This is a genomic window from Pseudomonas sp. SDO5215_S409, assembly GCF_054071325.1.
Map to the genome: position 1 here is coordinate 1 of NZ_JBSVWN010000002.1, position 53,546 is coordinate 53,546.

The window sequence follows — 53,546 nt, forward strand, 5'->3', positions numbered from 1 at the left end:
GAGTATCTAAAGTCTGTACAACAATCCAGTGTTGCGACGACCGGTTGAATCCGCCAAATCAACGCCAAAGACGCATCCGAGCTGGCAAACCTGGGCGGCAAGATGATCAACAGCGCCAAGGTCCAGGTCGAGTATTTCGCGCTTCGCAAAGAGGCGCCACATATTGCCTGGCTTGAGCAGGATGCCGAATAGGACAACCAGCGCCACGACAGCCTGTCGTTAACTGCCCGATCCTCTCTATGAGAGCGCATCGGATATAGCTCGGCCTTCTGCTTGATAGCAGGGTGGCCACCTTGTCCCGAGCCTGAGCGGATCTTGTCGCGGCGTAGACGGGCAACACTCGGAGGGATTCGAGCTATATCCGATGCGGACGAAACTGCGGCCTATAACCGCCCACCTGCATCACCGCAACAAGCAGATGAATGCCCGGGCTGACGGGCAAGTGTAAGACCTGAGGGATCGCGGGAATCGTGGCCGGTAGAGTGAGTAAGCGCCCAGATGGCCACGGCGAGTCCAAGAATAAGCGGCTGAAACCTTCGCCCCGGTGAAACTCCGGTGTCACTAAGGCCGCTAATAGTCGTGCCGGGATCAGCTCCGGTCATCTGCACCAACCGGCGAATAGCTCAACCCGCATTGCGCAGGGTCAGCGCCAACCTGGTATTGGCGAGCTACCTTGATCTGGCACAAGCGCCGTGACAGTCGGGAAAGACCGGCAACCCATTCTATAGGTGGCCACTGCCTTCCCAGTGAGCGAACAACGGAGGATTGGCAGCCATGTGAACACAATCAACCGGCGCTCACCGCCACCCCAGCGTCACGTAGGGAGGTCTATGTGTCGCACCGAAAGCCCGGGCAATGTTCGGGCTTTTTTACGCGCCTCTACCCGTCAGCACTCCTCCCCCGCGCCCATCGGCAACCAGCGGGAGGCATGAGTGTTGACGAATACAGGTGAACCCACCACTGGAGCAAGTCATGAGCAAATACACGGAGGCGATCACAGAGGCGGTAAAGGCTCTGGAGTCGGCCGAAAAATCCCATCAGATGGCGTCCGAACGACTCGCAACCGTTCGCGGTCATGCCGGGCAGCAAGGCTATTCGGTCACCGTAAACGGCGTGACTGTGGCGGTATCCACCTGCGACAGCCGCACTTACCAGGGAAAGCTGATTCGTGGTCGGGAAATGATTCACCTGGGCGCCCTCAAGGCTCTTGGTGCTGAGCTTCAAACAGCCTCCGACCGCGTGCGGGACTGCCAAGCGCATTTGGCGGCAATCGTTATCGCCTAACCCCAAACACCGGAGGTAGCCATGGCCGAAGAGCTTGTAGCTCACGTTTGCAGGATCTGCGGCAGTGCCTGGCCCAAGCGGAAAAAGGCAAAGCTGCACGTCAACCTCAAACACCGCGACCGCGTCTACGCCCAGCACGGGCCCGGGCAGCACGTCGATTACCTGTGGCTGGACCTGGAACACTGGAGGCGACCATGAGCGCAGCATTGAATATTTGCCAGGAGCGTTACGACGCTCAGTTGCCTCCAGAGGTCAGCGAGGCGAATCCGGAACGGGAGTGGCTTGAGCATTCGGCGGAACAGTTGGTGTGCGGGATGGACATCAAGTGGAAGCGCCGCCACGGCCAGCCGCAGGTTGTGACGTTTGACCGGTTCTGCACTTACCTGCAAGGACACCTGAACCAGCGCCAGATCGACGGCCTGGACCAGCGCGACTCACTTGCTCGGCTGTTCCTGTCCTCAATCCTTGGCAGCCAAGCGGATTCACGCGGCCACGCCGCAGACCTGATGGGCGAACAGCGCCCCATCGAAGCCGCCGAGCGGATCGCCATAGAGATGCTCAAGCCCTACGCCGTCGACGCGGTTGCAGCAGAGCGGGAAGAAGCAGAAGACGACGTGGATGCCGACCTATGAGCGCCCACATCCTGATCGACGAAGCGCTCGAAAGCTTGGCGCATGCCTCCAGCACCCAGGCGGAGGCATTGATCGTTCAGCGGCTGATCACCCAGTTCCTGATCGACCAAACCATCACCCTCAAGGAATTCGACCACTACTGCGCACGCCTGAACAAGGTTGCGCGCAAGGAGGCTGCATGACCACCGCACCGGTTAAATCACTGATCGACGAGCAGATCGCCGAGATCGAACGCAGCCTAACCATTCTGGGTGCAGGCCTACCGCGCGATCTTCCTGTTTCGAAGCTGCCACCGGAGATTGTTTCCGCCATCAAGGGCGGCCGAGTCGCGGTAAGGGCTCGGCCGTGACTACCCACCAGCGCACCAGGCGCCTACTCATCTGGCGCGGCTCCTTCACCGCCCTATCCGTTTGCACCCTCCTGATGTTGCTCAGCGCCCTCGCTGACCGAATCACTCAATAACCAACACCTTCAATCGCTGCGAGCATCGCGGCAGGGAGTCACCGTGTCCGCACAACAGCAAGTCATCACCATCGACGACATCAGCGCCGACAACGCGCCGGCCATCTACGTAGCTGGCGGCCTAGGCCAGTTCTTCGAGGCCGTTAAGGCAGAAGTCACCGGCGAGGTGCCTGATCTGACCACGGCGAAAGGCCGCGCTCGCATTGCATCCCTGGCCGCAACGGTAAGCAAGTCCAAAAAGGCGGTCGAGACACCCGGCCGCGACTACCTGAAACGCCTGAAGGAAATGCCGAAGGTGGTCGAGGCTGAGCTACGCGAGTTCGTCGACGCTATGGATGCTCTGCGCGACGAGACGCGCAAGCCTCTGACTGACTGGGAGGCGGTTGAGGCTGCAAAGAAGCGCGAGATCGAAGCGTGGGTTGGTGAGCTACGCCTTGACCCGCTGACTATCAGCACAGCCGACTCCGAATACCTGAAAATCAGCATCGGCGCCTTTGAAGGTATCGTGATTGACGGAGAGTGGCTTGGCGACTATGAGGCCGAGGCGCTGCGCTTGAAGGCTGAAACCCTAGAAGCGCTGCGTGCAGCCCTAGTGAAGCGCGAACAATACGAGGCTGAGCAGGCCGAACTGGTCCGGTTGCGTGCCGAGGCAGAAGCTCAGGCCCAACGCGAGCGCGATGCAGAAATTGCCCGAGTCGCCGCCGAGCAGGCCCGGCTACAGGCCGAACAGCAGGCCCAGGCCGAGCGCGAAGCCGCTGCACGGCGCGAACAGGAACTGCTGGACCAGGCCGCCGCCACTCAACGCGCCGCCGCACAGGCCGTACTGGATGCCGAGGCCGCTGCCGAGCGCCAACGCCTGCAACTGGAGCTACAAGCCGAACAGGCCCGCGTAGCAGCGGCACAGGCCGAGTCCAGCCGGATAGCCGCAGAACAGCGCGCAGAGCAGGAGCGCGTCGCAGCCATTCGCCGCCAAGAAGAGGCTGCCGAGCAAGCCCGCAAAGATGAGCGCCGACGAGCTGATGCAGCCGCCGCCGAAATTGTCCGTCAGCAAGAGATGCGCGAGCGCGACGAAGCGCATCGCCGGACCATCAATCGCACTGCCCTGGAAGCCTTCATCGCTGGCGGCATGCCAGAGGAATGCGCCAAGCAGGCAGTCAAGTTGATTGCCCAGCGCAAGATCCCAGCTATCACTATTTCCTATTGAGGTCGTCATGACTAACGCAGCCCTGGCCGAGCGCACCGAAGCTCGGCAGGTCGCCAGCCCGGCGGCCACCAACGAATCAACCGCGATGCTGACAATGATCCAGCGGGCCGCGACCGATCCGGCGTTCGATGCAGACAAAATGCAGAAGATGATGGAGATGTACGAGCGCCACACGGATCGTACGGCGGCGGCAGCCTTCAACGCCGCTATGGTCCGCGCCCAAGCTGAAATAGGCCCGGTATTTCGTGACAAATTCAACACTCAAACAAGCAGCGCCTATGCCGCGCTTGAGTCGATTGATCGCAAGATTTCACCGGTCTACACGCTTCACGGGTTTTCGCTGTCGTTTGGCACTGGAGATAGCCCACTAGTTGGACATATACGCACTATCTGCGACTGCATGCATGAGGCTGGACATACAAAGACTTATCACGTCGACCTTCCTATCGACTCTGCGGGAATCAAAGGCAGCGTGAACAAGACCGGCGTTCATGCGGCAGGGTCTACCTTCAGTTACGCCCGTCGCTACCTGACGATGATGATTTTCAACGTTGTCCTGACCAACGAGGACGACGACGGAAATGGCGCTGGTCCTGAACCGACTCCTGAGCCTGTGATCACCGCCGGGCAGGCCGCCCAACTCGACGCACTATTGCAAAAGTGCAGCCAAGTACTTCAGGACAACTTCAAGGCCAAATACGGCTGTGCCGCCAACGTATTCAAATCCGAATTCGATGCCGTCTTGGCGCGAATCAGCAAAGCCGCCAGCCGGCCACAGGAGTAAGTCATGCAAATCATCACCGAAGTACAGCAAGGCTCGCCCGAGTGGCTGGCACTGCGCCTGGGCATTGCCACCTGCTCCGAGTTGGAGTGCCTGCTGGTCAACGGCAAAGGCGAGGCCGGTTTCGGCGCCGGCGCGTTCACCTACATGAACACGCTCATTGGTGAGCGCATCACAGGTGAGGCCGCTGACCCGTTCCAGGGCAACCGTCACACCGAGCGCGGCCACGAACTGGAGGGCGTTGCCCGCAAGCTCTATGAGGAGCGCGAGGAAGTCGAAACCAGCCAGGTGGCGATCATCCTCAATCACGGCGCCGGCTATTCGCCTGACTCGCTGGTTGGGTCCGGGGGCTTGACGGAGATCAAAACCAAGCTGCCGAAGTTTCAGGTGGAGGTGATCCTGTCCGGCGAGATTCCAAAAGAACACGTCGCCCAATGCCAGGGCGGCCTGTGGGTGTCGGAGCGCGAGTGGATCGACTTCATTTGCTACTGGCCCGGTATGCCCCTGTTCATCAAGCGCGCCTACCGGGACGAAGCGATGATTCGCAAGCTGTCGGAGCGAGTCAAAACCTTCTACGAAATCTTGGACGACCGGATGAATCGGGTACTGGGGATAGCTGCATGATCAGCATCCTCCGTAACGAAGTGGAACGCCTGCGCCCGGCACAGGATGAGCTGGCGGCACAGGTCGCGCAGTACTTGGCGGCTGGCGGCAAGATCGACAGGTCTGGCCAGTCCACGCCAAGGCCTGAATCGATCGAAAGCCTCAAGCAGCCGCCTACCTTCCATCGCCCCTCGGTCAAGACCGAGACCGAGCTGCAGGTGGCGAGAATCCGAGAAATGGCACCGACCATGAGTCGACGCGACATCTGCGACAGAGAGGGGATCACCCTTGGTGTATTGAAGGGTATCGCAGGTCGGTACGGGATCACCTTTCCAATCCGGCCGAAGCAGCCCAGTCCGCCGAACAAGGTGGACGCCATCAGGGATGCGTTTCTGGTGATTCGAATCAATGAATCCATAGCCGCGGGCGTCAGTCGTCAACAGTGCTGCATCAACCTAAAGATCAGTTCCACCCTGCTCTACAGGCTGATCAAGGAATACAGCATCGAGTACCCGAAATTGGCGCCTGCATTCAGATGAAACGTCGAGTTCAGCAACGCAAACGTCAAACCTGGCTCGCACTGCCGGCCAGCGGAATAGAAGAGGTGGGTCATGGCCATGGATCAGAAAGCGCGATCTGCAAAGAGCGCGGCGAAACGCAAGGAGCTTGGCGAGGAAGAGCTTCGGCACCGGGTGCGGGCTGGCGAGAAGCAGATGCTCGCCGACCTCATGGCCTGGACTGAAGACACCGAACAGGCATCAGTGATGGCCGGATCTCTTCGCTATGTCCATTCCCTCGGCAAAGACGGTGCGCGTGAGGCGCTTCGTTCGCGCCACAAAATAGAAGTTAACGAAAACGTGGCGGCAGAACTCTACGCCATCGGCCAGCGCCAAGCATCACGGCTCGACGCCGAAGAAGCATAACCCACCCTACTCGCTGCATCCGGTAACCGGAGGGCGGCGCCTGACTGGAGATAATCCATGAGCAACTACATGTACAAGACCACCGCCCCTGCAGTGGTCAGCGCCGTCACCGCATGGGAAGCCAAGCGCAAAGAGTGGGACATCCAGCGCGCCAAGCTTGGCCAGGTTTTTGGTGGGGCGGCCTCGCCGATGCGTTCAGGCAATCGCAGCTACGTCGGCGGCGTGAAGATCAGCGATAGCCGCGAACTGGATGTGCACTGGTGCCGTCCCGACCAATACGGGTACCGCGCGCTCCGCTCCAGCGCCAAGCCTGCGAAAGGAACGCCAAAGGAAGCGCGCGCCGCCCTAGTCGTTGAGCATGAGAGCCTGTCGGCACTGTGGAATGAGCATTGCCCGGCCAGCATCGACATGGATGAGGCATGGGAGGCGATCGGCCTTAACCCTGGCGCCCTCTGGATGTGCGGCGGCGTGTTCTTCGAGCTGGATGGGGTTGTTTACCTGAACCTCGGCCTCAGGCTTGAGGATGGAAACGAGAACATCGAAGGCGCCGCCGAGATCCTTGGCAGCGAGTTTGAAGCGGCTCGCCAACTGGTGCTGGATCAGCGGAAGGCTGCCTAAAGGGAGAGTGCCATGGACAAGAACACCAAGATCCTGATCCCGGAGATCCCGGGCGAGTGGACCCAGCGCCAGCGTAACGGCAGCCTCAACGTGTGGAACGGAGCGGATCATCACCGATTTCACCGTACCACTACTGACCTGCCTGAAGTCAGCCTGCGCCCCCCGGAAAACGGCCTGTACGCCGAGCGAATCGACGACGCCTGGTACTGGGTTTCTGGTTGCGCCAAGTGCAACGGAACCGGTGAGAAGTACAGCTACGTGGTGTGCGATAAGCACAACGTTTGCCGGCTGTGCAGCACCCATCGCTCGAAGCTCACAGAAACGCCATGGGGCCATCCTGACGGCTTCACCTGCAAACCTTGCCAGGACGCAGAAGACGCCGTTGCGAAAGCCGCCGCGCTGGCCAAGGTCGCCGAGACCGACTATGACGAGTGGGATTATCGCAGCCAGGACGAATGCAAATGCCCGCATTGCGCCACGGTCATCCACATTGAGTCTGAAGATTACGGCGACAAGAACATGACCTGCGATACCTGTGGCGGTGCTTTCGAGATGGTCACCGAGTACACCATTCAGTTCACCACCACCGTGATTGGCGAACGCCTCACCGCCTGATCCGGCTCCATGCCGGTCACCCGTAATACCCCAACCCAAACCAAATTGCCACCACCGGACTCCGGAGGGCGGCGCCTGAATGGAGATAATCCATGGACGATCAGTTCTACCTGCAAGACAGCCGCAGCCACGCCTACGTCGGCGACGGGTTGTCGTTCTGGGGCTTTGACGGCTCTGGATATGTCACCGATCTGGCCAAGGCCCAGGTGTTCACCCGGGACGGCGCTTGCGATCACCGCGATACTGACATTCCGTGGCCCAAGGCCTACGTCGATGCACGGGCGCGCGTGGGTGTCGACTGCCAGTATGTGACCTTGAGCGAAGCGCTTGACCAGCACCCCGACGCAGCCGAGTTTTACATCCAGAAACCGCAGTGCTGGAACGGCAACAACCTGATTTGGCTTTGTGAGGATGGAGTATTCACCAGCGATCTGTCGAAGGCTGTCGTGGTGCCGAGGGCCCACACCGTCACCTGGATCGGAAAGCTCGGTCAATCAGGCGCGGCAGTCTGGCCCAAACCCTACATCGACGCACATAGCCGTCGGCTGGTCGAGCGCGATGATGTGAACATCAAGGAAGCTCTGCGCGGTACCGGAATCAAGCTGGCCAAGCCGAAGAAGTCAAAAATGATGATGTTCAATTGTGATGGCTGCGGTCGGTTCATCAGTGACGCGCAACGCTTTGAACACAACTGTCTGAATTGCGGCGCGGACAATCGCCCATGACCCTCCGGCGCTAAACACCAGCGCCTTCCCTGTTCAACGACAACGCCTCCCGGCAAGGGTACGCAATCGAGCAGAACCGTTTTGCTACCGAACTTGCATCCATGAAGGATTATTTTGAAGTGCTTCATTGCACTCATCCCAGAATTGAAATAACGCCGCTTTGGCATCCTCAACGGTATCGAAAAGGCCAGATGGTATAGCTACTCCCCTCACCACATCATCAACCTCGATTCCGTATTGCTCCGCACCATCAAGGCGAACCACTCGCGCACGAGTTCCACGTCCCACGTTGATGAATTCGTCAGCTTTGAATTCCGCGATGACTTCAACTATCTGGACCATCTCTAAACCCCAGTTGGTAAGTGGTGGCACTTTAGCATGCGCCAGAGAATTTCCTATTCCCAAAGAAAACCGGCTCCATGCCGGTCACCCGTAATACCCCATATCAACGAATCACGCCAGCCGGCGAGGCAGGCGCGATCGCTAGGGCGCCGAGCTTAGGCTCTCGATTTCAAGGATTAATGCGTAAAACTTGGAATACTCTACAAGCGCCTCTTTAATTTCTTCCCGATAATTCTCCGGACGCGGCGAAGTACGGCCTGCGGCTTCTTCAATACCTTCAGGAGCGAATGCCACAGCGGCCAAGTCGATTGGGTCAGGAATGTTTTCAGAAGTTATAATTCGCGGATCAATATCTCTACGAGAAATATTTCGCAATTGAGCTCCGGCAAGAACTCTTGCGTTAATCAAGAGTTCTTCCTTTAACTCCTTGAGGCACTGATACTCCCTAATCAATTTAAGAAGATTCCAAAACGCGTACGCTCGAGGATCAATGAGGTCGCTACTGCCGAAACCGCCTGAATGTTTCAGAGTCAACGACAAGAATACACGAAGCATTTCGACTCTTGATTTATTCAAACTCTCAATTGCCCTTACTGCCTCAGCCTTAACTTCTTTGAGCTTGACGACGTTCCCTGCGATGGATACTTCCTGAATTTCAGGAGCAAAGCCGACAACAACTGCCAGCACTGCAAATGCCAGAACGAATGCAGTGAACTCGGTACCTGAGAACTTCGAAGTAAATAGCAGCCACAGTGCCAGAGAAAATAAACCGGCGAAGGCTACAGCTGCAACCACCGCCAGCCTTACGCGACTCTTAGAGTCAGAACTCATATTTTTATCCCCATATTTGCCACTAACTATACGCGGCGAGGGTCCCCTATGCCTACTCACAACATCGTCAGCATGAGCGGCGGTAAAGACAGCACGGCTACGCTGCTGGTCGCCCGCGAGCTGGAGGTGCCGAACCTCAGCGCTGTAGTGGCTGACACCGGGCATGAGCATCCAGAGACATACGACTACATCCACTACCTGGCTGAGGCCACTGGCATCCCCATCCGGTGGGTGAAGGCAGACTTTTCCAGGCAGATCGCCGGCAAGCGCAAGTTCATCGAGACAAGGTGGCGCGAAAAGGGTGTGGCGGAATCCGTGGTGCTGGGCGCTCTGGAAGTGCTTCATCCCACCGGCAACCCATTCCTGGACTTGTGTCTGTGGAAAGGTCGCTTCCCCAGCACGAAGGCGCGCTTCTGCACCGATGAGCTCAAGCGCAACCCAATCATCGAGCAGGTGTATCTCCCGCTCATGGACGGCGAGAACATGCTGCTGTCTTGGCAGGGAGTTCGTGCCGATGAGTCGCCGGCCCGCAAGTACTTGCCTGAGTGCGACGAGGTTGGAGGCGGCCTGTTCAATTACAGGCCCATCTTGAAGTGGACGGTTGATTCGGTCTTTGAGGCTCACCGGGCCGCCGGCATCAAACCCAATCCGCTGTACCTGCAGGGCTGCAATCGCGTTGGCTGCATGCCCTGCATCATGTGTGCGAAAGACGAGCTTCGGCAGATCGCGGCCAGGTGGCCAGAGGAAGTTGACCGGGTGCGTGAGTGGGAGCGGCTGGTGAGCATTGCCAGCAAGCGCGGCGCGGCAACGTTCTTCGCCACCGTCACCGACCCGACAGTCCGGTCAGATGAAAAGGTCAGCGCTGCCACGCACGGCATTGACCGGATGGTCGATTGGAGCAATACGATCCGCGGCGGCCGCCAGTTCGACATGGTCGACCTCATCGCGCGCACCGACAGCCAGAAAAGCTGCTCTTCAGCCTACGGGCTCTGTGAATAATCCCCCACTCCACCGCCCGGGCATGGCCCGGCAAGGAATCCTCATGACCACTGGATACAAGCTGGTTCCCCTCATCCCTACCGACGACATGATCGTTGCTTTCGCTGAGGCCTGGTACTCCAAACGCCAGACTTATGACGATCCCGACATGCTGGATGCCTATCGCGACATGCTTGCCGTGGCGCCCGATGCGGGCCAGACCGAACTCGACCGCGTAACCGCCGAGCGTGACGCACTGCAACAACTGCTGAATGCGGCGGATGAGCGGCGGGATTTGCTGGAGGGGTTGTTGCGGCTTGCTCGCCAGTTCGTCGTCAACGGCATTGACCTTGGCTACATCCAAATGCCAGAAGCGGGCTCGACAGACCCAGCGCACGACCTTGTGCCGAAGATCGAGGCCGCCCTCTCCACCGGCGCAGAGCCAAAGCCACGGGGTGAGCAGTTGCGCAATCAGTGCGATGGATGCCAAGCGGGAATCCCGGTAGTCAACGGTTCGCATCGCATGGGTAGCCCTGGCGGGTATGAAGATCTAATGGGGTGCACTGCCAAGCTCTACACCCATCCGCCCGCGCCGGTAGCGGTGGCACCCACTCCAATCGATTACGGCTCGCTCGACGCAGTGCAGCGCCTGGAGCTGTGTCGGGGTGACAGGCCCGGGCCAACAGCGGAGTCACCAGCAGTACCTGACGGCTACTACATCATGCCAAAGAGCTTGACCGCAGAGAACGGCGCCAAAGCCCTACTGCTTGGCGAGTTCAAGCTCAAAGTCACCCGCGAATGCCCTGAATGCTGCGAGCTTGAAAAGCCAACTGAGGGCTGTGAAGTCTGCGATGGCGAGGGTGAATACGGACAGAGCCACACCATCCCGTGGGACCTGATCAAATTCATCTATAGCAAGGCGGTAAAGGGCCTGGCGATACACAACAAATCGAAGTAACCCGCCTCAACACCTAAAAAGGTGCCAGCCCAGCAACCGACACTGGGTGATCTCTCGCGGTTCAGAAGTGAGCAGGCAGTTAATTCTCGGTGAACCGGCTTACCGCTGTCACCGGATTCAGTGTTGCTGATTTGTAAACCCCTCCCCCTTCAAAGTCAGCCGCTATAGCGGCAAGGAATCGCTATGCCTGAACAAAAGTATCCGCTCGAAGTGGAGAGCGTTGGAAGCGACACCTACATCGTCATGAGCAAAGGGCACCACGACTTCACCGAGTTTATGACGGAAGCCGTTACCCAATACCCAGGATGGTTCCTGGGAGGCCCTAGGCACCTTTGGATCAAGACCACATCAACCAAAGGTGGCTGGAAATACAACGCTGTGGATGAGGGTACGCGAGGTGCCTGGCCAGCCACCTACTGCTGGGAGTTCGCTGACAACTACAAGGAATGGCAGAAGCTGGAGGTGACGCCATGATCGCCACCCTCTGGTTCGCCTACGTCTTCATCTACAAGGGGCCAAGGCCATGAAACAGCATCGCGTTTTGATCGGCGACTGCATTGAGTCGATGCGGACGCTGCCAGATAACAGCATCGACAGCGTGGTCACCGATCCGCCCTACGGCATCCGCTTCATGGGCAAGAGCTGGGATGGACAAGACATTGAGGCTCGAGCCGCTTACCGGGCCAGCATGCCTTCACACGCTTCAGCTTGCGGTCCGAATGGTGGCCACAGATCAGTGGCTGCAGAGGCCGGCAAATATGACCTGACGCCCGAAGGCATGCGCGCCTTCCAGGCCTTTACGCTGGAGTGGGCAACCGAATGCCTGCGAGTGCTCAAGCCCGGCGGACACCTGCTGTCGTTCGCCGCTGCGCGCACTTACCACCACATGGCAGTCGGCATTGAAATGGCCGGGTTTGAGATCCGCGACCAGATCATGTGGGTTTTTGGCTCAGGCTTCCCGAAGTCGCACAACCTGAAGGGCGATCGCGCTGGATGGGGTACCGCGCTGAAGCCAGCGCACGAACCAATCTGCATGGCGCGCAAGCCGTTCCCTGGAACGGTCGCATCGAACGTTGCCGAGCACGGGACCGGAGCCCTAAACATCGATGCTTGCCGTGTTGATCCTACGGGCGAGCGGCTCGGCGGCGGTGATGAGAGCGGAAAAGTATCCAAGCCAGAAGGCTGGTCGAGGCCCCGGATGCATGACGCAGAACACGTAGCGGCCCATGGCAAAAAAGTAACCGCCAACGTCGACAAGGCCAGTTGCTTGGGCAGATGGCCGGCAAATCTTATACATGACGGAAGTGATGCCGTGCTGGCCATGTTTCCTGAAGCACCTGGTCAGCTCGCCGCCGCCAGCACCAGCGACACACAGCGGGCCGGACAAAACTGTTACGGAACGATGAAGCGCGGGCGCGCGATGGAGGCAAGTGCAGTCAGTGAAAATAACGGTATCGTTGGTTTTCAGATGAGGCCCGGCGATCGCCGGCTGGATACCGGCAGCGCCGCCCGCTTCTTCTACTGCGCAAAGACCAGCCGCACCGATCGGCACGAAGGTATGGTCAACCCAGGACCCCAGTTCAAGATGGGCACCACCCTGCGCAAGGTCGAAACGACTGAAACGAAGGGCAACAACCACCCAACCGTCAAACCTACCGACCTGATGGCATACCTGCTTCGACTGGTGACGCCGCCCGGCGGTGTAGCACTGGACCCGTTCATGGGGTCTGGCAGCACCGGCAAAGCAGCAATGCGCGAAGGCTTCGAGTTCATCGGCTGTGAGATTGACGAGCAGTACGCGGCGATCGCCCGGGCGCGCATCGAATTCGAAGTGCTCCGGCAGCAAGAGCAGAAGGTCGAATCCGACCAACTCGATCTGTTCGCAACAGCCTAACCCCAATCCCCCTACATGCCTGCCGGTGAGCGGCGGGCGAACTTCTGCCGCCCAGCGCGGCAAGGACATCACATGAAGATCATCAAAACAGCGCCGCCCACTACGGGCAGCGGGAGGTAGGCATGCAAGCAGAGATCCTGTCGGACGACGAGCTCGCCGACCTGACCGGCTACAAACACCGTGCTCACCAGCGCAAATGGCTGAAAGACCGAAATTGGGTATTCGTCGAGAGCCGCGGTGGCCGGCCGTTGGTTGGCCGGATGTTTGCCCGAATGAAGCTTGGCATGGTCAACGCCACAATCTCAGATCCGAGCCCGCCGTCGGCGCGCCCGGCTTGGACGCCTGACTTCTCCAGAGTGAACTGATATGCGCCCCCGTAATACTGAATACCGCCACCTCCCGCCGCGCATGTACCAACGCACCAGGAAGCGTAAGAACGGCACTACCTGGACCGCCTTCTACTACAGGGATGCCTCCGGCAAGGACATCCCCCTTGGTAAGGACCTGGACAAAGCTCGACTCAAATGGGCAGAACTGGAGGCTAAAGATAAACCTGGTGATCTGACCATCATGAAGGGCATCTTTGACCGCTATGTTCGAGATGTCATTCCGAAAAAGGGTGCTCGGACACAGACCGACAACCTGGCAGAGCTCAAACAACTCAGGCCGACGTTCGATAGCGCTCCCATTGACTCGATCACGCCAGCCAACATCGCAGGCTATCGCGATGCACGAACGGCCAAGGTTCGAGCCAATAGGGAGATCGCCCTTCTGTCACATGTGTTCAATATGGCTCGCGAGTGGGGGCTCACCGAAAGGGAGAACCCTTGCCAAGGCGTAAGGAAAAATAAAGAAGTCCCACGCGACTACTACGCCAATGCGGTGGTCTGGGATGCGGTTTACGGGATGGCAGAGCCTGAACTGAAGGAAGCCATGGATCTTGGCTACTTAACCGGCCAGCGGCCAGCTGACGTGATCATCATGCGCAGCGATGACACAGAGGGTGATTACTTTCTGGTCACGCAAGGGAAAACCGGGCAGAAGCTGAGGATCCTGATGCGCACTGAGTCGGGGGAGAACAGTCTTGGGAAATTGGTCAGGGAGATAACTGAAAGGAATGTCGGCCATCCATCCAAGTACCTGCTGATCAACAGGCATGGAAAGCGGATGACGAAAGGGATGTTGCGCTTGCGCTGGGACAAGGCAAGGGAGAAGGCTCGACTGAAGGCAATCGACAAGGGCGACCCACTGCTTGCAGCCAAGATCGCCGGGTTTCAGTTTCGGGATATTCGGCCTAAAGCGGCGTCGGAAATCCTCGATATCGGGGATGCAAGCTTGCTGCTGGGGCACAGCAAGCAGGAAATCACGAAGAGGGTTTACAGAAGGATCGGAGCGACCGCGAAGCCGTCAAAGTAGGAAAGTTATGGAACACTCCCACAATAGTAATGGAACGCCTGCGGAAACCGGTGACGAAGCCCCCGTACCTCAGAAACGCAAAAGCCCCGCTTTCGCGAGGCTTTTGTGTAAATCTTGGCGGGAAACCAGGGATTCGAACCCTGGGAACGCTATTAACGTTCGCCGGTTTTCAAGACCGGTGCATTCAACCACTCTGCCAATTTCCCTTTTGCAACACAGGATTAGCGTAGCTCATCCTGTCTCAGCGGGCGCCATAATACCCGAATGAAACACACTGTCAAACTCTCGCCATAGCTTGTTACAGAGCGTCTGTTATGATCTTTGCGACTGAACGTTTCAAAACCGAAGGAGTGTCGCCATGCGCGAACAGAATTACGCAGTGAATGGCAACGCGCAGGCTGAGCAGCTAGAGGTTAGCCGCGTCCTGCGCAATACGTATGGCCTGTTGGCCCTTACTCTCGCGTTTAGCGGTGTAATGGCTTACGTGGCCCAGCAAATGCGCGTTGGCTACCCGAATATCTTTGTGGTGCTGATCGGCTTTTACGGTCTGTTTTTCCTGACCAACAAGCTGCGCGATTCGGCCTGGGGCCTGGTGTCGGCCTTTGCCTTGACCGGTTTCATGGGGTTCCTGCTCGGCCCGATCCTTAACCGTTACCTGGGTATGCAGGGCGGCGCAGAGGTGGTGAGTTCGGCTTTTGCCATGACGGCGCTGGTGTTTGGTGGCCTGTCGGCCTATGTGCTGATCAGCCGCAAGGACATGAGCTTCCTGAGCGGTTTCATCACCGCGGGTTTCTTCGTGTTGCTGGCAGCGGTCGTGGCGAGCATGTTCTTCCAGATCAGCGGCCTGCAACTGGCGATCAGCGCGGGTTTTGTGCTGTTTTCCTCGGTCTGCATCCTGTTCCAGACCAGCGCCATCATTCACGGTGGTGAGCGTAACTACATCATGGCGACCATCAGCCTGTATGTATCGATCTACAACCTGTTTGTCAGCCTGTTGCAGATCTTCGGCATCATGGGCCGCGACGACTGATTCACGGCAATAAAAAAATGCCCCGTATCGAAAGATGCGGGGCATTTTTGTTTGGGGGCCCGCTCAGTACAGATTGGGTTCCATTTCCAACTCGACGTTAAAACGCGTGGCAATGTCTCGCTGAATGCGCAGTGCCAGGTCGGCGATGTTCTGACCGGACGCCGCGCCATAGTTGACCAGCACCAGCGCCTGCAACCGGTGCACGCCCGCGTCGCCTTCACGAAAGCCTTTCCAGCCAGCCTTGTCGATCAACCAACCGGCCGCCAGTTTCATCTGCCCGTCGGCCTGCGGGTAGGCCACCAGGTCCGGGTACTGAGCTTGCAGTTCGGCGGCTAACGCTTGTGAAACCAGCGGGTTTTTGAAGAAGCTGCCGGCGTTGCCGAGCTGTGCGGGATCTGGCAGTTTTTCGCGGCGAATGCTGCAAATCACGTCGCTGACATCACGCGGCGTAGGCTGGCTAATGCCCTGCTCGGCCAAGCGCTGCTGCACCGGGCCGTAGTCGAGTTTCAAGTGAGCGGCGCGGCTCAACGCGAAACGCACGCGCAGGATCAACCACCGCCCCACTTGGTGCTTGAACAGGCTGTCGCGGTAGGCAAAGTCGCATTCGGCCAGGCTGAAGTCGCGCAACTCGCCGGTATGGCGATCCAGCGCTGTCAGGCCAGCAAATACATCTTTGATTTCCACACCGTAGGCGCCAATGTTTTGCATGGGGGCGGCGCCGACCGTGCCCGGGATCAGGCTGAGATTTTCCAGGCCCGCGAACCCTTGCTCCAGCGTCCACAGCACAAAGGGGTGCCAGGGCTCGCCCGCCTCGGCCTCGACCACCACCTGCACACCATCATCGTGCACCACGCGGATGCCTTGGCTGGCCATCCGCAGGACCAGCGCGCAAACATCGCGGGTCAGCAGCACGTTGCTGCCCCCCCCCATCACCCACACCGGCAGTTGCTGCGATGCCGCATAGGCCAATGCTTCGCGCACATCCCCATCACCGCGAGCCTCGGCATACAGTTGGGCGCGCACGTCGATGCCAAAGCTGTTGAACGGCTTGAGCGAAACCTGTGCCTGCACTTGCAAGGTCATAGCCGCCCCTTCAATTCGATCACCAATGAATCACAGGCGCCTTCGATCAGGTCCAAAACCCGCTCGAAGCCTTGTTCGCCGTCGTAGTAAGGGTCTGGCACTTCGTCCACTGGCGCTTCGTAGCGGCGCAGGAACAAGTCCAGTTCGGCCTTGCCCTGGGCAGGCTGCAGCGCCTTGAGGTTGCGCAGGTTGCTGTGATCCATGGCCAGGATCAGGTCGTAACAGGAGAAATCGGCGCGGGAAACCTGCTGCGCACGCTGGGCCGACAGATCATAACCGCGCCGCAGCGCCGCCCGCTGGCTGCGCGCGTCCGGCGCCTTGCCCACATGCCACTCGCCCGTACCGGCAGACGCGACGTCAACCTGACCGGCCAACCCAGCCTCTCGCAATTTGTGGCGTAACACGCCTTCGGCAGTCGGCGAGCGGCAGATATTACCCAGGCAGACAAACAAAACCTCCATCAAGCCCCCAGCAGGCGACGAACGCGCTCAAGGTCTTGCGGGGTGTCGACACCGGCAGGCGGCGCTTCCAACGCGTCACCGACATGAATGCGCACGCCATGCCACAGCGCGCGCAGTTGCTCCAGCGATTCGGTGTTTTCCAGCCAGCAAGGGCCCCAACTGACGAAATCATGCAGGAAGCCTGCGCGATAAGCATAAATGCCGATATGGCGGCGATAAGGCACACCGGCTGGCAGCACGTCGCGGCTTTTGGCGAAGTCATCGCGCGCCCATGGCAGCGTCGAGCGGCTGAACGTGAGCGCAAGGCCGTTGATGTCGCTGACCACTTTGACCACGTTGGGGTTGAACAGGGTGTCGATGTCTTCGATCGGCTCGGCCAGCGTTGCCATGCGGGCTTCGCCATGAGCGGCCAGGTTGGCAGCGACCTGATCAATGACGCTCGGCGGAATCAGCGGCTCGTCGCCCTGCACGTTGACCACAATGGCGTCCGCCGCCAGCCCGAGTTGAGTCGCCACCTCGGCCAGACGGTCGGTGCCCGAGTTGTGGTCTTCGCGGGTCAGCACCGCTTCGGCGCCAAAGGCGTTGCAGGCGTCGATGATGCGCGGGTCATCGGTGGCCACCACCACCCGCTCGGCGCTGCTTTTACAGGCCTGTTCCCACACCAGCTGGATCATCGGCTTGCTGCCGATCATCTGCAGCGGTTTACCGGGCAAACGGGTGGATGCATAGCGAGACGGGATGACAACGGTGAAGGCGGTGGTCATTTATCCAGGCGCTCGTCGGTGGTCAGGGTACGGGCTTCGCTTTCGAGCATGACCGGGATGCCATCACGGATGGGGTAAGCCAGGCCAGCGCCTTTGCTGATCAGCTCGGTTTTGTCGGCGCTGAGCTTGAGCGGGCCTTTGCAGATCGGGCAAGCGAGGATATCGAGCAGTTTGGTGTCCATGAGGGTTTCCTGGAAAAAAGCGTTTAAGGCAAAAGACGAGCGGGCAACAGCCGCATCAGCTGCAAGTCGAACCAGGCGACGAACGCCGGTGACGGTACCGCGTCTACCGCCAAGTACCACCAGTCGGGCTGGGCAAAGGCGCGGCACTTCACCGCGTCCTTTTCGGTCATGACCAGCGGCAATGACGGTGTAAAGCTCAACACGTCGGCACTGTAGGCCGCGTGATCGGCAAATGCATGGGGTTGTGGCAGCCAGTGTAGCGTTTCAAGGGTAGTGAAGAAACGTTGCGGGTTGCCGATACCGGCCACCGCATGCACGCGCTGCCCGGGCGGGAAATAGTCGACGGGCTTGCGCTCGCCGGTCTTCAGGTTGACCAGCGCCGACGGCACCAGACGAAAGGCAAAACCCGCCTCTGGATCAGCGCCAGCGCCGTTGTACAGCAGCGCATCGACACTCTGCAAACGCTCGACCGGCTCGCGCAACGGCCCGGCCGGGAGGCAGCGGCGATTACCCAGGCCACGGGCGGCGTCAATCAGTACCAGTTCAAGGTCGCGGGCCAGGCGGTAATGTTGCAAGCCGTCATCGGACAGGATCAGGTCCAGCGGCTCGCCCGCCAGCAGCGCCCGAACCGCTCGGCTGCGGTCAGGGTCGATCATCAAGGGCACGCCGCTGCGCTGTACGATCAGCAGCGGCTCATCACCCGCCACATCGGCGCTGTGGCTGGCCTCGACGCGCCATGGCAATTGGGGTGGCTTGGCGCCATAGCCGCGGCTCACCACGCCCACACGCAAACCGGCGCGTTGGCAGTGCTCGATCAACCAGAGAATCAAGGGCGTCTTGCCCGTACCGCCCACGGTGATATTGCCCACCACTATCAGCGGCACCGGAGCCTGGTAGATCGAGCCCTCACCGGCCATAAAGCGCTCGCGCTTGCGCTGCACAACCTGCCGATAAAGCCACTCCAGCGGGCGCAACAGCGCAAGGCCGCGATGGCCTTCGTACCAGGCCTTGAGCAAACGATCGGACATGGCCATCAGGGCTGACCCGCCGCCTCGACGGTGGTCATGCGCAGATGGCTGAAACCGAGTTTACCGGCAGCGTCCATGGCGGTGATCACGGCCTGGTGTTGCGTCTTGCCGTCGGCACTGATGGAAAGTGGCAGGTTGGTATCACCGCCCGACTCTTTTTGCAGCGCATCCATGAGGCTTGCCAAGTCGTTTTTCTCCAGCAACTGGTTATTCAGCGAGAACACGCCATCGGCGCTGATGGCGATGTCCAGTTGCTTGCCCTGCGTGTCCTCGGCGGGCGCACCGCTGACCGCTTCCGGCAGGTCAACGCGCAGTTGGGTTTCCCGGGTAAAGGTGGTGGTGACGACAAAAAACAACAATAGGATAAACACGACGTCGATCAACGACGCCAGGTTGATATCCACTGTTTCCCGTCTCCTGCGGCGAAATTTCACGCTTTGCCCTCAACCAGGTCCACGTCACGATCACCTTGCACCACTTCCACCAGCTTGATGGCTTCCTGCTCCATGCCCACCACCAGTTCATCGATACGGCGTTGCAGGAAACGGTGGAAGAACACCGACGGAATGCCCACCATCAGGCCCGCCGCAGTGGTGATCAAGGCTTTGGAGATACCACCGGCCAGGACGGCCGCGTTGGTGGTCATGCCCGACCCCATGAAGGACGAAAAAATATCGATCATGCCCAACACCGTGCCAAGCAACCCGAGCAGTGGCGCCATCGCGGCGATGGTGCCCAGCGCATTGATGTAGCGCTCCAGCTCATGGATGACACGGGCAGCGGCCTCTTCGATGCACTCTTTCATGATCTCGCGACCATGCTTGGAGTTGGCCAGGCCCGCCGCCAGGATCTCGCCCAAAGGCGAATTGGCCCGCAACTCCTTGAGTTTGTCTTTGTCCAGTTGCTTGTTCTTGATCCAGCCCCAGACCTGCCCCAATAAATGCTCGGGCGTGACGCGACTGGCGCGCAAGGTCCACAGGCGTTCAGCGACGATGCCGAGTGCGGCGATGGAACTCAAAATAATCGGCAACATCATCCAGCCGCCGGATTTGACCAATTCCCACACAGTGAATGCCCCCTCGAAAAAGTGCGTCACTTTACCATATAGGGTCAACCGCGATACCCGCCTACTGCCGCGCACCCTGTCGCAGCGGGCGATCTTTGGTAACGCTGGGTTGCAACACCGGCTTGCGCCAGAAACGCCGCTGGCCGCGCGCGATGACCGGCGGCTGGAAACTGCCCAATTGCAGGCGCAGCGCACCGTGCTCGGCGCTGTCGTAAATATTGCTGCCCAGCGCCTGATAACGCGCCATGACGGTGGCATGCGGATGACCGAACGTGTTGTTGCGCCCTCGGGAGATCAGCACATTCGCAGGCGCCAGCTGCTGCAAAAACGCCGATGAAGACGACGTTTGACTGCCATGGTGGGGCGCCTGCAGCCACTCGGTGCGCACAGCCAACGGCGTCGCCAGCAGCGCCCGCTCGGCGGCGCGGTCGATATCGCCGGTCAGCAACAGCCGCTCGCCGTTGGCCTGTACTTGCAGGACACAGGACTTTTGATTGCCGCTCACCGCACTCGCCCATTGCCACAACTCAAAGCGCACACCATCCCATTCCCAGCGCTCGCCGCTGGTACAGGGCTGAGTGCCCAAGAATGCCGGCAGGCCTTCGGTTTCCCCGCCTACCACCCGCACTACCTGCAGCCCTCGCGCCACGGCAGCCGCCCCCCCGGCATGATCGGCATCGGCGTGGCTGAGCAGCATCAGGTCCAACGCCGACACCCCGGATTTGCGCAAGGCCGGCAACACCACCCGCGCCCCTTGGTCGAAGTCCCCCGAACGCGGCCCGGCGTCATACAGCAGCGTGTGATGACGGGTTCGCAGCACAACCGAGAGGCCCTGCCCCACATCCAGTTGCGTCACCTCGACCTGCCCATGAGGGACCAGCGTACGCGGCGCAAAGACGGCCAATAACAGCATCGGCCACCCCAGCAGCCGGATCGGCACACCCTTGGGCAACAACAGCAGCAACGCCCCCAGTACGCTTACCCACCAATAGCCCGCGGGCACCTCGGAGGGTAGCCAGGCGGGCAAATACCCGGCCAACAGGGCCAGTGCCCGGAACAACCCCTCCAGCGCCCCGCCCGCCAGCCACAGCAGGCTCTCACCTATATAAGGCAGCGCCAGCAACACCGTGCCGAGCAAGGCCAGCGGCAACACCACCAGGCTGATCCACGGCACCGCAAACAGATTGGCCACCGGCCCGCTAAGGCTGATGGGCAAACCGAGCGCCAGCAGCACGGGCAACAAGCCGAGTGCAATCAACCACTGCGCACGGGTCCAGGCCTGCCACCAGTGCCAGGGGCCCAGGCGACCGCTGAACGTCAGGATCAGCACGGCGACGGCTGCAAATGACAACCAGAACCCCGGTTGCAGGCTGGCCAGCGGTTCCAGCACCAGCACCGCATCCAACGCCAACAACAATGGCCACCACGCTCCCAGATGGCGAAAGCGCAACCGCCACAACAACACCAGACCGACCATCACACACGCCCGTTGCACCGGCACATCGAACCCGGCCAGCAGGCCGTACCCCAGCGCCGCCGCAAAGGCCAGGCCGCAGGCCCAAGGCAGCCACGGCAGCGGCCTCGGCCAACAGCCATAACGCGCAAGCCCTGCGATCAAGCCGTAGACCAGCCCCGCCAGCAAGCCGATGTGCTGGCCGGAAATCACCAGCAAGTGCACGGTGCCGGTGTCTTGCAGCACCCGCCAGTCCTCACTCGCAAGCCCAGAGCCGTCGCCCATCACCAGCGCCGCCAGCCCCGCCTCGCGCCCTTGGGCATCCACGGCCAGCAACCGTTGGCGCAATTGATCCCGCCACGCGTAGCGCGCTGGCGCCAGAAGCTGGCCATCCTTGACCGAACCTGTGGCGCCGATTCGCTGGGCGAGCAGCCAGGCTTCGTAGTCAAAACCACCGGTGTTTATCAACCCCGAAGGTTGCTTGAGTGTGATCGCCATACGCCAGCGCTCGCCGCTGTGCACGGGCGGTCCGCCGTGCCAGGACAAACGGATACGTTGGGGTAACGTCGCTTTGCGCGACTTGAGGTCCGTCAGCTCGAAACGCACACCCTGGCCGGTGGTTTGCGGTAGGCCGGTCACGCGGCCTTCTACCCAGCGGGTCTGCCCGTCCAGCGCTGGCGCCAAGCGATCATTCAGCGCGCCCTGTGCGCTGAAACAGGCCCAACTCAGCCCTAGCAGGAAAAACGCCAGCGGGTAAGTGCGAAACGGCAATAGCATCAAGGCCACGACCGGCATCAATAGCAACACGCCACCCGTCGGCAGCGCTGGCAAAAAACGCAGGGCGAGCAACCCCAGCGCAAGCGCGAACATCCCTGTTTTCATGGCGCATTCCTTGGACACGAGCCATGAAGTCTTAGTCGGACAGGGATGATGGACGTTGATCTTTTGTCACAAAGTCTGAATTTTCCGTTTATAGAATGCGGGCATACTTGCCCCTCAAACCGACCTGGACCCCTTATGCCCCGGCGCTTATTCAAACGGTACATGCCTGATCCAAACAGCATCAGGGAACACAAGTCCTTACGCTTTCTTGGCACCTTGCTGCATGACCCGAACCTGTGGCACCTCAACCGACACTCGGTGGCCCGGGCCATGGCCGTAGGTCTGTTTGCTGCGTTTATTCCTATCCCCTTGCAGATGCTGCTGGCCGCCGTGCTGGCGATCAGCGTGCGCGCCAACATGCCCATCGCGGTCAGTTTGGTCTGGCTGACCAACCCGATCACGATGCCACCGGTGTTTTTCTGCACCTACATGACCGGCGCCTGGCTGATGAACGTGCCGCCTCGCTCCCTGCCCGACGAGTTGACCTGGGAATGGATCAGCGGCCAATTGTCGACGCTCTGGCAGCCGTTCCTGTTGGGCTCGGTGGTGCTGGGCCTGGTCATGGCCGTGCTCGGCTACTGCCTCACCATGGTGTATTGGCGCTGGTGGGTGGCGCACCAATGGAAAAAACGCAAACGCCGCCAGCGCTGACACCTGCACGACCCCACGGTTTTACCCTCTGCTTGCCCTCGAGGTGCTAATTTGCAAGGTTCCACGCCACGCAAATGGCTACACTGCGCAGGTGGTGCGGGCCGGACGCCCGTATGGAACCTTGAATACATGTAGTGACAGGAGAGTGGCGTGCTGGGAAGAATGGGAATAAAAGGCCGCGTACTGTTGCTGACCTTGCTGCCGACCAGCCTGATGGCCTTGCTGCTGGGCGGGTATTTCACCTGGATGCAACTGTCGGAGCTGCAAAGCCAGCTGTTGCAACGCGGCGAGATGATTGCCGAGCAATTGGCGCCGTTGGTAGCGCCCGCCCTCAGTACCAAGAACACCGACCTGCTGGAGCGCATCGCCACCCAGTCCCTGGAGCAACAGGACGTACGCGCCGTGTCGTTCCTGGGCCCCGACCGCACGCCACTGGCCCACGCCGGCCCGACCATGCTCAACCAGGCGCCCATCGGCAACAGCTCGCACCTGCTGCAACGCACCGGCAACGACGCCACGCGCTACCTGCTGCCGGTATTTGGCCGCCATCGCAACCTCGCCGGTGAATTTATCCCCGACGAATCCGACCGCCTGCTGGGCTGGGTCGAACTGGAGCTGTCCCACAACGGCATGTTGCTGCGCGGTTACCGCAGCCTGTTCGCCAGCCTGTTGCTGATCGCCATCGGCCTGGTGTGCACCGCCGCCCTGGCCCTGCGCATCAGCCGCACGATCAACTCGCCCATCGGCCAGATCAAACAGGCCGTGGCGCAGCTCAAGGACGGCAACCTGGAAACCCGCTTGCCGCCGCTGGGCAGCCAGGAACTGGACCAGCTCGCCTCGGGCATCAACCGCATGGCAGAAACCCTGCAAAACGCCCAGGAAGAATTACAACACAGCATCGACCAAGCCACCGAAGATGTGCGCCAGAACCTGGAAACCATCGAAATCCAGAACATCGAGCTGGACCTGGCCCGCAAGGAGGCCCTGGAAGCCAGCCGTATCAAGTCGGAATTCCTGGCCAATATGAGCCATGAAATCCGCACACCGCTCAATGGCATCCTCGGTTTCACTCACCTGTTGCAAAAAAGCGAGCTGTCGCCGCGTCAATTGGACTACCTGGGCACCATCGAAAAATCAGCCGACAACCTGCTGGGCATCATCAACGAGATTCTCGATTTTTCGAAAATCGAGGCCGGCAAGCTGGTACTGGACAGCATCCCATTCAACCTGCGCGACCTGCTGCAAGACACCCTCACCATCCTGGCCCCGGCCGCCCACGCCAAAGAGCTCGAGCTGGTCAGCCTTGTCTACCGTGACACCCCGCTGGCGCTGGTCGGCGACCCACTGCGCCTCAAGCAGATTCTGACCAACCTGATCAGCAACGCCATCAAGTTCACCCGCGAGGGCACCATCGTGGCGCGCGCCATGGTGGAGGACGAGCAGGAAGACAGCGTGCAACTGCGCATCAGCGTGCAAGACACCGGCATCGGCCTGTCCAACCAGGACGTGCGCGCGCTGTTCCAGGCCTTCAGCCAGGCTGACAACTCCCTGTCTCGCCAACCCGGCGGCACCGGCCTGGGCCTGGTGATTTCCAAGCGCCTGATCGAGCAGATGGGCGGCGAGATCGGCGTGGACAGCACCCCCGGCGAAGGCTCGGAGTTCTGGATCAGCCTGAACCTGCCCAAAACCCGCGACGACATCGAAGACCTGCCCTCCCCGCCGCTGCTGGGCCGCCGCGTGGCGGTCCTGGAAAACCACGAGCTGGCGCGCCAGGCCCTGCAACACCAGTTGGAAGACTGCGGCCTGGAGGTGACCCCGTTCAACACCCTGGAAAGCCTGACCAACGGCATCACCAGCGCACATCAGACCGAACAGGCCATCGACCTCGCCGTGCTGGGCGTCACCGCCAACGACATCCCGCCGGAGCGTTTGAACCAACACCTGTGGGACCTGGAACACCTGGGCTGCAAAGTGCTGGTGCTGTGCCCGACCACCGAACAGATGCTGTTTAACCAATCAGTGCCCAACCCCAACAGCCAGTTGCAGGCCAAGCCTGCGTGCACACGTAAATTGCGCCGTGCCATGGCCGACCTGATCAGCCCGCGACCGCTGCGCAGCGAGCCGGGGGAACCAGTGGCCAGCCGTGCGCCCAAGGTGCTGTGCGTGGACGACAACCCCGCCAACCTGCTGCTGGTGCAAACCCTACTTGAAGACATGGGCGCCAAGGTGCTCGCCGTAGAGAGCGGCTACGCGGCCATTGATGCCGTCAAGCAGGAAACCTTCAACCTGGTGCTGATGGACGTGCAAATGCCCGGCATGGACGGCCGCCAGAGCACCGAAGCGATTCGCCAGTGGGAAAGCGAGCGCCACGGCACACCGTTGCCGGTGGTGGCCCTGACCGCCCACGCCATGGCCAACGAAAAACGCGCCCTGCTGCAAAGCGGCATGGACGACTACCTGACCAAGCCGATCAGCGAGCGCCAACTGGCCCAAGTGGTGCTGAAATGGACCGGCCTGGCCCTGCGTAACCAGAGCCCCGAGCGGGCCGCCGAAGGTGTCGGCCAAGGCACTCAACTGCCGGTGCTCGACCACGAGGAAGGCCTGCGCCTGGCCGCCGGTAAAGCCGACCTGGCCGCCGACATGCTTGCCATGCTGCTGGCCTCGCTTGAGTCCGACCGCGAGGCGATCAACCTCGCGCGCGAAGCCAGTGACAACAACGCCCTTATCGAGCGGGTCCATCGCTTGCACGGTGCGACCCGCTATTGCGGCGTACCGCAGCTGCGTGCCGCCTGCCAGCGCGCCGAAACCTTGCTCAAGCAGGACGACGCCAAAGCCATGTCAGCCATGGATGAACTGGACATCGCCATCACCCGGCTGGCCAACGAGGCGCGCATCAGCGCCTGAACCACTGTCAAGGAGCGACGTGATGCACATCATCCTGTTCAGTTGCCAGGGCTATGACCGCGACAGCTTTCTGGGCGAGGCATTGCCCGCGGGCCTGGTGCTGCACTTGCAGCCTGCCCGCCTGACCCTGGACACCGCCGCGCTGGCCGCCGACCACGAGGTGGTCTGCGCCTTTATCAACGACGACCTCAGCGCCCCGGTGCTGGAGCGACTGGCACGCGGCGGCACCCGTTTGATTGCGCTGCGCTCGGCTGGCTACAACCATGTCGACCTGCCCGCCGCCAAGCGCCTGGGGCTTACCGTGGTGCGTGTTCCGGCCTACTCGCCCCACGCGGTGGCCGAGCACGCGGTCGCGCTGATCCTGGCGCTCAATCGGCGCCTGCACCGCGCCTGCAATCGCACCCGTGACGGCGATTTCAGCCTGCATGGCCTGACCGGTTTCGACCTGGTGGGCAAGACCGTTGGCGTGGTCGGCACCGGGCAGATCGGTGCCACCTTTGCCAAAATCATGACTGGCTTCGGCTGCACTGTGCTGGCGTACGATCCTTACCCCAACCCGCACGTCGAAGCCCTCGGCGCACGTTACGTCAGCCTGGCGCACCTGCTGGCCCAGGCACAGATCATCAGCCTGCATTGCCCGCTGACCACCGACAGCAAACACTTGATCAACGCCCACACCCTGGCCGATCTGCAGCCGGGCGCCATGCTCATCAACACCGGGCGCGGTGGGCTGGTGGACACGCCAGCGCTGATCGAAGCGCTCAAGAGCGGGCAGTTGGGCTACCTGGGGCTGGATGTGTACGAGGAAGAGGCGCAGCTGTTTTTTGAAGACCGCTCCGACCTGCCGCTGCAAGACGACGTGCTCGCGCGCCTGCTGACGTTCCCCAACGTCATCGTCACCGCACACCAGGCCTTCCTGACACGCGAGGCCCTGGCAGCCATTGCGCGAACCACCCTGGACAATATCGCCGCGTGGGCAGCCGGCGAGGTGCAAAACCCAGTCGAAGGATGATCAGCGGTCACATACCGCAGGCATGATGGCGTGCAGCACGTGATAGGATGCCGCGCCTATTTGGAGGACCCATGGCCGAACACGATTTCCGCTTCAGCTTGCTGAGCCCGCAACACACCCTGATTGAATGCCGCGCCCTGGTGCCGGGCCGTTATCAAGTCACTGGCAACGGTGGCTCGATCAAACATGGCGACGTACTGATCGTCAGCCTGCGCGGCAGTAAAACCCTGTCGATGCGCCTGACCGTCGAAGGCGACGCCCGCTACTCCATCCGCCCGACCGGGCAATGGGTGGCGATGGCCCAGGGGCCGAAGTTCGGCGAACTGGAGATTCACACCTGGAAGGTCAACTGCGACAGCTGCGATGCCGTGCTGGACTTTGAGTTCGCGGTGGAAACCAAGCTGAGCAAAGAGCCGCTGCAACCTGCGGCCAACGCACGTGTTGCGCAATTGGGCTGGGCTACCGAGGGCGACAAACACCGCTGCCCCAAATGCCAACAGGCCGCCCAATGAAACGCCTGTGGCTCGCCGCGCTCGGGGCAACCCTGACGGGCTGCGCCAGTCAGGCGGTGCAGCTGACGCAAGACCACAGCTACGTGGTGGAATGGATCGGCGAACGCCCGTTGATGGACTACGCCCACCTCACCGTCACGCTGGGTGCCGATGGCCGGGCGTATGGCAATGGCGGGTGCAACCACTGGTTTGCGCCCTACACCCTGGAAGGCGACAAGCTGAGCTTTGGCAAAGTCGGCAGCACCCGCAAACACTGCGCCGAGGCGCTGATGGAGCAGGAGCACCGGTTCTTTGAGTCGCTGCAGACCGTAGAGCGCTGGGACATTTCGCCCATCGAGCAAACCCGCTTCTGGCCGGCCGAAGGCAAACCGCTGCGGTTGTGGCTGGAAGAAGGCTGAGTACAGGGGGGAGCCGGTGCGCCCGCTCCCCCGTGCGCCTTACCCGCGCAAGGCTTTGAGCCTGGCCAGGACACCGGCGGCGGTCTGCTCGCCGAGCAACTGCTCGCGCACCTTGCCCTTGTCATCGATGATGTACGTCACCGGCAAGGCCTCACTGCGGGGGATGTCGAAAATCCCCTCGGGGTTCTGCGCCAATACGGTGAACTTGATGCCCAGTTTCTCGCTGGCGCTCTTGAGTTCGTCACCCTGCACGTTGTCGAAGTTAACCCCGAACACCCCCACCGACTGGCCTTTGAGCTCTTCGGCCAAGGCGTTGAGTTCCGGGATTTCAGTGCGGCATGGCCCACACCATTCGGCCCAGTAATTGACCACCAGCCACTGTTTGTCCAGGCGTTCGGCGGCCACCTTCTGACCATACTGGTCTACGCCATAGTCATTGCCGCAGCCGCTGAGCAGCAGCGTTGTGATGATCGCCACTGCACCGATCAGTCGCCTTGTCATGGAGGAATCCTTTGCAAAAATGAACGTTGGCTGCGGCCGATCGCCTCTGACGGTTCAGGACTGCGCGCAGCCCGGGTAGAATACCCGCCACCTTACGCAAGATGCGACCCGCATATGACCGATCTGACGCTTTATCACAACCCGCGCTGCTCGAAATCCCGCGGTGCGCTTGAACTGCTCGAAGCCCGCGGTCTTGCGCCAACCGTGGTGCGTTACCTGGAAACCCCGCTGGACACCGCCCAGCTCAGCGCGTTGCTGGGCAAGCTGGGCCTCAGCGCCCGGCAACTGCTGCGCACCGGCGAAGACGAGTACAAGACGCTGAACCTGGCCGACGCCCAACTGAGCGAAGCCCAACTGATCGCCGCCATCGCTGCTCATCCAAAACTGATGGAGCGGCCGATTCTGGAAACCGCCGACAAGGCCATCATCGGCCGTCCGCCCGAGCGAGTCCTGGAGATTTTGCCGTGAGTGCGCCTTACGTACTGGTGCTGTATTACAGCCGCAACGGCTCGGTCAGCGAGATGGCCCGGCACATTGCCCGGGGCGTCGAGCAAGCCGGCCTGGAAGCGCGCTTGCGCACCGTACCGGCGATCTCCACCGAGTGCGAAGCCGTAGCGCCGGATATCCCCGCCGACGGCCCGCTGTATTGCAGCCTGGACGACTTGAAGCACTGCTCGGGCCTGGCCCTGGGCAGCCCGACGCGGTTTGGCAACATGGCAGCGCCGCTCAAGTACTTTCTCGACGGCACCAGCAACCTGTGGCTCACCGGCGCCCTCGTCGGCAAGCCGGCCGGGGTGTTCACCTCCACCGCCAGCCTGCACGGTGGCCAGGAAACCACGCTGATGTCGATGCTGCTGCCGCTGCTGCACCACGGCATGCTGATCACCGGCCTGCCCTACAGCGAGCAAGCGTTACTGGACACAAAAGGCGGCGGCACGCCTTACGGCGCCAGCCACCATTCCGGTGCCGACGGCAAGCGCGCGCTGGACGCCCACGAAATCGCGTTGTGCCGCGCCCTCGGCCTGCGCCTGGCCAAGACAGCCCAGAAACTGGAGGGTGGCCGTGGCCAGGAAGCCTAAGGCCCTGCCCTCCCAGGCCTGGCTGGAGCCCCGGGTCAATGCCGCCCGATTGCTGAGCCTGCTGGCCTTTTTTGGCCTGGTGGGCTTGCTGTGCGTGTACTACCTGCTGATCGCCGACCTGCACGGCGCACGGCCCTGGGTGATTTTGCTGATCGAGCTGGCGCCGCTGGTGTTGCTGGCGCCGGGAATGCTGTTGGGCAGCGCTCGCGGGCATTCGTGGATGTGCTTTGTGGTGAACCTGTATTTCATCAAAGGCGCATTGGCAGCCTACGACCCCAATCGCCAGTGGTTTGGCGTGCTGGAGATGCTGGCGAGTGTGGCGCTGTTTTGCACGGCGCTGCTGTATGTGCGCTGGCGCCATCAGCTGAACCGGCGGTTGGCCGGGGAAGGCTTGCCCAGCTGACAGCCCGCTATCGCGGGTACGCCCGCGATAAAAGTGCCACGTGCTTAATGATTGACGGTGTACGCCAGCATCATCGACAACTGGCACAGCGGCCGCCCGCTCTCGGCATGCCACTGGTTGAACGCCGCCTGCACAGTCGCCAGGTCGCGCAGGCTGGTCGGCACCTTGTCGACGATCTGTTGCGCATTCAACGCTGCCACCACGTCATCGCTGGGCACGAAGGTGTCCTTGCCCACCAGGCGCAAGAAACGCGGCGCCGACAACCCGCCCAACTGGTGGCCGTGCTTGCTCAAGTACTTCCACAAGCCAACGATGTCGGTCACCGGCCAGTCGGCGATGAAAGCCCTGAAGCTGCCGTGCTCCTTTTCCACGTCAAGCATCATCTGCGCGTTGCGCGGCACGCTCTTGAGCTTGCCCAGGTGGCGGATGATGCGCGTGTCCTGCATCAACCGCTCCAAGTGTTCAGCGCCCATGAGCACGACTTTTTCCGGGTCGAACTTAAAGAACACCTGCTCAAAAGCCGGCCACTTGGCATCCACCACGCTGTGTTTGAGGCCCGCGCGAAACACCCGCAGCGCCAAGGCCGACAGGTAGCGATCATCGCTGATCTTGCGCAATTGCGCCGGGGTACTGGGGACGGTCAGGTGGGCTTCCAGCTCGGCCGCCGAACCGAAACGGTTCAGACAATATTCGTGCAGCCACTCGTAATCGCGCATGCCCTCTCCTAACGATTGAATGGAAAACGGCGCCCATCAGCGCCGTTTGTCAGAGCGGTGAAAACACTCAGAGGTTCACCAGGCTGACGAAACGCGAGGCCGCTGTTTCGTCGATCCGAAGGCTGGTGAAGTCGAACAGGTTGCGGTCGGCCAACTGCGACGGGATCACGTTCTGCAGGCTGCGGAAAATGCTTTCGCTACGGCCCGGGGTCTTGCGCTCCCAGTCCAACAGCATGTCCTTGACCACCTGGCGCTGCAGGTTTTCCTGGGAGCCGCACAGGTTGCACGGGATGATCGGGAATGCCTTGAGGTCGGAATACGCCTGGATGTCTTTCTCATTGCAGTACGCCAGCGGGCGGATCACCACGTTGCGCCCGTCATCGGCCAGCAATTTGGGCGGCATGGCCTTGAGCGAGCCGTTGAAGAACATGTTGAGAAAGAAGGTTTCGACGATGTCATCGCGGTGATGCCCCAGCGCCATCTTGGTGGCACCGATCTCGTCGGCAAAGGTGTAGAGCGTGCCGCGACGCAGGCGCGAGCACAGCGAGCAGGTGGTCTTGCCTTCCGGGATCAGTTCCTTGACCACCGAGTAGGTGTCTTTTTCGACGATGTGGTACTCGATCCCCAGTTCCTTGAGGTAGGCCGGCAGCACGTGCTCGGGGAAGCCGGGTTGTTTCTGGTCCATGTTCACGGCCACGATCTCGAACTGGATCGGCGCAACCTTTTGCAGGTGCATCAGCACGTCCAACATGGTGTAGCTGTCTTTGCCGCCAGAGAGGCAGACCATGACCTTGTCGCCGTCCTCGATCATGTTGAAATCGGTGACTGCTTCACCGGCCAGGCGACGCAGGCGTTTTTGCAGTTTGTTCTGGTTGACTGTAAGAGTGCCCATGGCGCTTGGATCCGCGAGAGGTGTGAGACGAAAAGCGGCGTATTTTACGCAGAAAAACGCCGGTGGGCGACTGGCTTGCCGTTTGAAAACACCGCACCGAACAGACCCGCTCGCGATTAAGCCCCGTGTTTACAGCGCGATTTGCTCTAAAGCCACACACTTTTTCAGGTTATCTCTCCCTATACTGCGAAATAAGGTCGCACATTTATATCCAGACCTTTGTGGCCGCCTGGCCCGTGGGCGCTCCGCTTGGGGGGCGATGGTAATAACGACAGGAGTGACTGGCATGATCCATCACGTCGTGGGACTTTTTACTCATCCCGATCAGGAATGGCGGGAAATTCGTGGCGACGAGGAAGAAAGCATCAGCCACATGTACCTCACACACACGCTGATTCTCGCGGCGATCCCCGCCGTCTCGGCGTTCATCGGCACCACGCAGGTCGGCTGGGTCATCGGCAACCGCTCGCCGGTGATGCTGACGATGGAAAGCGCTTTATGGATGACCATCATGTCGTACCTGGCGATGCTCGCCGGGGTGGCGGTGATGGGCGCCTTTATTCATTGGATGGCGCGCACCTACGATGCCAACCCCAGCATGGCGCGCTGCGTGGCCTTTGCCACTTACACCGCCACGCCGCTGTTTATCGGCGGGCTGGCGGCGCTCTATCCCCATATGTGGCTGGGGATGATCGTCGGGACGGCGGCCATCTGCTACACCGTGTACTTGCTGTATGTAGGGCTGCCAACGTTCATGAACATCAACCCGGACGAGGGCTTTCTGTTCTCAAGCTCCGTGCTGGCCGTGGGCCTGGTGGTGCTGGTGGCGATCATGGCGTTTACCGTCATCGTGTGGGGGCTGGGCGTGGGGCCTATCTATACCAGCTAAGGTCCCGGTGCCGGAGAGAGCCACCGCAAGGTGGCTTTTTGCGTTATGGCTGACCATTCGGCGCCTGACAGATTCGGATACACCCAGGTTTGCGGCATACTGGGCGTCTCTGGAGATAGGTACAGCATGTCCGAGCCACTCAATACCCGCGTCGAAGATTGTTTCCTGCAAGCCGAATCCTTTTTTAAACGAACGTTCAAACGCCCTCAAGTGAGCCTCAAGCTGCGGGGTCAAAAAGCCGGTGTCGCGCATTTGCACGAGAACCTGCTGCGCTTCAACCCTCAGCTGTACCGTGAAAACAGCGAGCACTTCCTCAAGCAAACCGTTGCCCATGAAGTGGCCCACCTGATCGCGCACCAGTTGTTTGGCGACCGTATCCAGCCCCATGGCGAGGAGTGGCAGTTGATCATGCGCGGGGTTTACGAACTGCCGCCCGATCGTTGCCACACCTACCAGATCCAGCGTCGACGGGTGACCCGCTATATCTACCGCTGCCCGTGTGCCGACAGCGATTTTCCGTTCTCGTCACAGCGCCACGGGCTGGTGAACCAAGGGCGGCGGTATTTGTGCCGACGGTGTCGGCAGACGTTGGTGTTTACGGGCGAAACACGCATCGAATAAGGCTTGATGCCTTCCCAGCGCTGAGCGTTTTGATCACGGCGGGCTTTTTCCCGGCGGCGGCTTTATCATTGGCGCTCGTTTGCCCCACCTTCTTTGTTACGAAGAGTGTTTCATGAAGTTCGCGATTGCCCTGTTCAGCGCCCCCCATGCGCCCTCCTCGCGCCGCGCCTTGCTGTTTGCGCAAGCCGCGCTCGCCGCCGGGCATGAGATCGTGCGGTTGTTTTTTTACCAGGACGGCGTCCACAGCGCGTCCGGCAACATCGTCAGCCCGCAGGACGAGCAGGACATCGCCCGGCAATGGCGTGAGTTTGTCAGCGCTCATCAACTCGACGGCGTGGTGTGCATCGCCGCCGCCTTGCGCCGGGGCGTGCTGGATACCAGCGAAGCCACCCGCTATCAACGCAGCGCCGTCAATCTGGAGGCGCCCTGGGCGCTTTCGGGCTTGGGCCAACTGCATGATGCGGCGCAGTCTGCCGACCGTTTGATCTGCTTTGGAGGGCCGTGACATGCCCAAGTCCCTGTTGATCATCAGCCGCCAATCCCCCTGGTCCGGCCCCAGCGCCCGGGAAGCGCTGGACATCGTGCTAGCCGGGGGGGCCTTCGACTTGCCGATTGGCTTGCTGTTTCTCGATGACGGCGTGTTTCAACTGGCGCCCAACCAGAACGCCAAGGCAGTGCAACAAAAAGACCTCAGCGCCAACCTGCAAGCCCTTGAGCTGTTTGGCATCGACGAGGTGTTTGCCTGCGGCCACAGCCTGGCAGAACGCGGCCTGGCCGCCCCCGCCAGCGCGCAGCCTCTGAGCAGCGAACAGATCGCTGAAATGATTGACCGTTACGACCAGGTGATAACCCTCTGATGGCGACCTTGCATGTGGTGTCCCACTCCCCCTTTACCGACAGCCGGCTGCACAGCTGCCTGCGTATTTGCGGCGCCCGGGACGCGATCCTGCTCTGCGGCGACGGCGCCTACGGCCTGCACGACCCGGTTCTGAAAACTAAGGGTGTGACGGTGTTCGTGCTGGCCGAAGACGCACAGGCCCGCAACCTGGACGCGCCTGCCTGGGCACACAGCGTGGATTACCCAGGCTTCGTCCAGCTGTCGATCGATTACGACAAGGTCAACACCTGGCTATGAACACCCTCACCGTGGGCGAGCGCGCCCTGGCGCTGGACAAGGACGGTTACCTGGTCGATCTGAGCGACTGGTCCACCGACGTGGCCAACGCTCTGGCCGCCGCCGAAGACATGGCGTTGACGCCCGAACACTGGGAAATCCTCGAACTGCTGCGCCGCTTTTATGACGAATTCCAGCTGTCGCCCGCCACCCGCCCGCTGATCAAATACACCGCGCTGAAACTGGGCGTGGAAAAAGGCAACAGCCTGCACCTCAACCGACTGTTCAAAGGCACCCCCGCCAAACTCGCCGCCAAGCTGGCGGGCCTGCCCCGACCGACGAATTGCCTATGACCAACCTTGCCCCCCTGATGACCCAAACCCCGGCCGAACACCCGTTTGCGCAATTTGTGCGCATCCTCGGCAAAGGCAAACGCGGCGCACGCGGCCTCACCCGTGAAGAAGCACGGGAAGCCATGGGCATGCTGCTCGATGAAAAAGTCGAAGACACCCAGCTCGGCGCTTTCCTGATGCTACTGCGCCACAAGGAAGAAAGCCCCGAGGAGCTGGCAGGCTTCACCGAGGCCGTGCGCGAGCGAGTGCAGGCCCCGGCGCTGAACGTGGATATCGACTGGCCGACCTACGCCGGTAAAAAACGCCACCTGCCGTGGTACTTACTGGCCGCCAAGTGCCTGGCCCAGAACGGCGTGCGCATCCTGATGCACGGCGGCGGCGCCCACACGGCGGGCCGGCTGTACACAGAGCAGTTGCTGGACGACTTGCAGATCCCGCTGTGCCGTAACTGGCAACAGGTGGTCGCAGCGTTCAGTACCGGCAACCTGGCGTTTATTCCGCTGGGCGACTGGGCACCCCAGCTGCAACGCATGATCGACTTGCGCAACACGCTGGGCCTGCGTTCACCGATCCATTCGCTGGCACGCCTGCTCAACCCGCTGGGTGCGCGGTGCGGCCTGCAAAGTATCTTTCATCCGGGTTATCAAGGCGTGCACCGCGAAGCCAGCGGCCTGCTGGGCGATCACGTTATCGTGGTCAAGGGCGACGGCGGTGAGATCGAGATCAACCCCGACACCATCAGCCACCTGTATGGCACCACCGGCGGCGAAAGTTGGGATGAAGAATGGCCCGCGCTGTCTGCCCAGCGTCACGTCAAACCCGCGACCCTGGACCCCGAGCACCTGAAGGCGCTGTGGCGGGGCGAGGTTCAGGACAGCTATCCGCAATTGGCGCTGATTGCCACCATGGCCCTGGCCCTGCGCGGCCTGGGCCTCCCGCGTGAGGAGGCCTTTGCACGGGCCAAGCAGTACTGGGACGCGCGGGATAAATCGCTTTAACCGGTCAGACCTGGGACTGCGCGCCTTCGAACCACTTGAGCTTTTCGCGCAGGACCACCACTTCGCCCACGATCACCAGGGTGGGCGCATGCACTTCATGCTCCGCCACCAGTTGCGGCAGGTCAGCCAGCGTGCCGGTAAACACCCGCTGGTTGGCGGTGGTGCCTTGCTGAATCAGCGCCGCCGGGGTATCGGCCGCACGACCATGCTGGATCAGTTGCTCGCAGATGATCGGCAAGCCAATCAACCCCATGTAGAACACCAGGGTCTGCGACGGCCCCACCAGGTCACTCCACGGCAGGTTTGACGTGCCGTCTTTCAAGTGCCCGGTGATAAAGCGCACCGATTGCGCGTAGTCGCGGTGCGTCAGCGGAATACCGGCATACGCCGCGCACCCGCTGGCGGCGGTGATGCCAGGCACCACCTGGAACGGAATGCCCTGCTCGGCCAGTTCCTCGATCTCTTCGCCACCCCGGCCGAAGATGAACGGATCGCCGCCCTTGAGCCGCAACACGCGCTTGCCCTGCTTGGCCAGGTCCACCAGTTGCTGGTTGATCTGGTCCTGCGGCACGGCATGATCGGCGCGACGCTTGCCGACATACACACGCTCGGCATCGCGCCGGCACAACTCCAGAATCGCCGGGGCCACCAGACGGTCGTACAGCACCACATCGGCCTGCTGCATCAGGCGCAAGGCCCGAAAGGTCAGCAGGTCGGGGTCACCGGGGCCTGCGCCCACCAGGTAAACCTCACCCGGGGCATGGGGCGGTGCACCGTTGATTTTTTCGACCAACAGGCGCTCGGCCTCATCGCCCTGCCCGGCCAACTGCCGGTCGGCAATCGGGCCCTGGAACACGTCTTCCCAGAACGCACGACGCTGCTGAACGTCGGGAAACAGGCCTTTGACCTGGGCCCGAAACCGCGCCGCCAACCCGGCCAACTGGCCATACGTGGAAGGGATCCAGGTTTCCAGCTTGGCGCGAATCAGCCGTGCCAACACCGGTGCATCACCGCCGCTGGACACGGCGATGACCAACGGCGAACGGTCGACAATCGCTGGGAAGATCACACTGCACAGGGCTGGCGCGTCCACCACGTTGACCGGCACACAGCGGCGCCGGGCGTCACTGGACACCTGCGCATTCAGCGGCTCGTCATCGGTGGCGGCGATGATCAGGGTGCAGCCATCGAGGTCGGCCTCGTGATAGCCGCGCAAAATCAGTTCCCCGCCACTGCCCTGCACCAGTTCACGCAACTGGCTTTCGATCTGGGGAGCAACCACCCGCAACACCGCGCCCGCATCGGCCAGCAGCCGGGATTTGCGCAAGGCAATCTCCCCGCCACCGACGACCAATACACGACTGCCGCGCAGGTTATGAAACAGCGGCAGAAATTCCATTTAGCCGATGACCTCAATGCCCGCCATGTAAGGCTTGAGCACGTCCGGTACGCGGATCGAACCGTCGGCCTGCTGGTAGTTTTCCAGCACCGCCACCAGGGTACGACCTACTGCCAGACCCGACCCGTTGAGGGTGTGTACCAGCTCCGGCTTGCCGGTTTCCGGGTTGCGAAAGCGCGCCTGCATGCGGCGCGCCTGGAAGTCACCGCAGTTGGAGCACGACGAAATCTCGCGGTATTTGTCCTGGCTTGGCACCCACACTTCCAGGTCGTACGTCTTCACGGCGCTGAAACCCATGTCGCCGGTGCACAGCGACAATACGCGGTAAGGCAGCTCCAGCAGTTGCAGGACGCGCTCGGCGTTGGCAGTCATGCCTTCCAGCGCCTGCATGGAGGTGGACGGTTCCACCACCTGGACCATCTCGACTTTTTCGAACTGGTGCTGGCGGATCATGCCGCGTGTGTCACGGCCCGACGCACCGGCTTCGCTGCGAAAGCACGGCGAGTGCGCGACGAATTTCAACGGCAGTTGCTTGGCGTCCAGGATTTCGCCGGACACGATATTGGTCAGCGACACTTCGGAAGTCGGGATCAGGTACAGGTCGGCTTCGCCCTCACGGCCGATCTTGAACAGGTCTTCCTCGAACTTGGGCAACTGGCCAGTGCCTTGCAATGCCGGCGCCTGGACCAGGTACGGGGTGTAGGCCTCTTCGTAGCCGTGCTCGCCGGTGTGCAGGTTGATCATGAACTGCGCGAGGGCGCGGTGCAGGCGGGCAATCGGGCCGCGCAACAGGGCAAAACGCGCGCCAGACATCTTGGCCGCGGTTTCAAAGTCCAGGCCGCCGGTCACTTCGCCCAGGGCCACGTGGTCCTTGACCTCGAAATCGAAGGCTTTGGGCGTGCCCCAGCGGCGCACTTCGACGTTGCCGTCTTCGTCTTCGCCGACCGGCACGGATTCGTGCGGCAGGTTGGGGAGGCCCAGCAGGATCGAATCCAGCTCGTTCTGAATGTTTTCCAGCTCGACTTTACCGTCGGACAGCTCGCTGCCCATACGCTCGACGTCGGCCATCAGCGGTGCGATGTCTTCGCCGCGTTGCTTGGCCTGACCGATGGATTTGGAACGGGCATTACGCTCAGCCTGCAGTGCTTCGGTGCGGGTCTGGACGGTCTTGCGCTGTTCTTCCAGCGCTTCGATGCGCACGACGTCCAGGGCAAAGCCACGGGATGCCAGGCGGTCCGCTACGTCCTGAAGGTTGCTACGTAACAGTTTGGAATCGAGCATGTCGGTTTCTCGTTTATCAGAGTTTGGTCAAGGACAGGCCAGCCCACGTGGCGAGCAGCCCGCCGAACACGCTAATGGCCAGATACCCGAAGGCAACAGGGGCCTGCCCGCTTTCCAGCAAGCGCAGCGTGTCCAGTGAAAAAGATGAAAAGGTGGTCAGACCGCCGACAAACCCGACGATCAGACCGGCCCGAATTTCGATCGGCACTTCCGGGCGGATCAAAAACCAGCCGTACAACAAGCCGATGATCAGGCAGCCCACCAGGTTGACCGCCAGCGTGGCCGTATAAAAATACTTGGGCCAATGGGCGCTGACCCAGGTTCCTGTGGCGAAACGCAGTAATGTACCAGCGATACCGGCTACGGACACGGCAAGAATGGTCTGGAGCACTTATTTTCTCCGCTGTTTGGGGCTCAACCGGTCGAGCTGGGCCAGGTGATTGAGCTTCTCACCGATTTTCAGCTCCAGGCCACGCGGGACGGGCTGATACAGCGCCAGCGGCTCCAGCGCCTCGGGGAAGTAGTCTTCACCGGCCGCGTAGGCGTCGGGCTCGTCATGGGCATAGCGGTATTCGTCGCCGTACCCCAGCTGTTTCATCAGCTTGGTCGGGGCGTTGCGCAGGTGCAGGGGCACTTCCAGCGAACCGTACTCGGCGGCAGCCCGCAGTGCAGACTTGAAGCCCATGTACACCGCATTGCTCTTGGGCGCGCAGGCCAGGTAAGTGATGGCTTGCGCAACCGCCAGCTCGCCCTCCGGGCTGCCCAGACGCTCCTGCACGTCCCAGGCTGCCAGGCACAGGCTCAAGGCGCGCGGGTCGGCGTTACCGATGTCTTCGCTGGCCATGCGCACCACGCGCCGGGCCAGGTAGAGCGGGTCGCAGCCGCCGTCGATCATGCGCGCGAACCAGTACAGCGCACCGTCCGGGTTGGAACCACGCACCGACTTGTGCAACGCCGAGATCTGGTCGTAGAAGGCTTCGCCGCCCTTGTCGAAACGGCGGCGGGTGTCGCCCAACAGGCTTTGCAGCAAGTCGACGCCGATCTCGCTGCCGTCTTCGGCCAGGTCCGAGGCGTTTTCCAGCAGGTTGAGAAAACGCCGCCCATCGCCATCGGCAGCGGTCAGCAGAATCTTGAAGCCTTCTTCGCTGACGCTGAGGTTGCGCTTGCCCAGGCCCTTGTCTTCGCTCAACGCCCGCTGCAACAGCTTTTGCATGGCAGCTTCGTCGAGGCTTTTGAGCACGTACACCCGCGCCCGCGAAAGCAACGCGTTGTTCAGTTCAAACGACGGGTTCTCGGTGGTAGCGCCGATGAAGATCAGCGTGCCGTCTTCGACATACGGCAAAAACGCATCCTGCTGCGATTTGTTGAAGCGATGCACTTCGTCGACGAACAGGATGGTGCGCTTGCCGTATTGCCCGGCCTGCTGCTTGGCCACATCCACCGCCTGGCGGATCTCCTTGACCCCGGCCAACACCGCCGAAACCGTTTCGAAGTGGGCGTCGGAGACTTTGGCCAAGAGCCGCGCCAGGGTAGTCTTGCCCACCCCCGGCGGGCCCCAGAAGATCATCGAGTGCAGCGCGCCCTGCTCCAGCGCTTCGCGCAGGGGCTTGCCACGGGCGAGCAGGTGTTCCTGCCCGACGTACTCGTCCAGGTTGGTCGAGCGCAGGCGCGCGGCCAGGGGCTGAGCGATCGGGTCACTTCGAAACAAATCCATGGGCAGCGGTTGAAACCTCTGGTCAGCTTATTCCTGGATCACGTCGGCACCCTTGGGGATGTCGAACTTGAAGCGCGAGGCCGGGATCGGCTCGTTGGCCTTGACGCCGGAAAACAGGATATTGGTGCGCTGGCCAACACTGTCGACCAGTTGCATGTCGTTGATCACGCCTTTGCGAAAGGACAGGCGCAGGCTGTCGAACAGCGTGTCACGGGCCTTGGGCTTGAGCGTGAAGTCAATCACGTCGCTTTGCTGCTTGGACGTGATTTCAAAGTTGTCGCTGATTTTGGACACGTCGCCAGAGAGCAACAGCGCCGGGGTCTGGTTCAGACGCGGGTCGAGCTTTTTGATGGTCGCCTGTTCCAGGTCCGGATCCCACAGCGTCACGTTCTTGCCGTCGGAGACGATGGTCTGGTCGGCGGGCGCATCGGTCTTCCAGTAGAAGTAGCCCGGGCGTTGTACGGCCATTTCACCGGCGGTTTCCTGCAGGTGCGCGCCGCTGGCGTCCAGCGTGAGCTGGGAAAAGCGCGCATTCAGGGTCTTGGATTGCTCGAGCAAGTTGGTCAGGCTGGCCACGGAAGCCGGGTCTGCGTGAGCCGACAGAGCGGTCAGGGCCAGGGCCGGCAACAACAGCATGCGGATAAGACGCATGGGAGTCCTCATAGATTCGTTTGCAAGGCGCGCCGCGTGGTGCCACGCGGCACGTAATCAGTCGCGCATCTGCCCCGGCGCGATCACTTCGCGCGAGCCATTGGTGTTCATCGCTGTCACGACCCCGGCCATTTCCATGGCTTCGATCATGCGGGCAGCACGGTTGTAGCCAATTTTCAGTTTGCGCTGTACCGCAGAAATCGACGCACGGCGGCTTTCCAGCACGAACTGCACAGCTTCGTCGTACAGCGCATCGGTTTCGGCGTCTTCTTCACCGCCACCGCCGCCGTTTTCAAAGCCGCTGCCGGCCTCTTCCACACCGTTGAGGATGTCGTCGTTGTACTCCGGCGCGCCGCGCAGTTTCCAGGCTTCCACCACGCGGTGCACTTCATCGTCGGACACGAACGCGCCATGGACACGGATCGGCAGGCTGGTGCCCGGCGGCATGTAGAGCATGTCACCGTGGCCCAGCAATTGCTCGGCGCCGCCCTGGTCGATGATGGTTCGCGAGTCGATCTTGCTCGACACCTGGAACGCCATGCGGGTCGGGATGTTGGCCTTGATCAGGCCGGTGATCACGTCCACCGACGGGCGCTGGGTGGCAAGAATCAAGTGAATACCCGCCGCCCGGGCTTTTTGCGCGATACGGGCGATGAGTTCTTCGACCTTCTTGCCGACGATCATCATCATGTCGGCGAATTCGTCGACCACCACCACGATGGTCGGCAGCTTGGTCAGCACCGGCGCTTCATCGTGAATGTTTTCGCGCTTGTACAGCGGATCGGGAATCGTCTCGCCGCGCTCATGGGCTTCCTTGATCTTGGCGTTGAAGCCCGACAGGTTACGCACGCCCATCTTGGCCATGAGCTTGTAGCGCCGCTCCATCTCGGCCACGCTCCAGCGCAGGGCGTTGGCGGCGTCTTTCATGTCGGTGACCACCGGGCACAGCAGGTGCGGGATGCCTTCGTAGATCGACAGCTCGAGCATTTTGGGGTCAATCATGATCAGCTTGGCGTCGTCCGGGCCAGACTTGAACAGGATCGACAGGATCATCGCGTTCACCCCCACCGACTTACCGGAACCGGTCGTACCGGCCACCAGCAAGTGCGGCATTTTTGCCAGGTCCGTGATCACCGGCTTACCGCCGATGTCGTGACCCAGCGCCAGGGTGACCGGGGACTTGAAGTTGTCGTACTCCGGGGTGGAAAGCACTTCGGAAAACCGCACGATCTGCCGGTCTTCGTTGGGGATCTCGATACCTACGGTGGTTTTGCCGGGAATCACTTCCACCACCCGCACACTGGTCACGGCCAGCGAACGCGCCAGGTCTTTGGCGAGGTTGGAAATGCGACTGACTTTCACACCGGCGGCCGGCTGGATTTCGTAGCGGGTAATCACCGGGCCCGGGTGGATCGAGTCTACCGAGACTTCGACACCAAATTCCTTGAGCTTGATTTCCAGCAAATGGCCGACCGCGGCCAGGGACTCTGGAGAATAGTTGAGCTGTTTCTTTTCGGCCGGGTCCAGGATCGAAATCGGCGGCAAGGTGCCTTCCACTGCACTGTCGATGAACAGCGGCGCCTGCTTTTCCTTCTGCACACGATGGCTTGGCTCGGGCGCCTTGACCGGCGCCGGGGCGATCACCGGCGGAACCTGTTTTTCGCGTTCCGACATGTGCTTGGTCAGCGCTTGCTCGCGCTCGATCAGGCGCTCCTTGACCTTGGCCTGCTCGCGACGGTCGGGCGTCGTGGGCGCCACGACCTCGTTGACCCGGGTGTCGACCTCACGCAGCTGCGCGACCATGCGCTTGCGATCGACGCGGGCCTGCCACCAACGGTTGGCCGCGCCCTGGAACAGCTCGAACAGGTCCAGTGTGATCTTGCCGGTCACATCCATGACCTTGAACCAGGACAGGTCGGTAAACACGGTCAGGCCGAACAGGAACAGCGCGATAAACATCAGGGTGCTGCCCTGGATGTTCAGGGTTCTTCGGGCCAGGTCGCCCAGGCTTTCACCCAACGCTCCACCGGCGCCCGCAGGCAGGCCGGTGGGGGCATGGAAGTGGATATGCGCCAGGGCCGCGCCCGACAGCACCAGAAACACCAGGCCAATCAGGCGCCAGGAGAACAGCCAGCCGCTCCATTGCCACGGTTCGTGACGCTGGCGGAAGATTTGCCAGGTCTTGATGGCCAGCAGCAGCGGGAAGATGTAAGCGAAGTAACCCAGCACCATGAACAGGATATCGGCGCTGTAGGAACCGGCAGGGCCGCCGAAGTTCTGCACATCGTCGATCTTGCTGTTGTGGCTCCAGCCCGGATCATCCTTGCCGTAGGTCAGCAAGGCCATCATCAGGAACAGGCACAAGGCGCCGATGGCGATCAACGCGCCTTCCTTCAGCCGGTAATGCAGGTGCTGACGCCAGGCCGGAACTACTGTTTTAGGTGTCGCGGTGGATTTCTTCAAAACGGGTATTTTCCTGCGCCTTTAGCGCGTCCATCTATTGAATGACTGCAAAATACTGCCCCATCCGGGCAGATAAAAAATGAACCTGTGTCGATCACACTACTTTTAACACTGCGTGACTGATTCATAAAACGGCGATAACGCCACAGTGCCCGCATTGTACGGGTTTGTGGACGGGATGCCACACGCAGCCCCTCTGCTACACAGCATAGCCAAGGGCTCTCTTCATGACGTTCAATTTGAGCATGCATTGTCTTTACTGACAAAGGCTTATGCGCTGTTTTTGCCAATCAGCACTAGCTTTGCGACCAACGCACGCGATTACGACCACGCCCCTTGCAGAGAGTTGCACGCCCACCTTTTCACGCCAATACCGCTCGATCCTGTGTTCGCACTAGCCCCCTGGCGCTGTGTCGACAATAATTACCGCACTAAAGACAGGCATCGCGCCCGTTACCGCCCTCCCCTGCTGTAAGGCTGGATGCCATGCTGACCTGGTTACAACGCGACACCCTGACCTTTCCACCGCTGGCCCAGGCCATGCGTGAACCCAATGGTTTGCTGGCCGCTGGCGGCGACCTGTCGCCCGACCGGCTGGTGCAGGCTTACCGCCACGGCTGCTTTCCGTGGTTTTCACAAGGCCAGCCGATCCTCTGGTGGTCACCCGACCCACGCACCGTGCTGTTCCCCGAAGAACTCCACATTTCCCGCAGCCTGGCCAAATTATTGCGCCAGCAGCGCTACACCGTAACGTTCGACCAGGACTTCGCCAGCGTCATCCAGGCCTGTGCCGAGCCGCGCAGCTATGCAGACGGGACATGGATCACCGACTCCATTCAAAGCGCCTATATAGCGCTGCATCAGAGGGGTTACGCCCATTCGGTCGAAGTCTGGGACGACGGGCGCCTGGTGGGCGGTGTATACGGCCTGGCCATGGGCCAGATGTTTTTTGGCGAGTCGATGTTCAGCCGCGCCGACAACGCCTCGAAATTCGGCTTTGTCACCCTGGTCAAACACTTACAGGCCTGGGGATTCGTATTGATCGATTGCCAGATGCACACCAATCACCTGCAAAGCCTGGGTGCGCGCGCCATCTCCCGCAGCGACTTCGTCAACTACCTGCACGAGCATCTGGACCGGCCCAGCAGCGGGCCATGGGTTTGCTAGGCGACTTTCGTGCACCTGGCTTACACTTATTTCAACGCTTATCCGAGAATTGATCATGACCGAGTTGGCGCGCTTGAAGTTTTATGCCACTCAACCGCACTCCTGCAGTTACCTGCCCGACGAGCAGGCCACTACGCTGTTCCTCGACCCCAGCCAGCCGATGGACGCGCATGTGTATGCCGACTTGTCGGAAATGGGCTTTCGCCGCAGTGGCGACCACCTGTACCGCCCGCACTGCCAAAACTGCAACGCTTGCGTGCCGGCACGCATCCCCGTGACGCAGTTTTTGCCGGACCGCAATCAAAAACGCATCCTCAAACGCAATGCCGACCTGACGGTCACACCAGCCAAACCGGGCTTCAGCGAAGAATATTTCGACCTTTATCAGCGCTATATCGAGCAACGGCATGCCGATGGCGACATGTTCCCGCCCAGCCGGGACCAGTTTTCCACCTTTCTGGTACGCGACTTGCCGTTTTCGCGCTTCTACGAATTCCGCCTAGACGGCCGACTGGTCGCCGTGGCAGTCACCGACCTGCTACCCAACGGCCTGTCGGCGGTCTACACCTTTTACGAGCCCGCCGAGGAACGCCGCAGCCTGGGTCGTTTTGCGATTCTCTGGCAAATCGGCGAAGCCCTGCGCCTGGAACTGGAAGCGGTGTACCTGGGCTACTGGATCAAGAACTGCAAAAAGATGAACTACAAGACTCAATATCGGCCGATTGAGCTGCTGATTAATCAAAGATGGGTCACGCTGAACTAGAACCCCTTGGCTTAAACACCCTTTTTCGGGCACAATGCACGCCGCTTTTGCCTGGCGCAGTTGCACCGGGCCATTCACTGGACACCGAGGGCTTTACTGCATGTCGAAAGAAGACAGCTTCGAAATGGAAGGCACTGTCGTCGACACCCTGCCCAACACCATGTTTCGCGTGGAGTTGGAAAATGGGCACGTCGTAACCGCGCATATCTCCGGCAAGATGCGCAAGAACTACATTCGTATTCTTACCGGTGACAAAGTGCGCGTCGAACTGACGCCCTATGACTTGAGCAAAGGGCGCATCACTTACCGCGCCCGCTAATCAAGTCAATACAAAACGCCCGGTTATGCCGGGCGTTTTTGTGTGCGCGCAAGGTATGAACAGCCGCCCCGCCACCCTATTTTGACGCAGCAAAAAGGCGCCTTTCAGCGCCTTTTTGTTGGGTTGCGACCCGCTATCAGGCCATTTCGGCCGTGGTCTCGAACTCGAAGGTCAGCTCGCCGTCCTTCAGGTCGATATGCACCACGCCACCATGGTCGGACAATTCGCCGAACAGGATCTCTTCGGCCAGCGGCCGCTTGATCTTGTCCTGGATCAAACGCGCCATTGGGCGAGCGCCCATTGCCGCGTCGTAACCCCCTTCGGCCAGCCAGTTGCGCGCCGCATCCGTAACGTCCAACTGCACACGCTTGTCTTCGAGCTGTGCCTGAAGCTCGGTGAGGAACTTGTCCACCACACTTTTGATGACCTCATGGCTGAGGCGACCAAACTGGATAATGGTGTCCAGGCGGTTGCGGAATTCGGGCGTGAAGCTTTTCTTGATCACTTCCATCGCATCGGAAGAGTGATCCTGATGCGTGAAGCCGATGGAGGCCCGCGCAGCCGTTTCAGCACCGGCGTTGGTGGTCATGATCACGATCACATTACGGAAGTCCGCCTTGCGCCCGTTGTTGTCGGTCAGGGTCCCGTGGTCCATCACCTGCAACAGCAGGTTGAAGACTTCCGGGTGGGCCTTTTCGATTTCATCGAGCAGCAACACGCAATGCGGCTGTTTGGTGATCGCCTCGGTCAGCAGGCCGCCCTGGTCGAAACCGACATAGCCCGGAGGCGCACCGATCAGGCGCGACACGGTGTGACGCTCCATGTATTCGGACATGTCGAAACGTACCAGCTCGATCCCCATGGCCTTGGCCAACTGGCGCGCCGCCTCGGTCTTGCCCACACCCGTAGGGCCTGCGAACAGGAACGAACCGACCGGCTTGTCGGGGGATTTGAGCCCGGCACGCGACAGCTTGATCGCGGTGGACAGCGAGTCGATCGCCGCATCCTGGCCAAACACGGTCAGCTTGAGGTCACGCTCCAGGTTGCGCAGCAGCTCTTTATCGGAGCTGGTGACGTGTTTCGGCGGAATCCGCGCGATTTTCGCCACGATGTCCTCGACCTGAGGCACGTCGATACGCTTCACACGCTTGTCGGCCGGTTGCAGGCGCTGGTAGGCACCCGCTTCGTCGATCACGTCGATAGCCTTGTCCGGCATGTGGCGGTCATTAATGTAGCGCGACGCAAGCTCAGCGGCAGACCGCAGGGCCTCGTCGGTGTATTCGATGCTGTGGTGCGCCTCGAAACGCCCCTTCAGGCCGCGCAGGATACCGATGGTGTCTTCCACCGACGGCTCGGACACGTCCACTTTCTGGAAGCGACGCGCCAGTGCACGGTCTTTTTCGAAGATGCCGCGAAATTCCTGGAACGTGGTCGAACCGATGCAACGAATGTCACCCGACGACAACAGCGGCTTGAGCAGGTTGGAGGCGTCCATCACGCCACCGGATGCCGCACCCGCACCAATAATGGTGTGGATCTCGTCAATGAACAGGATCGCCTGCGGGCGTTTTTTCAGCTCGCCCAGCAGCGCCTTGAAGCGCTTCTCGAAATCGCCACGGTATTTGGTCCCGGCGAGCAGCGCGCCCAGGTCCAGCGAGTAGACGACACTGCTGGCCAGCAGGTCTGGCACCTGGTTGTCGACGATACGCTTGGCCAGGCCTTCGGCAATCGCGGTTTTACCCACGCCCGCTTCACCCACCAGCAACGGGTTGTTCTTGCGACGGCGTGCAAGGATCTGCGCGACGCGCTCGACCTCAAGCTCACGCCCCACCAGCGGATCGATCCGCCCCTGGCGCGCCAGTTCGTTGAGGTTGCTGGCGTAAGCGTCCAGCGGGTTGCTTGAAGACGACGACTCACCCCCCTCTTCGTCCTGCATATCCTGCTCACCCTCGGAATGTTCGCCATGCCCCGGCACTTTGGAAATGCCATGGGCGATGTAGTTGACGACATCAATACGGGCAACGCTTTGCTGCTTGAGCAGGAATACGGCCTGGCTTTCCTGCTCGCTGAAAATGGCAACCAGCACATTGGCACCCGTCACTTCACGCTTGCCGGAGCTCTGTACGTGGAACACAGCACGCTGCAGCACCCGCTGAAAGCCCAGGGTTGGCTGGGTTTCGCGGTCTTCGTCGTGCACGGGAATCAGTGGCGTGGTGGAGTCGATAAACTCCTGCAGGTCATGCTTGAGTTTGTCGAGATTGGCGCCGCACGCACGCAGAACCGTGGCGGCAGCTTCATTGTCCAAAAGTGCCAGCAGCAGGTGCTCGACGGTCATGAATTCATGACGCTTCGAACGGGCCTCCTTGAAGGCAAGATTGAGGGTGACTTCGAGCTCGCGGTTTAACATAGCTTCACCTCATACCCAAGTGGTCGGCGTTAACCGTCCTTCTCGATTTCACAGAGTAGCGGATGCTGGCTTTCCCTGGCGTACTGGTTAACCTGCATGGCCTTTGTCTCGGCGATGTCGCGGGTAAACACTCCACATACTGCCCGTCCTTCTGTGTGAACGGCCAGCATTACCTTGGTCGCCAACTCGCGGTTCAGGTTAAAAAACACCTCGAGCACTTCGACGACGAAATCCATCGGTGTGTAGTCATCGTTGAACAAAACCACCTTGTACATCGGCGGCGCCTGTAAAGCGGGCTTGGCCTCCTGAACAGCAATACCTGCAGAACCGTCGTCGTCATGATGGTGATCCGGGCGATCCTGATTGAATGTTAGTCGAATCTGGCTGGTTGCATGCATGAAAGAAAGGTTCGTCAGTGGTTCAAATACAGTGGTGGGGGCGACCTGTCAGAATTTCAACTCCGACCGACTGGTCGCCTTGACTATCGGCAAATCGGTGTTACAACCAATAGAACCCACAGTGGGTAAAAAAGGTCCGCGCAGTCAACCTTAATTTATTCGGGTTAGGACGGATAAACTGGATGATACTCCAGTGATGGAGTCTGGTGCAGAGGGACAAGGACATGGCTAGCGGTAAGGTCAAGTGGTTCAACAATGCCAAGGGTTACGGTTTCGTTGTCGAAGATGGCAAGACCGAAGACCTGTTTGCGCATTACTCGGCTATCAATATGGATGGCTACAAGACGCTGAAGGCGGGCCAGGCAGTGTCCTTTGAGATCATTCAAGGCCCCAAAGGCTTGCACGCCGTGAACATTGGCGCGCCAGTCAGCAACGATAAAGCTGGCGGGGGTGTCGCTCTAGAACCAAAAGAGCAACTGGCGTAGTTCGCCAACGGGCAACCCCCCGCCAATAAAAAACCGGTTGTCCCGCGTTACCGGGGCAGCCGGTTTTTTTGTTGCCGCCACTACATGTGTTTGATCAGCGCGTCGCCGAAGCCTGAAGACGACACCAGCGTCGCACCCTCCATCAGGCGCTCGAAGTCGTAGGTCACGGTCTTGGCCGAAATCGCACCATTGGTGCCTTTGATTATCAAATCCGCCGCCTCGGTCCAGCCCAAGTGACGCAGCATCATTTCCGCCGACAAAATCAACGACCCCGGGTTGACCTGATCCTTGCCCGCATACTTGGGCGCAGTGCCATGGGTCGCCTCAAACATGGCCACGGTATCGGACAGGTTGGCGCCCGGTGCAATCCCAATGCCCCCCACTTCCGCCGCCAGCGCGTCGGACAGGTAGTCACCGTTCAGGTTAAGCGTGGCTATCACGTCGTACTCTGCCGGACGCAGCAGGATCTGCTGGAGCATGGCGTCGGCAATGGCGTCCTTGACCACCACGTTCTTGCCGGTTTTGGGGTGTTTGAACTGCATCCACGGCCCGCCGTCGAGCAGAGTTGCGCCAAACTCCTCGGCCGCCACCTCGTAGGCCCATTCCTTGAAGGCCCCTTCGGTGAACTTCATGATGTTGCCTTTGTGCACGATGGTCAGCGAACTGCGGTTGTTATCCACCACATATTGCAGGGCCTTGCGCGCCAGGCGCCGGGTGCCTTCCTTCGACACCGGCTTGACGCCAATCCCGCAATCCTGGTCGAAGCGAATCTTGGTGACCCCCATTTCTTCCTTGAGAAACTTGATCACCTTGTTGGCTTCCGGCGAGCCGGCTTTCCACTCGATGCCCGCGTAAATGTCCTCGGAGTTCTCACGAAAGATCGTCATGTCCACATCGCCGGGCTTCTTGACCGGGCTGGGCACGCCTTCAAACCAGCGCACCGGGCGCAGGCACACATACAGGTCCAGTTGCTGGCGCAGCGCCACGTTCAGCGAGCGGATACCGCCGCCCACCGGCGTGGTCAACGGCCCCTTGATGGACACCACGTAATCCTTGACCGCATCGAGGGTTTCCTGCGGCAGCCAGGTGTCCTGATCGTAGACTTGAGTGGCCTTTTCGCCGGCATACACCTCCATCCAGGAGATCTTGCGCTTGCCGCCGTAGGCCTTGTTAACCGCGGCATCAACCACTTTGATCATCACCGGGCTGATGTCGACGCCAATACCGTCGCCTTCAATGAAGGGAATGATCGGATGGTCAGGAACGTTGAGAGAATGGTCTGGATTGACGGTGATCTTTTCGCCAACTGCCGGAACCTGAATCTTCTGGTATCCCATGCTGAACTCCATCTATGGATTAAACATCTGGCTGCGTCCGAGCCTAGTCCAGATCCATGAGGACTGAAACCTCACACCCACGAATCCGCCTCGAAACAGCACTATTTTCGGCCTACAAGCCAAAAACCAGAGGGAAAAACGCCAATCTCCAGCACACCCGCAGGCGCTGCCGGGGATACTTGCCCTGCGACCTTTAGACCAATGGACGACACACCTTTTGTATGAAGGCTCGGCGTAAGCATAGCGACCTATGTATAATGCCGCCGCTGACCAAAGAGTCACTACGGCCGACCGCTCTGAACAGACGCTTTGCGCCCTAAAAGCCGGACCACTACAGTGGCCCACCCGCTTGACGCTCGACTGATGCAACCCAACATCACCGCGAAGAAACCTCGACATTTCGCTCATGGATGACTTTGAACGAACGCGCTCCACCCGGCGCATCTCGAGTTTCTGCGCACGCTTTCAGCAAAGAAGAGAGTTAATCCGAATATGCCCACCCGCTCGAAGATCATCTACACCTTCACCGACGAAGCCCCAGCCCTCGCCACCTATTCACTGCTGCCTATCGTAGAGGCCTTCACCGCTTCAGCTGATATTGCCGTGGAAACCCGCGACATTTCCCTTGCCGGGCGCATCCTCTCAAGCTTCCCCGAGCAACTGGGCGCCAAAGCCGTACCGGACCACCTCGCCGAGCTGGGCGCACTGGCCGTTACGCCTGAAGCCAACATCATCAAGCTGCCGAACATCAGCGCCTCCCAGCCACAGCTGCTGGCCGCGATCAAGGAGCTACAAGCCCTGGGCTACGCCCTGCCGGACTACCCGGAAACCGTAACCAGCGACGCGGAAAAAGAAACCCGCGCACGTTACGACAAGGTCAAGGGCAGCGCCGTGAACCCGGTTCTGCGCGAAGGCAACTCCGACCGTCGCGCGCCGCTGTCGGTCAAGAACTACGCGCGCAAGCACCCGCACAAAATGGGCGCCTGGGCCAAGGACTCCAAGTCCCACGTCGCCCACATGGCCGCTGGCGACTTCTACGGCAGCGAAAAAGCCGTACAGATCGAAGCCGCTGACACCGTCAAAATCGAGCTGATCGCTCAAGACGGCACCGCGTCGGTCCTCAAAGAAAAAACCAAGGTGCAGGCTGGCGAGATCATCGACAGCTCCACCCTGAGCAAAAAGGCCCTGCGCGCGTTCATCGCCGCCCAGATCGAAGACGCCAAGCAACACGGCGTACTGCTGTCGGTTCACCTGAAAGCCACCATGATGAAGGTGTCCGACCCGATCATCTTTGGCCAGATCGTTGCCGAGTTCTATAAAGACGCCCTGGCCAAGCACGCCGACGTGCTGACCCAGATCGGCTTCAACCTGAACAACGGCATCGGCGACCTGTACGCTCGCATCAAGGCCCTGCCGGCCGACCAGCAAGCGCAGATCGAAGCCGACATCCAGGCGGTCTACGCCGTGCGCCCGTCCCTGGCGATGGTCAACTCCGACAAAGGCATCACCAACCTGCACGTGCCGAGCGACGTCATCGTCGACGCCTCGATGCCCGCCATGATCCGTGACTCCGGCAAAATGTGGGGCACCGACGGCCAGTTGCACGACACCAAGGCTGTGATCCCGGATCGCTGCTACGCCACCATCTACCAGGCCGTGATCGAAGACTGCAAAGTCAACGGCGCCTTCGACCCGACCACCATGGGCAGCGTGCCAAACGTGGGCCTGATGGCGCAGAAAGCCGAAGAATACGGCTCCCACGACAAGACCTTCCAGATCAAGGCTGACGGCGTGGTTCGCGTGTCCGACAGCAGCGGTCGCGTGCTGATGGAACAGGCGGTTGAAGCCGGCGACATCTTCCGCATGTGCCAGACCAAAGACGCCCCGATCCAGGACTGGGTCAAACTGGCCGTCAACCGCTCCCGCGCCAGCAACACCCCGGCCGTATTCTGGCTGGACCCGCTGCGTGCACACGACGGCGTCGTGGTCGAGAAAGTCCAGACTTACCTCAAGGACCACAACACCGAAGGCCTGGACATCCGCATCATGTCGCCGGTCGACGCGATGAAGTTCACCCTGGAGCGTACTCGCCAGGGCCTGGACACCATCTCCGTCACCGGTAACGTACTGCGCGACTACCTGACCGACCTGTTCCCGATCATGGAACTGGGCACCAGCGCCAAGATGCTGTCGATTGTGCCACTGATGAACGGTGGCGGCCTGTTCGAAACCGGCGCTGGCGGTTCGGCGCCCAAGCACGTGCAACAGCTGGTGGAAGAGAACTTCCTGCGCTGGGATTCCCTGGGCGAGTTCCTGGCCCTGGCCGCTTCGCTGGAGCACTTGGGTGTGAACTACAACAACCCCAAGGCACTGGTTCTGTCCAAGACCCTGGACCAGGCCACCGGCCTGTTCCTGGACAACAACAAGTCGCCATCGCGCAAAGTCGGCAACATCGACAACCGCGGCAGCCACTTCTACCTGGCGCTGTACTGGGCCCAGGCCCTGGCCGCCCAGACCGAAGACACTGCCCTGCAAGCGCGTTTTGGCGAACTGGCCAAGACCTTGACCGCGAACGAAGCAACCATCGTGGCCGAGCTCAACGCCGTACAAGGCAAGCCAGTGGAAATCGGCGGCTACTACTCGCCGAACCCAGAGCTGACCAGCAAGGCCATGCGCCCAAGCAACACCCTCAACGCCGCGATCGCTGCGCTGAAGTAAGGTTGTAAGGATGCAAAAGAGCCCCGGCCTTGTGCCGGGGCTTTTGTTTGTGTCACACGCTCAAGCCTTGCGAACCAGGGCGACCACCACTGCCAACCCCGCCAGCACACACACCGCCGCCACCTGTGGAATCAACGCGGCCCCGCCCCGGTTGATGATCAACCCGCCTATCAACGCTCCCAGGCCAATGGCCGCGTTAAACACCGCCACATTAAGGGACGTAGCGGCATCCGCCCCGCCCTCGATCGCCGCAGCCCCCTTGAATACCGACGTCTGCAACAGCACCGGAATCGCACCATAGGCTGCGCCCCAGATCGCCAGCGTTGCCCACAGGGCGCTGTAACTCGTCACCGCCAGGCTCATCAGCAACAGGCCGGTGGCCATCAACGCCGTCACCACGACCAGGCAGGCCGAGCGATTGACCGGCAAACGGCCCGACCGCAAAGTTGGCGACCACCCCGGCCCCGCCGTACACCAGCAGCATCACGCTGATGTGCGCACTGTTCATCTGCGCCACCTGCTCAAGGTACGGGGTGATGTAGGTGTACGCCATAAAGTTGCCTGTCGCGATCAGCGCCGTCGCCGCGAATACCGCCAGCAACGGCCCGTTTTTAAGCACCCGGGCCATCGCGCCACGGATCGACGCGCTGCCAATACGCACCACCGGCACCGACCAGGCCACCGCCATGAACAGCAGCAGACTGAGCATCGTCAACGCGGCAAAGACCGCGCGCCACCCCTGGTGCTCGCCCAGGATCGTCCCCGCAGGCACACCAAGCACCGTGGCCAATGACACGCCAGCAAACACAATCGAGGTGGCGCGCACCGCGTTTCTGGCATGCACCAGGTGCGCCGCCGTCACGACCGCCGTCGACCAGAACACACCGATCGCCGCCGCCACCAACACACGCCCCACCAGCACCACCGCGTAGCTGGGTGCCAGGTACGTAACCAGGTTGCCCGCGCAGCACACCGCCAGCAGGATCGCCATCAACGCCTTGCGGTTGATCGAACTCAGCAGGCCGGTCAACGGCGCGGCGGTCAGCGCCACCACCAAGGCAAAGCAGCTGACCAGGTAACCCGCCTGGCCCAAAGACACCTCAAGACCATCGGCCATGGCAGGCAACACGCCCACCGGCATCAGTTCGGTGCTGACAAACGAAAAACACCCCAGGCTCAGGGCCAG

The 53,546-nt window shown here is 60.8% G+C and carries 64 protein-coding genes and 1 tRNA gene (1 of these 65 running past the window's edge); 40 read left to right on the top strand and 25 right to left on the bottom strand.

Translation table 11 applies throughout. The annotated features are described in order from the left end of the window. Nucleotides 1-972: 972 nt before the first annotated feature. The 13 genes from ACW9H9_RS00770 (at nucleotide 973) to ACW9H9_RS00830 (ending at nucleotide 7,847) form a co-directional block, all read left to right on the top strand. Nucleotides 973-1,284 (top strand): hypothetical protein, encoded by a 312-nt coding sequence (locus tag ACW9H9_RS00770; protein WP_457341098.1) that lies wholly within the window; start codon nucleotides 973-975, stop codon nucleotides 1,282-1,284. A gap of 21 nt (nucleotides 1,285-1,305) precedes the next feature. Next, entirely contained in the window at nucleotides 1,306-1,482 is a 177-nt protein-coding gene (locus ACW9H9_RS00775; RefSeq protein ID WP_169355393.1) for a hypothetical protein, read from the top strand. Beyond that, nucleotides 1,479-1,916 (top strand): hypothetical protein, encoded by a 438-nt coding sequence (locus ACW9H9_RS00780; protein WP_457341099.1) that lies wholly within the window; start codon nucleotides 1,479-1,481, stop codon nucleotides 1,914-1,916. The genes ACW9H9_RS00775 and ACW9H9_RS00780 overlap by 4 nt, the downstream gene beginning before the upstream one ends. Beyond that, nucleotides 1,913-2,098 carry a hypothetical protein gene (locus tag ACW9H9_RS00785; RefSeq protein WP_457341100.1) on the top strand — a complete coding sequence of 62 codons (186 nt, stop codon included), beginning with the start codon at nucleotides 1,913-1,915 and terminating at the stop codon, nucleotides 2,096-2,098. Before ACW9H9_RS00780 ends, ACW9H9_RS00785 begins: the two co-directional genes overlap by 4 nt. Beyond that, nucleotides 2,095-2,265, top strand: a complete 171-nt coding sequence (locus ACW9H9_RS00790; protein ID WP_457341101.1) for a hypothetical protein — start codon at nucleotides 2,095-2,097, stop codon at nucleotides 2,263-2,265. Before ACW9H9_RS00785 ends, ACW9H9_RS00790 begins: the two co-directional genes overlap by 4 nt. Nucleotides 2,266-2,421: 156 nt before the next feature. Beyond that, complete coding sequence (locus ACW9H9_RS00795; RefSeq protein ID WP_457341102.1) at nucleotides 2,422-3,582, top strand: hypothetical protein; 1,161 nt, start codon at nucleotides 2,422-2,424, stop codon at nucleotides 3,580-3,582. 7 nt (nucleotides 3,583-3,589) lie between these two features. Then, complete coding sequence (locus ACW9H9_RS00800; RefSeq protein ID WP_457341103.1) at nucleotides 3,590-4,366, top strand: ERF family protein; 777 nt, start codon at nucleotides 3,590-3,592, stop codon at nucleotides 4,364-4,366. A 3-nt stretch (nucleotides 4,367-4,369) separates the two neighbouring features. Then, a complete protein-coding gene (locus ACW9H9_RS00805) occupies nucleotides 4,370-4,987 on the top strand; it encodes a lambda exonuclease family protein (RefSeq protein WP_457341104.1) in 618 nt (205 codons plus the stop codon). Next, a complete protein-coding gene (locus ACW9H9_RS00810) occupies nucleotides 4,984-5,505 on the top strand; it encodes a hypothetical protein (RefSeq protein WP_457341105.1) in 522 nt (173 codons plus the stop codon). The genes ACW9H9_RS00805 and ACW9H9_RS00810 overlap by 4 nt, the downstream gene beginning before the upstream one ends. A gap of 72 nt (nucleotides 5,506-5,577) precedes the next feature. Then, nucleotides 5,578-5,889, top strand: coding sequence for a hypothetical protein (locus ACW9H9_RS00815; protein WP_457341106.1), 312 nt, complete (start codon nucleotides 5,578-5,580; stop codon nucleotides 5,887-5,889). 57 nt (nucleotides 5,890-5,946) lie between these two features. After that, nucleotides 5,947-6,507, top strand: coding sequence for a hypothetical protein (locus tag ACW9H9_RS00820; protein ID WP_457341107.1), 561 nt, complete (start codon nucleotides 5,947-5,949; stop codon nucleotides 6,505-6,507). A 12-nt stretch (nucleotides 6,508-6,519) separates the two neighbouring features. Continuing rightward, on the top strand, nucleotides 6,520-7,122 hold the full coding sequence (locus tag ACW9H9_RS00825) for a hypothetical protein (RefSeq protein WP_457341108.1): 603 nt from the start codon (nucleotides 6,520-6,522) through the stop codon (nucleotides 7,120-7,122). A gap of 92 nt (nucleotides 7,123-7,214) precedes the next feature. Beyond that, nucleotides 7,215-7,847 carry a hypothetical protein gene (locus ACW9H9_RS00830; RefSeq protein ID WP_457341109.1) on the top strand — a complete coding sequence of 211 codons (633 nt, stop codon included), beginning with the start codon at nucleotides 7,215-7,217 and terminating at the stop codon, nucleotides 7,845-7,847. 84 nt (nucleotides 7,848-7,931) lie between these two features. Here the strand turns inward: ACW9H9_RS00830 and ACW9H9_RS00835 are convergent, their stop codons facing one another. Beyond that, the gene (locus ACW9H9_RS00835) at nucleotides 7,932-8,189 is read right to left on the bottom strand and encodes a hypothetical protein (protein WP_457341110.1); all 258 of its coding nucleotides are present in this window, start codon (nucleotides 8,187-8,189) and stop codon (nucleotides 7,932-7,934) included. Nucleotides 8,190-8,330: 141 nt separating this feature from the next. Next, on the bottom strand, nucleotides 8,331-9,020 hold the full coding sequence (locus ACW9H9_RS00840) for a hypothetical protein (protein ID WP_457341111.1): 690 nt from the start codon (nucleotides 9,018-9,020) through the stop codon (nucleotides 8,331-8,333). 48 nt (nucleotides 9,021-9,068) lie between these two features. Here ACW9H9_RS00840 and ACW9H9_RS00845 point away from each other — a divergent pair, with 48 nt between their 5' ends. The 6 genes from ACW9H9_RS00845 (at nucleotide 9,069) to ACW9H9_RS00870 (ending at nucleotide 14,266) form a co-directional block, all read left to right on the top strand. After that, nucleotides 9,069-10,019 carry a phosphoadenosine phosphosulfate reductase domain-containing protein gene (locus ACW9H9_RS00845; RefSeq protein ID WP_457341112.1) on the top strand — a complete coding sequence of 317 codons (951 nt, stop codon included), beginning with the start codon at nucleotides 9,069-9,071 and terminating at the stop codon, nucleotides 10,017-10,019. A gap of 43 nt (nucleotides 10,020-10,062) precedes the next feature. After that, on the top strand, nucleotides 10,063-10,956 hold the full coding sequence (locus ACW9H9_RS00850; protein WP_457341113.1) for a hypothetical protein: 894 nt from the start codon (nucleotides 10,063-10,065) through the stop codon (nucleotides 10,954-10,956). A 183-nt stretch (nucleotides 10,957-11,139) separates the two neighbouring features. Then, a complete protein-coding gene (locus ACW9H9_RS00855) occupies nucleotides 11,140-11,430 on the top strand; it encodes a hypothetical protein (protein WP_457341114.1) in 291 nt (96 codons plus the stop codon). Nucleotides 11,431-11,479: 49 nt separating this feature from the next. Beyond that, nucleotides 11,480-12,850 (top strand): DNA-methyltransferase, encoded by a 1,371-nt coding sequence (locus tag ACW9H9_RS00860; RefSeq protein WP_457341115.1) that lies wholly within the window; start codon nucleotides 11,480-11,482, stop codon nucleotides 12,848-12,850. 122 nt (nucleotides 12,851-12,972) lie between these two features. Continuing rightward, the gene (locus tag ACW9H9_RS00865) at nucleotides 12,973-13,215 is read left to right on the top strand and encodes a DUF4224 domain-containing protein (RefSeq protein WP_457341116.1); all 243 of its coding nucleotides are present in this window, start codon (nucleotides 12,973-12,975) and stop codon (nucleotides 13,213-13,215) included. 1 nt (nucleotide 13,216) lies between these two features. After that, nucleotides 13,217-14,266 carry a tyrosine-type recombinase/integrase gene (locus tag ACW9H9_RS00870; protein ID WP_457341117.1) on the top strand — a complete coding sequence of 350 codons (1,050 nt, stop codon included), beginning with the start codon at nucleotides 13,217-13,219 and terminating at the stop codon, nucleotides 14,264-14,266. 115 nt (nucleotides 14,267-14,381) lie between these two features. Here ACW9H9_RS00870 and ACW9H9_RS00875 read toward each other — a convergent pair. Further along, nucleotides 14,382-14,472, bottom strand: a tRNA-Ser gene (locus ACW9H9_RS00875). Between the two features lie 152 nt (nucleotides 14,473-14,624). Here ACW9H9_RS00875 and ACW9H9_RS00880 point away from each other — a divergent pair. Continuing rightward, nucleotides 14,625-15,296, top strand: a complete 672-nt coding sequence (locus ACW9H9_RS00880) for a Bax inhibitor-1/YccA family protein (RefSeq protein ID WP_457341118.1) — start codon at nucleotides 14,625-14,627, stop codon at nucleotides 15,294-15,296. Between the two features lie 63 nt (nucleotides 15,297-15,359). On the opposite strand, the gene murB is transcribed toward ACW9H9_RS00880, so the two are convergent. The 8 genes from murB to ACW9H9_RS00920 form a co-directional block, all read right to left on the bottom strand. Beyond that, entirely contained in the window at nucleotides 15,360-16,379 is a 1,020-nt protein-coding gene (murB, locus tag ACW9H9_RS00885) for a UDP-N-acetylmuramate dehydrogenase (protein ID WP_457341119.1), read from the bottom strand. Continuing rightward, nucleotides 16,376-16,840, bottom strand: coding sequence for a low molecular weight protein-tyrosine-phosphatase (locus ACW9H9_RS00890; protein ID WP_457341120.1), 465 nt, complete (start codon nucleotides 16,838-16,840; stop codon nucleotides 16,376-16,378). Before ACW9H9_RS00890 ends, murB begins: the two co-directional genes overlap by 4 nt. Continuing rightward, nucleotides 16,840-17,604, bottom strand: coding sequence for a 3-deoxy-manno-octulosonate cytidylyltransferase (gene kdsB, locus ACW9H9_RS00895; protein WP_457341121.1), 765 nt, complete (start codon nucleotides 17,602-17,604; stop codon nucleotides 16,840-16,842). The genes ACW9H9_RS00890 and kdsB overlap by 1 nt, the downstream gene beginning before the upstream one ends. Continuing rightward, nucleotides 17,601-17,786, bottom strand: a complete 186-nt coding sequence (locus tag ACW9H9_RS00900; RefSeq protein ID WP_003174668.1) for a Trm112 family protein — start codon at nucleotides 17,784-17,786, stop codon at nucleotides 17,601-17,603. Before ACW9H9_RS00900 ends, kdsB begins: the two co-directional genes overlap by 4 nt. 23 nt (nucleotides 17,787-17,809) lie before the next feature. After that, on the bottom strand, nucleotides 17,810-18,820 hold the full coding sequence (lpxK, locus tag ACW9H9_RS00905) for a tetraacyldisaccharide 4'-kinase (RefSeq protein WP_457341122.1): 1,011 nt from the start codon (nucleotides 18,818-18,820) through the stop codon (nucleotides 17,810-17,812). After that, entirely contained in the window at nucleotides 18,820-19,248 is a 429-nt protein-coding gene (locus ACW9H9_RS00910; protein WP_457341123.1) for an ExbD/TolR family protein, read from the bottom strand. Before ACW9H9_RS00910 ends, lpxK begins: the two co-directional genes overlap by 1 nt. Beyond that, nucleotides 19,245-19,880, bottom strand: a complete 636-nt coding sequence (locus ACW9H9_RS00915; protein ID WP_060755624.1) for a MotA/TolQ/ExbB proton channel family protein — start codon at nucleotides 19,878-19,880, stop codon at nucleotides 19,245-19,247. Before ACW9H9_RS00915 ends, ACW9H9_RS00910 begins: the two co-directional genes overlap by 4 nt. Before the next feature lie 61 nt (nucleotides 19,881-19,941). Beyond that, the gene (locus ACW9H9_RS00920) at nucleotides 19,942-22,215 is read right to left on the bottom strand and encodes a DNA internalization-related competence protein ComEC/Rec2 (protein ID WP_457341124.1); all 2,274 of its coding nucleotides are present in this window, start codon (nucleotides 22,213-22,215) and stop codon (nucleotides 19,942-19,944) included. A gap of 135 nt (nucleotides 22,216-22,350) precedes the next feature. Between ACW9H9_RS00920 and ACW9H9_RS00925 the strand changes: the two genes are divergently transcribed. The 5 genes from ACW9H9_RS00925 (at nucleotide 22,351) to ACW9H9_RS00945 (ending at nucleotide 27,692) form a co-directional block, all read left to right on the top strand. Further along, on the top strand, nucleotides 22,351-22,866 hold the full coding sequence (locus ACW9H9_RS00925; RefSeq protein WP_457341125.1) for a DUF2062 domain-containing protein: 516 nt from the start codon (nucleotides 22,351-22,353) through the stop codon (nucleotides 22,864-22,866). Between the two features lie 150 nt (nucleotides 22,867-23,016). Continuing rightward, nucleotides 23,017-25,770, top strand: coding sequence for a response regulator (locus ACW9H9_RS00930; RefSeq protein ID WP_457341126.1), 2,754 nt, complete (start codon nucleotides 23,017-23,019; stop codon nucleotides 25,768-25,770). Between the two features lie 22 nt (nucleotides 25,771-25,792). Continuing rightward, the gene (locus tag ACW9H9_RS00935; protein ID WP_457341127.1) at nucleotides 25,793-26,782 is read left to right on the top strand and encodes a 2-hydroxyacid dehydrogenase; all 990 of its coding nucleotides are present in this window, start codon (nucleotides 25,793-25,795) and stop codon (nucleotides 26,780-26,782) included. Nucleotides 26,783-26,853: 71 nt separating this feature from the next. Continuing rightward, nucleotides 26,854-27,294, top strand: coding sequence for a hypothetical protein (locus ACW9H9_RS00940; RefSeq protein ID WP_457341128.1), 441 nt, complete (start codon nucleotides 26,854-26,856; stop codon nucleotides 27,292-27,294). Continuing rightward, on the top strand, nucleotides 27,291-27,692 hold the full coding sequence (locus tag ACW9H9_RS00945) for an META domain-containing protein (RefSeq protein ID WP_457341129.1): 402 nt from the start codon (nucleotides 27,291-27,293) through the stop codon (nucleotides 27,690-27,692). Before ACW9H9_RS00940 ends, ACW9H9_RS00945 begins: the two co-directional genes overlap by 4 nt. A gap of 39 nt (nucleotides 27,693-27,731) precedes the next feature. Here the strand turns inward: ACW9H9_RS00945 and ACW9H9_RS00950 are convergent, their stop codons facing one another. Further along, on the bottom strand, nucleotides 27,732-28,193 hold the full coding sequence (locus ACW9H9_RS00950; protein WP_457341130.1) for a redoxin domain-containing protein: 462 nt from the start codon (nucleotides 28,191-28,193) through the stop codon (nucleotides 27,732-27,734). Between the two features lie 114 nt (nucleotides 28,194-28,307). Here ACW9H9_RS00950 and arsC point away from each other — a divergent pair, with 114 nt between their 5' ends. Genes arsC through ACW9H9_RS00965 form a run of 3 tightly spaced genes read left to right on the top strand, consistent with a single transcriptional unit; the run spans nucleotide 28,308 to nucleotide 29,675 of the window. Next, entirely contained in the window at nucleotides 28,308-28,661 is a 354-nt protein-coding gene (gene arsC, locus ACW9H9_RS00955) for an arsenate reductase (glutaredoxin) (protein ID WP_457341131.1), read from the top strand. Then, nucleotides 28,658-29,272 carry an NAD(P)H:quinone oxidoreductase gene (wrbA, locus tag ACW9H9_RS00960; RefSeq protein ID WP_457341132.1) on the top strand — a complete coding sequence of 205 codons (615 nt, stop codon included), beginning with the start codon at nucleotides 28,658-28,660 and terminating at the stop codon, nucleotides 29,270-29,272. Before arsC ends, wrbA begins: the two co-directional genes overlap by 4 nt. Then, nucleotides 29,256-29,675: a DUF2069 domain-containing protein gene (locus ACW9H9_RS00965; protein ID WP_457341133.1), complete on the top strand. Its 420-nt coding sequence runs from the start codon at nucleotides 29,256-29,258 to the stop codon at nucleotides 29,673-29,675. The genes wrbA and ACW9H9_RS00965 overlap by 17 nt, the downstream gene beginning before the upstream one ends. Before the next feature lie 44 nt (nucleotides 29,676-29,719). Here ACW9H9_RS00965 and ACW9H9_RS00970 read toward each other — a convergent pair whose 3' ends face one another. Then, nucleotides 29,720-30,391 (bottom strand): DNA-3-methyladenine glycosylase I, encoded by a 672-nt coding sequence (locus ACW9H9_RS00970; protein WP_457341134.1) that lies wholly within the window; start codon nucleotides 30,389-30,391, stop codon nucleotides 29,720-29,722. Nucleotides 30,392-30,458: 67 nt separating this feature from the next. Beyond that, complete coding sequence (ttcA, locus tag ACW9H9_RS00975) at nucleotides 30,459-31,283, bottom strand: tRNA 2-thiocytidine(32) synthetase TtcA (protein ID WP_457341135.1); 825 nt, start codon at nucleotides 31,281-31,283, stop codon at nucleotides 30,459-30,461. Nucleotides 31,284-31,569: 286 nt separating this feature from the next. Between ttcA and ACW9H9_RS00980 the strand changes: the two genes are divergently transcribed. The 7 genes from ACW9H9_RS00980 (at nucleotide 31,570) to ACW9H9_RS01010 (ending at nucleotide 35,258) form a co-directional block, all read left to right on the top strand. Further along, nucleotides 31,570-32,172, top strand: coding sequence for a Yip1 family protein (locus ACW9H9_RS00980; protein ID WP_457341136.1), 603 nt, complete (start codon nucleotides 31,570-31,572; stop codon nucleotides 32,170-32,172). A gap of 126 nt (nucleotides 32,173-32,298) precedes the next feature. Next, nucleotides 32,299-32,793 (top strand): SprT family zinc-dependent metalloprotease, encoded by a 495-nt coding sequence (locus ACW9H9_RS00985; protein ID WP_457341137.1) that lies wholly within the window; start codon nucleotides 32,299-32,301, stop codon nucleotides 32,791-32,793. Between the two features lie 112 nt (nucleotides 32,794-32,905). Beyond that, nucleotides 32,906-33,298 (top strand): sulfurtransferase complex subunit TusD, encoded by a 393-nt coding sequence (tusD, locus tag ACW9H9_RS00990; protein ID WP_457341138.1) that lies wholly within the window; start codon nucleotides 32,906-32,908, stop codon nucleotides 33,296-33,298. A 1-nt stretch (nucleotide 33,299) separates the two neighbouring features. Next, a complete protein-coding gene (gene tusC, locus ACW9H9_RS00995) occupies nucleotides 33,300-33,650 on the top strand; it encodes a sulfurtransferase complex subunit TusC (RefSeq protein ID WP_457341139.1) in 351 nt (116 codons plus the stop codon). Next, nucleotides 33,650-33,928 (top strand): sulfurtransferase complex subunit TusB, encoded by a 279-nt coding sequence (gene tusB, locus ACW9H9_RS01000; protein WP_457341140.1) that lies wholly within the window; start codon nucleotides 33,650-33,652, stop codon nucleotides 33,926-33,928. The genes tusC and tusB overlap by 1 nt, the downstream gene beginning before the upstream one ends. Continuing rightward, the gene (locus ACW9H9_RS01005; protein ID WP_457341141.1) at nucleotides 33,925-34,260 is read left to right on the top strand and encodes a TusE/DsrC/DsvC family sulfur relay protein; all 336 of its coding nucleotides are present in this window, start codon (nucleotides 33,925-33,927) and stop codon (nucleotides 34,258-34,260) included. Before tusB ends, ACW9H9_RS01005 begins: the two co-directional genes overlap by 4 nt. Further along, nucleotides 34,257-35,258 carry a glycosyl transferase family protein gene (locus tag ACW9H9_RS01010; RefSeq protein WP_457341142.1) on the top strand — a complete coding sequence of 334 codons (1,002 nt, stop codon included), beginning with the start codon at nucleotides 34,257-34,259 and terminating at the stop codon, nucleotides 35,256-35,258. The genes ACW9H9_RS01005 and ACW9H9_RS01010 overlap by 4 nt, the downstream gene beginning before the upstream one ends. 4 nt (nucleotides 35,259-35,262) lie before the next feature. On the opposite strand, the gene cysG is transcribed toward ACW9H9_RS01010, so the two are convergent. From cysG to ACW9H9_RS01040, 6 genes are read right to left on the bottom strand one after another with little or no spacing between them, the layout of a single operon-like run. Continuing rightward, nucleotides 35,263-36,657: a siroheme synthase CysG gene (cysG, locus tag ACW9H9_RS01015; protein ID WP_457341143.1), complete on the bottom strand. Its 1,395-nt coding sequence runs from the start codon at nucleotides 36,655-36,657 to the stop codon at nucleotides 35,263-35,265. Beyond that, entirely contained in the window at nucleotides 36,658-37,938 is a 1,281-nt protein-coding gene (serS, locus tag ACW9H9_RS01020) for a serine--tRNA ligase (protein WP_457341144.1), read from the bottom strand. It lies immediately after the preceding gene. A 16-nt stretch (nucleotides 37,939-37,954) separates the two neighbouring features. After that, on the bottom strand, nucleotides 37,955-38,329 hold the full coding sequence (gene crcB, locus ACW9H9_RS01025; protein WP_457341145.1) for a fluoride efflux transporter CrcB: 375 nt from the start codon (nucleotides 38,327-38,329) through the stop codon (nucleotides 37,955-37,957). Beyond that, a complete protein-coding gene (locus ACW9H9_RS01030) occupies nucleotides 38,330-39,652 on the bottom strand; it encodes a replication-associated recombination protein A (RefSeq protein WP_457341146.1) in 1,323 nt (440 codons plus the stop codon). It lies immediately after the preceding gene. 27 nt (nucleotides 39,653-39,679) lie between these two features. Next, nucleotides 39,680-40,303, bottom strand: a complete 624-nt coding sequence (gene lolA / locus ACW9H9_RS01035) for an outer membrane lipoprotein chaperone LolA (protein WP_457341147.1) — start codon at nucleotides 40,301-40,303, stop codon at nucleotides 39,680-39,682. A 57-nt stretch (nucleotides 40,304-40,360) separates the two neighbouring features. Continuing rightward, a complete protein-coding gene (locus ACW9H9_RS01040; protein WP_457341148.1) occupies nucleotides 40,361-42,766 on the bottom strand; it encodes a DNA translocase FtsK in 2,406 nt (801 codons plus the stop codon). A 486-nt stretch (nucleotides 42,767-43,252) separates the two neighbouring features. On the opposite strand from ACW9H9_RS01040, the gene aat reads away from it, so the two are divergent. The 3 genes from aat to infA all read left to right on the top strand — a co-directional run bounded on the left by aat (nucleotide 43,253) and on the right by infA (nucleotide 45,015). After that, entirely contained in the window at nucleotides 43,253-43,933 is a 681-nt protein-coding gene (gene aat, locus ACW9H9_RS01045; RefSeq protein ID WP_457341149.1) for a leucyl/phenylalanyl-tRNA--protein transferase, read from the top strand. Between the two features lie 55 nt (nucleotides 43,934-43,988). Further along, nucleotides 43,989-44,696: an arginyltransferase gene (locus ACW9H9_RS01050; RefSeq protein ID WP_457341150.1), complete on the top strand. Its 708-nt coding sequence runs from the start codon at nucleotides 43,989-43,991 to the stop codon at nucleotides 44,694-44,696. A 100-nt stretch (nucleotides 44,697-44,796) separates the two neighbouring features. Beyond that, a complete protein-coding gene (infA, locus tag ACW9H9_RS01055; protein WP_002553999.1) occupies nucleotides 44,797-45,015 on the top strand; it encodes a translation initiation factor IF-1 in 219 nt (72 codons plus the stop codon). Nucleotides 45,016-45,151: 136 nt separating this feature from the next. Here infA and clpA read toward each other — a convergent pair whose 3' ends face one another. After that, the gene (gene clpA, locus ACW9H9_RS01060; RefSeq protein WP_457341151.1) at nucleotides 45,152-47,422 is read right to left on the bottom strand and encodes an ATP-dependent Clp protease ATP-binding subunit ClpA; all 2,271 of its coding nucleotides are present in this window, start codon (nucleotides 47,420-47,422) and stop codon (nucleotides 45,152-45,154) included. A gap of 29 nt (nucleotides 47,423-47,451) precedes the next feature. Next, nucleotides 47,452-47,820 (bottom strand): ATP-dependent Clp protease adapter ClpS, encoded by a 369-nt coding sequence (clpS, locus tag ACW9H9_RS01065; RefSeq protein WP_457341152.1) that lies wholly within the window; start codon nucleotides 47,818-47,820, stop codon nucleotides 47,452-47,454. Nucleotides 47,821-48,044: 224 nt separating this feature from the next. On the opposite strand from clpS, the gene cspD reads away from it, so the two are divergent. After that, complete coding sequence (cspD, locus tag ACW9H9_RS01070) at nucleotides 48,045-48,305, top strand: cold shock domain-containing protein CspD (RefSeq protein ID WP_457341153.1); 261 nt, start codon at nucleotides 48,045-48,047, stop codon at nucleotides 48,303-48,305. An 80-nt stretch (nucleotides 48,306-48,385) separates the two neighbouring features. Here the strand turns inward: cspD and icd are convergent, their stop codons facing one another. Then, nucleotides 48,386-49,642 (bottom strand): NADP-dependent isocitrate dehydrogenase, encoded by a 1,257-nt coding sequence (icd, locus tag ACW9H9_RS01075; protein ID WP_457341154.1) that lies wholly within the window; start codon nucleotides 49,640-49,642, stop codon nucleotides 48,386-48,388. Nucleotides 49,643-50,134: 492 nt separating this feature from the next. Between icd and ACW9H9_RS01080 the strand changes: the two genes are divergently transcribed. Then, entirely contained in the window at nucleotides 50,135-52,360 is a 2,226-nt protein-coding gene (locus ACW9H9_RS01080) for an NADP-dependent isocitrate dehydrogenase (RefSeq protein ID WP_457341155.1), read from the top strand. A 60-nt stretch (nucleotides 52,361-52,420) separates the two neighbouring features. Here the strand turns inward: ACW9H9_RS01080 and ACW9H9_RS01085 are convergent, their stop codons facing one another. Further along, nucleotides 52,421-52,570, bottom strand: coding sequence for a hypothetical protein (locus ACW9H9_RS01085; RefSeq protein WP_457341156.1), 150 nt, complete (start codon nucleotides 52,568-52,570; stop codon nucleotides 52,421-52,423). A gap of 1 nt (nucleotide 52,571) precedes the next feature. Continuing rightward, nucleotides 52,572-53,546, bottom strand: partial view of an MFS transporter gene (locus ACW9H9_RS01090; RefSeq protein WP_457341157.1) — the 3' portion only. Its footprint extends 90 nt past the window's final position; the window shows 975 of its 1,065 coding nt (coding positions 91-1,065); the start codon falls outside the window, past its right edge; the stop codon is at nucleotides 52,572-52,574.

Excerpts from the sequence above, each read along its gene's own strand:
- ACW9H9_RS00900 (WP_003174668.1), bottom strand. The coding sequence starts at position 17,786 with ATGGACACCAAACTGCTCGATATCCTCGCTTGCCCGATCTGCAAAGGC.
- ACW9H9_RS00820 (WP_457341107.1), top strand. The coding sequence starts at position 5,947 with ATGAGCAACTACATGTACAAGACCACCGCCCCTGCAGTGGTCAGCGCC.
- ACW9H9_RS00870 (WP_457341117.1), top strand. The coding sequence starts at position 13,217 with ATGCGCCCCCGTAATACTGAATACCGCCACCTCCCGCCGCGCATGTAC.
- ACW9H9_RS00815 (WP_457341106.1), top strand. The coding sequence starts at position 5,578 with ATGGCCATGGATCAGAAAGCGCGATCTGCAAAGAGCGCGGCGAAACGC.
- aat (WP_457341149.1), top strand. The coding sequence starts at position 43,253 with ATGCTGACCTGGTTACAACGCGACACCCTGACCTTTCCACCGCTGGCC.
- ACW9H9_RS00830 (WP_457341109.1), top strand. The coding sequence starts at position 7,215 with ATGGACGATCAGTTCTACCTGCAAGACAGCCGCAGCCACGCCTACGTC.
- ACW9H9_RS00845 (WP_457341112.1), top strand. The coding sequence starts at position 9,069 with ATGCCTACTCACAACATCGTCAGCATGAGCGGCGGTAAAGACAGCACG.
- ACW9H9_RS00940 (WP_457341128.1), top strand. The coding sequence starts at position 26,854 with ATGGCCGAACACGATTTCCGCTTCAGCTTGCTGAGCCCGCAACACACC.
- ACW9H9_RS00945 (WP_457341129.1), top strand. The coding sequence starts at position 27,291 with ATGAAACGCCTGTGGCTCGCCGCGCTCGGGGCAACCCTGACGGGCTGC.
- ACW9H9_RS00980 (WP_457341136.1), top strand. The coding sequence starts at position 31,570 with ATGATCCATCACGTCGTGGGACTTTTTACTCATCCCGATCAGGAATGG.
- ACW9H9_RS00785 (WP_457341100.1), top strand. The coding sequence starts at position 1,913 with ATGAGCGCCCACATCCTGATCGACGAAGCGCTCGAAAGCTTGGCGCAT.
- ACW9H9_RS00805 (WP_457341104.1), top strand. The coding sequence starts at position 4,370 with ATGCAAATCATCACCGAAGTACAGCAAGGCTCGCCCGAGTGGCTGGCA.
- ACW9H9_RS00920 (WP_457341124.1), bottom strand. The coding sequence starts at position 22,215 with ATGAAAACAGGGATGTTCGCGCTTGCGCTGGGGTTGCTCGCCCTGCGT.
- ACW9H9_RS00810 (WP_457341105.1), top strand. The coding sequence starts at position 4,984 with ATGATCAGCATCCTCCGTAACGAAGTGGAACGCCTGCGCCCGGCACAG.
- ACW9H9_RS00950 (WP_457341130.1), bottom strand. The coding sequence starts at position 28,193 with ATGACAAGGCGACTGATCGGTGCAGTGGCGATCATCACAACGCTGCTG.
- ACW9H9_RS00890 (WP_457341120.1), bottom strand. The coding sequence starts at position 16,840 with ATGGAGGTTTTGTTTGTCTGCCTGGGTAATATCTGCCGCTCGCCGACT.
- arsC (WP_457341131.1), top strand. The coding sequence starts at position 28,308 with ATGACCGATCTGACGCTTTATCACAACCCGCGCTGCTCGAAATCCCGC.
- ACW9H9_RS00970 (WP_457341134.1), bottom strand. The coding sequence starts at position 30,391 with ATGCGCGATTACGAGTGGCTGCACGAATATTGTCTGAACCGTTTCGGT.
- ACW9H9_RS01050 (WP_457341150.1), top strand. The coding sequence starts at position 43,989 with ATGACCGAGTTGGCGCGCTTGAAGTTTTATGCCACTCAACCGCACTCC.
- ACW9H9_RS01010 (WP_457341142.1), top strand. The coding sequence starts at position 34,257 with ATGACCAACCTTGCCCCCCTGATGACCCAAACCCCGGCCGAACACCCG.
- ACW9H9_RS00985 (WP_457341137.1), top strand. The coding sequence starts at position 32,299 with ATGTCCGAGCCACTCAATACCCGCGTCGAAGATTGTTTCCTGCAAGCC.
- ACW9H9_RS00770 (WP_457341098.1), top strand. The coding sequence starts at position 973 with ATGAGCAAATACACGGAGGCGATCACAGAGGCGGTAAAGGCTCTGGAG.
- ACW9H9_RS00865 (WP_457341116.1), top strand. The coding sequence starts at position 12,973 with ATGCAAGCAGAGATCCTGTCGGACGACGAGCTCGCCGACCTGACCGGC.
- ACW9H9_RS01030 (WP_457341146.1), bottom strand. The coding sequence starts at position 39,652 with ATGGATTTGTTTCGAAGTGACCCGATCGCTCAGCCCCTGGCCGCGCGC.
- ttcA (WP_457341135.1), bottom strand. The coding sequence starts at position 31,283 with ATGGGCACTCTTACAGTCAACCAGAACAAACTGCAAAAACGCCTGCGT.
- icd (WP_457341154.1), bottom strand. The coding sequence starts at position 49,642 with ATGGGATACCAGAAGATTCAGGTTCCGGCAGTTGGCGAAAAGATCACC.
- serS (WP_457341144.1), bottom strand. The coding sequence starts at position 37,938 with ATGCTCGATTCCAAACTGTTACGTAGCAACCTTCAGGACGTAGCGGAC.
- cspD (WP_457341153.1), top strand. The coding sequence starts at position 48,045 with ATGGCTAGCGGTAAGGTCAAGTGGTTCAACAATGCCAAGGGTTACGGT.
- ACW9H9_RS00835 (WP_457341110.1), bottom strand. The coding sequence starts at position 8,189 with ATGGTCCAGATAGTTGAAGTCATCGCGGAATTCAAAGCTGACGAATTC.
- ACW9H9_RS00825 (WP_457341108.1), top strand. The coding sequence starts at position 6,520 with ATGGACAAGAACACCAAGATCCTGATCCCGGAGATCCCGGGCGAGTGG.
- cysG (WP_457341143.1), bottom strand. The coding sequence starts at position 36,657 with ATGGAATTTCTGCCGCTGTTTCATAACCTGCGCGGCAGTCGTGTATTG.
- tusB (WP_457341140.1), top strand. The coding sequence starts at position 33,650 with ATGGCGACCTTGCATGTGGTGTCCCACTCCCCCTTTACCGACAGCCGG.
- ACW9H9_RS00935 (WP_457341127.1), top strand. The coding sequence starts at position 25,793 with ATGCACATCATCCTGTTCAGTTGCCAGGGCTATGACCGCGACAGCTTT.
- ACW9H9_RS00775 (WP_169355393.1), top strand. The coding sequence starts at position 1,306 with ATGGCCGAAGAGCTTGTAGCTCACGTTTGCAGGATCTGCGGCAGTGCC.
- clpA (WP_457341151.1), bottom strand. The coding sequence starts at position 47,422 with ATGTTAAACCGCGAGCTCGAAGTCACCCTCAATCTTGCCTTCAAGGAG.
- ACW9H9_RS00780 (WP_457341099.1), top strand. The coding sequence starts at position 1,479 with ATGAGCGCAGCATTGAATATTTGCCAGGAGCGTTACGACGCTCAGTTG.
- kdsB (WP_457341121.1), bottom strand. The coding sequence starts at position 17,604 with ATGACCACCGCCTTCACCGTTGTCATCCCGTCTCGCTATGCATCCACC.
- lolA (WP_457341147.1), bottom strand. The coding sequence starts at position 40,303 with ATGCGTCTTATCCGCATGCTGTTGTTGCCGGCCCTGGCCCTGACCGCT.
- ACW9H9_RS00860 (WP_457341115.1), top strand. The coding sequence starts at position 11,480 with ATGAAACAGCATCGCGTTTTGATCGGCGACTGCATTGAGTCGATGCGG.
- infA (WP_002553999.1), top strand. The coding sequence starts at position 44,797 with ATGTCGAAAGAAGACAGCTTCGAAATGGAAGGCACTGTCGTCGACACC.
- ACW9H9_RS00790 (WP_457341101.1), top strand. The coding sequence starts at position 2,095 with ATGACCACCGCACCGGTTAAATCACTGATCGACGAGCAGATCGCCGAG.
- ACW9H9_RS00800 (WP_457341103.1), top strand. The coding sequence starts at position 3,590 with ATGACTAACGCAGCCCTGGCCGAGCGCACCGAAGCTCGGCAGGTCGCC.
- ACW9H9_RS01080 (WP_457341155.1), top strand. The coding sequence starts at position 50,135 with ATGCCCACCCGCTCGAAGATCATCTACACCTTCACCGACGAAGCCCCA.
- lpxK (WP_457341122.1), bottom strand. The coding sequence starts at position 18,820 with ATGGCCATGTCCGATCGTTTGCTCAAGGCCTGGTACGAAGGCCATCGC.
- ACW9H9_RS00850 (WP_457341113.1), top strand. The coding sequence starts at position 10,063 with ATGACCACTGGATACAAGCTGGTTCCCCTCATCCCTACCGACGACATG.
- ACW9H9_RS00840 (WP_457341111.1), bottom strand. The coding sequence starts at position 9,020 with ATGAGTTCTGACTCTAAGAGTCGCGTAAGGCTGGCGGTGGTTGCAGCT.
- tusC (WP_457341139.1), top strand. The coding sequence starts at position 33,300 with ATGCCCAAGTCCCTGTTGATCATCAGCCGCCAATCCCCCTGGTCCGGC.
- murB (WP_457341119.1), bottom strand. The coding sequence starts at position 16,379 with ATGACCTTGCAAGTGCAGGCACAGGTTTCGCTCAAGCCGTTCAACAGC.
- ACW9H9_RS00880 (WP_457341118.1), top strand. The coding sequence starts at position 14,625 with ATGCGCGAACAGAATTACGCAGTGAATGGCAACGCGCAGGCTGAGCAG.
- tusD (WP_457341138.1), top strand. The coding sequence starts at position 32,906 with ATGAAGTTCGCGATTGCCCTGTTCAGCGCCCCCCATGCGCCCTCCTCG.
- ACW9H9_RS00925 (WP_457341125.1), top strand. The coding sequence starts at position 22,351 with ATGCCCCGGCGCTTATTCAAACGGTACATGCCTGATCCAAACAGCATC.
- ACW9H9_RS00855 (WP_457341114.1), top strand. The coding sequence starts at position 11,140 with ATGCCTGAACAAAAGTATCCGCTCGAAGTGGAGAGCGTTGGAAGCGAC.
- ACW9H9_RS01005 (WP_457341141.1), top strand. The coding sequence starts at position 33,925 with ATGAACACCCTCACCGTGGGCGAGCGCGCCCTGGCGCTGGACAAGGAC.
- clpS (WP_457341152.1), bottom strand. The coding sequence starts at position 47,820 with ATGCATGCAACCAGCCAGATTCGACTAACATTCAATCAGGATCGCCCG.